Below are 57671 nucleotides of genomic sequence, written 5' to 3'. Positions count from 1 at the left end.
GAACACTCTTCTACCTTCAACTCACTAATGAACACTTTTGGTTGTTTTGGATCTGGGTGCTCGTAATGCTTAGCCACCAACTTCTTGCTCTCAAACAAGTAGTCGCCACACGCCTTATAGCCTAACTCTAGGAAAGGCTTCGCTAATGTTTCAATACCCAAAGGAGCAACATTGAAAGTACGCAGTGCAATGTGATCATTAATCAGCACTTCGTCTTCTTTCAGCAAGTGATGCACTTTCTCAGCCGATGGACAAAGCCTGTGAATGTAATCGTCCCAAAGTGATTTAAAGAGTAGATCGGGCGTCATGGTGACTCCTTGTCAGAGGTTCTAGCAAGCTAGTAATTTGGATTAGAAAGGGAGAGGCTGAGACACAGAGTCAGCAGCCATCAGCCTGTGACATACTTTTTCTATTATCTACCGCCCAATCTAGGTGTCGGACGTGATGGAAAAGGAAAGCGATAACACCACTTCCCTATTTCAAGCTTAACGCATGAGCCTAAGACTCATTAGCCTAAATTAAAGCTCAATACCCGGGCTAAACGTTGCTGGAAGTTGAGTTTCACCGCCTTCCATTGAAGCCATAGGATAAGCACAGTAGTCCGCCGCATAGTAAGCACTTGGGCGTAGGTTGCCTGAAGCACCCGGACCACCAAATGGTGCATCACCACTTGCGCCTGTTAGCTGACGGTTACGGTTAACAATACCCGCACGGATATGGTCAACGAAGTATTCCCATTCAGAATCATCTGTTGATACAAGACCCGCAGACAAACCAAAACGAGTGTCGTTAGCTAGCTCAACCGCTTGCTTTAGCGATTGGTAACGAACCACTTGTAGCAGTGGACCGAAGTACTCTTCATCCGGCAGCTCAGCAATGTTGGTTGCGTCGATAATACCCGGAGAAACAAACGCCGCTTGACCCGCTTTTGCTTCTACTAGGCTGACGCCGCCTAACGATTGTAGATTCGCTTGCGCGTCCAGAATGAACTTAGCCGCAGCTTCAGAGATCTGAGGACCCATGAAGGGTGCTGGTTCAGCGAATGGCTGATCAACACGAATCTTTTGCGTCGCTGCGACCAGCTTATCGAGTAGCAGATCCCCCTTCTCGCCAACAGGCACGTACAAACGACGAGCACATGTACAACGTTGACCCGCACTGATGAACGCCGATTGGATAATGGTGTATACCGTTGCGTCTGCGTCACCATATTGGTCACTGATCACCATAGGGTTATTGCCACCCATCTCTAGTGCCAGCATCTTGCCCGGTTGGCCCGCGAATTGACGGTGAAGGATATGCCCAGTATTAGCGCTACCTGTGAACAGCACGCCATCAAGACCTTTAGCATCGGCCAGTGCGATACCTGTCTCTTTAGCGCCTTGAACTAAGTTGATTACGCCAGCAGGAAGACCCGCTTCTTGCCATAATTTCATCGCAAACTCACCCGTCCAAGGTGTCTGCTCTGAAGGCTTAAATACCACGGTATTACCCGATAGCAGTGCAGGAACAATATGACCGTTAGGTAGGTGACCAGGGAAGTTATAAGGACCAAATACTGCCATCACGCCTAATGGACGGTGACGCAGTACAATCTGGTTGCCTGCCGCTTCACGAGAAGCTTCACCGGTACGCTCATGGTAAGCACGAATTGAAATAGCAATCTTGCCCGCCATTGCGCCCGCTTCAGTGCGAGTTTCCCAAATCGGTTTACCCGTCTCTTTCGCGATGATTTGCGCGATTTCTTCGCTGTTCTCTTTAACTTTCTCAGCAAAGTTCAACACGATCGCTTCACGCTCTGCAAAGCTCAGTTTTTTCCAAACCAAGAAGGCTTCACGAGCTGCTGCTACTGCAGATTCAACCTGTGCTGGTGTCGCGCTATCACCCTGCCACACGACTTCATTGTTGTATGGGCTTACTGATGTCATGGCGTCACCTTGACCTGCCACCCACTGTCCTGCTATCCACTGAGTCATACTTCTATCCTTAAAATCTTCGACAGATAATCGCCGCTCTTATTGAGCCAACATGCGAACGAATTCGCCTTCTTTTACTTCAAGAGCGCTTGCTACTTCAGATGATAAAATCACTGTGTCGCTTGCTTGGTCATACGCACCTTTCGCGGCTACTGCGCGGAAGTTCTCAAACGAGGTATTACCAATTAGGAAGTCTTTAGAGCTAGAGTGCTCTGCAATTTGAACCTGTGCTCGAATTGAGTGACGCACAGATTCGATGTTTCTTAGATCACACTCAACCGTTGGGCCTGCATCAAAGATGTCGACATAACCACGGTTGGTGAAACCTTCACGTTCCAGCAACTTAAGTGCAGGGCGCGTATTGTCATGTACCTCTCCGATCACCGCTTGAGCTTCTTTGCTCAGTAGGTTCACGTAGATAGGTAGCTTAGGCATTAGGTCAGCAATGAAGCCTTTCTTACCAATACCGGTTAGGTAATCGGCAAGCGTGAAGTCAATCGAGAAGAAATGTTCTTGCAGCCATTGCCAGAAAGGAGAATTGCCTTCCGCATCTGATACACCACGCATCTCAGCAAAGATCGTTTTTGAGAAACGCTCTGGGTGCTCAGCCATCAGTAGGAAACGACACTTAGACATCAGTCGACCGTTTAAGCCTTTGCGGTAATCAGGACGTAAGAACAGCGTACAAATTTCGCTGCAGCCTGTGTAGTTATTACCAAACGTCAACAGCTTAACCACGTTATTCACTTTAAGGCGCTGTGAAGAGTGAACCACTTTACTGATGTGGTACGAGTAAAAAGGCACATCCCAGCCAATGGAAGCTTCGATACCCGTTGTACCAGCAACTTCGCCAGTTTCAGCGTCGAAACCCACCATTAGATAGCCTTCATCACCGGGTTCGGTCACGTCTGCTTTCGCAAAGCTGTATTCAGAATGGGTAATTCGGTTAGTTAACAATTCTTCGTTAACCGGAAGAGATGTGAATCCATGACCTGATTCAACTGCACAGGTGTGCAGCGCATCGTAATCAGACAGTTTTATTGGGCGAACAACTAGCATCAATATTCCCTCCAGATGCAAAATAGGCCCAAAACCAGAAGCTTGGGCCTTTAGCAGAACGTCATGGGATCGCTCTATTGGCGATCATTCCTATGACGCCGCTCAGGCTAAACTAGCGTAGCGATTGCTTTGTCTAGTTTTGATAAACCTTCTTCAATTTCTTGTTTAGTGATAACCAGTGATGGAGTAAAACGAACCACGTTTGCACCCGCAACCAGTACCATTAGGCCTTGCTCGCCTGCTGCTACTAATACGTCACGCGCACGCCCTTGCCATTCGTCATTCAGTGCAGCACCTAACAATAGGCCTTTACCACGAATCTCACTGAAAATTTGGTATTTGTCGTTAATCTTAGTTAGACCATCACGGAATAGCGCTTCACGCTCTTTTACGCCTTCTAGAGTCTCAGGTTGGCTAACTACGTCAACCACTGCTTCAGCTACCGCACACGCCAGTGGGTTACCACCGTATGTAGAACCGTGCGTACCAACCTTAAGGTGTGTAGCCAGTTCAGACGTCGTCAGCATTGCGCCGATAGGGAAACCGCCACCTAGAGACTTCGCTGTGCTTAGAATGTCTGGCGTCACGCCCAGACCTTGGTAAGCATAGAAGTTACCAGTACGACCATTACCTGTTTGTACTTCATCAAAAATCAACAATGCATTGTGCTTGTCACACAGTTCACGAACCGTATTCACGAACTCAGCCGTTGGAGAGATGATGCCGCCCTCGCCTTGCAGAGGTTCCATCATGATGGCACAAGTGCGATCAGAGATATGCGCTTCTAGAGCGGCAATATCGTTGTAAGGTAGGTGAGTTACATCGCCAGGTTTTGGACCGAAGCCATCTGAGTAAGCTTCTTGACCACCAACGGTTACAGTAAAGAAAGTACGACCGTGGAAACCTTGTTTGAATGCAATGATTTCAGATTTCTCAGGACCGTGAACATCCGCAGCCCAACGACGAGCTAGCTTAAGTGCTGCTTCGTTCGCTTCTGCACCAGAGTTCGCAAAGAATACTTTTTCTGCAAAACATACGTCAGTTAGCTTCTTCGCTAGACGCAGTGCAGGTTCGTTAGTCATTACATTACTTAGGTGCCAAATCTTGTTTGCTTGCTCGGTAACAGCATTAACCATTGCTGGGTGACAGTGACCCAAACAGCTCACAGCGATACCACCAGCAAAGTCGATATACTCTCGGCCTTGTTGGTCCCAAACGCGTGCGCCTTCCCCTTTTACCGGGATCATTTCCATTGGGTTATAACAAGGCACCATCACCTCATTAAAAAGACTACGTTCTACATTATTTTCCACTGTCATCGTACATTCCTTCTCGATACCGCAAGCTTCGCAAATAAGCGTAATGGTTCATAAGTGAGATAAAGATATTTTGTCCCGCCATAATCCCGCTGCAGCATTATATTTACATTTAATTAACCTTTTCAATAGTAGATTATTCTTTAGCCATCCCTAACAACCAGCTAAACGTCACTACCTATGACTATTTATGCATCAAACAATCTGTTTTATGAAGCTTTTTTTAACTAAACGTCTATCCATCAACAGCAAAGCCTTACTGGTACAGCGGTATAAGGGGTTCGAGAGGAAATAAGGCGAATAATATTGCATAGACTAAAAACTTAGCCTGAAGAGGGAGAAATGTTATAAAAAGTGATCGGCGTCAGAGGGATGAAGACGCGGCGCGCCCGAATTAAAACGCTTAACGAACGAGGTAATACGTTTAACTGGCTTATTTGAACGAATGAAAAGCCAAATTTAAACACTCAACGCGCTAAGAAGTTAGCAAGAAGCTGGTGTCCTTGCTCTGTTTTAATCGATTCAGGGTGAAATTGGACGGCATCAATCGGCAAGGTTTTGTGTTGATAACCCATGATCTCATCCATACTGCCATCTTCAAACTCTGTCCAAGAAGTGAGTTCAAAGCAATCAGGGAGCGTACCATTTTTCACCACTAAAGAGTGGTAACGAGTCACAGTCAGAGGATTATTGAGACCTTGAAAAACGCTCTTACCGTTATGACGGATCGGAGAGGTTTTACCATGCATCACTTGTCTGGCTCTCACCACTTCACCACCAAAGACTTGAGCAATGGCTTGATGACCAAGACACACACCTAAGATCGGCAGCTTACCAACGAAGTGTTCAATCACCTGCAGCGAAATTCCCGCATCATCGGGCGTACATGGGCCCGGCGAGATAACAAGATGGCTAGGATTTAGCGCTTCGATGCCCGCAATATCAATCTCATCGTTGCGAACAACTTTTACAGTTCCCCCTAACTCACAGAAATACTGATACAAGTTATAGGTAAAAGAGTCGTAGTTATCGATGATAAGTAACATGGGTCGAAATCGTTTGCTAAATACTAAAGGATTGGGAGATATAGGGGCGGTATTGTGCAATACCCATAGCGAAAGGCAAGTGGAAACTGCATTTCGCCAATAATTAAGGCCAACCTAAGTTGACCTTAATTGTTTACAGATAGCGTTAAGTTATCTGAATTGGCTTACTTGTATGGCAAGCCAATCTATTTGTGATTGAGCTACTTACGACGACGCCACATTGCTAAGCCAAATAGTGACATAAGAGCACCGAAGCCAAATGAACCGCCTACTCTTAGCTCAAGAACGGCAGGATCATGATCCGATGAACGGAAGTGATCTTGGTACTTAGGTAGGTCACCTTTGTACTCTTCGTTGTAGTCAAACAACGTCGACTCACCACCATTGATGTGCCAATCGGTAGCATCGACAACCCTATCTTTCAGGCTTTCGCTGATCAGCAGGTGGTCTAGAGCGCCAACTTCATCATTGTATGAGTAGCTCCAGCTGTCTGGGTGCTTTTGAGCCACAGCATTGATATAACCGTAGTTCTTCGTAATCACCGCACCGCTATCACCAAACTGCTCAACACCATCAATGTAGGTATTACGAGCTGCTTTGATCTGCTTGCCGTATTTCTCTTCCGAGTAATCGGTTAGCACCAGCATTGGATCTTCCATGCCGTACGAGTTCATATCACCCAGGATCACTTTGTGACCTTTGATGCCATCGAGCGCTTCACCTAATGCAACCGCCGCAGCAACACGGAAGTTCTCACATGAACCTTGCTTATCGGCATCAACGCCGCCTTGGCCGCCCTGCTCAATCGGAGCAGCATCTTCCCAACACTTAGAGCCTTTCGATTTAAAGTGGTTAATCGCTACGGTCAGTTTCTCTTTGGTGCCTTTAACTTTAAAGGTTGGCGCCAACGAGTCACGCTGGTAGTTCTTACCATCTTCAATCACCTTACCTGAATCGTCTAACACCTCTGGTGCTTGCTGGCTTGGCATCGCGATAACGCGGCTGTCTTTAAGCTTCACTACCTTCTTGCGATAGATGACACCCGTTGTGATTACGTCAGTACCAATCGAGTCCATCTCGTCGGTTACACCATCTTCATTTGAATCAACTGCGACAAACGTATAACGGTCTTTCTTACGCTCAATGCGATCATTCAGTTGGTTTACAAGTTGCTGAATGGCAGAGCCTTCACCAAAGCCATTGTTCTCAATTTCCATCAAGCCAATGATGTCTGCATCTAAGCGAAGAATCGCGTTCACAATCTTCTCTTGCTGCATCTCAAACTCAGTGATGGTGTTCGCGCCACGGTTATTGCCGTGCTGATTCGCGTCGCCGCCAAATGGTGAGTTGAAGTAGTTCAGTACATTAAAGGTCGCAATACGTAAGTCGCCTTCATCCATATCTGGTTTGTCGGTACGTGGGTCGTTGCGAACGAAGTTTTCAGCTGTGATCTGGTTAGTCGTGATCAGACGGTATTCACCATAGCTGTAGGTCAACACTCCTTCTAGACCAACAATAGTGTCATCAATACGGATGTAGTCTTCGGTTGAGCCATCTTGGTCGATGTCGGTACGACCAAAATCTGGGTAGAAAGGGACTTGTCCATCAGCCGCTTTTTGATCGGTTTCAACGAAAAGACGGCGGTCTGCGTTGTCTTCAGTTTGCTGCTTCGCTTCGTCAGATCCCGCGGCGAAAAGCTGGTTCGGCTGCATGTTAATACGCTCATGCGCCAGTACCATGTTGTTACGACGACCTGCGTAGTCATAACCAAAGGTACGCGTCACACGCATATCAAGCGCTTCGGTTGTTTTCACCAACATGCCTTCGTAGCGTTCAAGCGTTGCAGCGAAGTTCTCGTCACTGTCTAGCACTTCTATCGCCGTCGCTTCAGGTGCCTGCTGCTCGCCCTGTTTTAGCCATTGGTTGTTTTCTACTTTCAGCTGAGTGTGGCTGTAGTATTCTTGAACCTTGCCTTTCACACACACTACATCACCGGCTACTAGCTCTGAGCTCGACTGGTTGGTATGAATAAATAGACCCTCAGAAGTGCTTGAGTTGAAATCATCCTCAAGTGCTTGCAGGTAGAAGCCTTTAGTTAGGCCTGTTGTTACCGCACTTACCACACCTTTTACGAAATATTCATCGTCGGTGATGTACGGGTAGCCATCGATGAATGGCGATGTAGCGCCCTCACCTTGGATTTCTTGAATGGTGGTGAATACTGGGTCAGAGCCATCTTGTGTACAAGCGAAGGCTTCTGGCAGTTCAACGCTGTCTAGTGAACCTAGGCCTTCAATGCTGTCTTTTGGTAGCGGTACCCATTGTGAAGCATCAAACGTCGCAGAAGGTGTTTGTGTCGCACGAACCAAAGTAACATCTTTGCCCCAGTCCACATCGCCCATCAAACCAACAACATCATGTACCGAGCCGTCTGAATTCAAGATAGCCAGCGGGTCGTCACCATTATGATTGGCGATAGAGGCATTAATGATGTCAGCTTGAGCTTTAATCTCATCACTCGCACTAGAATGTGCGACCACGAGTACTTCACCGGGTGCTAAAACGTGTCCATCTAAAGGTAAAGTGGCACCCCATGATCCGTTGCCATTGGCAGATTTCGCCAATGAGTAACCATCTAAACTAATGCTGCTATCGCCACTATTGGCAATCTCAACCGCTTTGTTATAGCTGCCGCCTTCCACATATTGTGAAATAAACAAATCAGCGTGTGCGCTTGTAGTTAACAAGCTACCAATTGCCACTGCTAGCAATGAAGGTTTGTGTAAAAGAGCCATCCGTTTCACCTGAGTTCATCGAGTTATAGTCACTGCCATCTATGGGCAGTCATGTATTTTGTGGTAACTATCAGGTTTATTTATGAAAGGAATAAGTCAGTTGGCAAGAAAATGAGGAACTTATCACTTTGGAATCATCAATTGTTTGGCACGTTATATATTTCCAACATATATAGAAACGAGTGTGATTTTATAAAGCTTGAGGGTACCAAATAAGATCATCTGCACAGCATTACAGCGATGGATATGCTAGCTAAATACTGGGTAAATTATCAATTCAAACAAGGGGGTTTCGAGGAAGGCAAATGGAATGGGCATGAAAAAGCCCAAAGTAAACAACAGCTACTTTGGGCTCAAATTCTCAAGCGAGTTGTGTTAGTTCACCCTATGGGCGAGTAACAAAACCTACTGCTTCGTATGCTTTTTTCAGTGTCACTGCAGCACGTTCAGAGGCTTTTTCAGCACCGGCTTTCATTACTGCGTCCATGTAGGCACGGTCAGCACGGATACGGTGATATTCAGCTTGAATCGGCTCAAGCATCTCAACCAATGCTGCGCCTACGTCTTTCTTGAACGGACCGTACATTTCAACGCCTTGGTACTGCGCTTCGATCTCTTCGAACGTTTTACCCGTCGCTGCAGAGTACAGACCCATTAGGTTAGAGATACCCGCTTTGTTTTCCCAATCGTGAGCAATGCGTGGTGGTGTTTCTGCATCGGTTTGCGCTTTGTTGATCTTCTTGATGATCGACTTAGGCTCTTCTAGCAGAGTAATCACGTTCTTACGGTTGTCGTCCGACTTAGACATCTTCTTCGTCGCGTCTTGCAGGCTCATTACACGTGCATTCACTGTTGGAATGTAAGGTTCTGGTACTTGGAAGATTGGCGTTTCAGGACCGTAGATGTTATTGAAGCGAGTTGCGATATCACGCGCTAGCTCTAGGTGTTGTTTCTGGTCGCTACCTACAGGTACTTGGTGAGCACCGTAAAGCAGGATGTCTGCAGCCATCAACACTGGGTAGTCGTATAGGCCTACGTTTACGTCGTTTGAGTGACGTGCAGACTTATCTTTAAACTGAGTCATACGGCTCAGTTCACCCATTTGTGTGTAACAGTTAAGAAGCCAACCAAGTTGAGCATGCTCTGGTACGTGTGACTGAACAAATAGCGTGCTCTTCTTTGGATCAACACCGACAGCAAGACAGATTGCTAGTGCGTCTAGAGTCGCTTCATGCAGTGCTTTCGGATCTTGGCGAACCGTAATTGCGTGAAGGTCTACAACACAGTATTGGCAATCGTAATCATCTTGCATCTGTTGCCATTGACGTAGAGCACCCAAGTAGTTACCGATACTTAGTTCACCAGATGGTTGAACACCACTCAATACGATGGGCTTGCTCATGGTTTTAATTCCTTTGCTTATTCGCTAAGTTTATTGAACGCTTAGCTTCTTAACTTAAATATAGAAAAGCCGCACAGCTCTTCTGTACGGCTCATCCAGTGTACTCATTGATAAGTATTTTGCTAGTAGGTTAGCTAACTTTTGTCCGTTTTATGCTGAAACTAGAACGACATCTAGTAATTGCGCGACGTTATCCGCGACATAGTCAGGGTTTGATGCTGAAATCGGCTCGCCGTGGTTATAACCGTAAGTCAGACCAAACGAGTGACAACCTGCATTCTTAGCCGCTTTAATGTCGTTGCTTGAATCGCCAACCATCAACATCTCTTCCGCTTTTACATTGTGCTTTTCTAGCAACCAGTTCAGAGCGACTGGGTTCGGTTTTTTCTCTGGGAAAGAGTCGCCACCCAACACATCAACAAAGTACTTATCAATACCGTGTTGCGCCAGTACGTCTGGTACAAACTTCGATGGCTTGTTGGTAACCAGCGCCATAGTGAAGCCGGCTTTATCCAGCTCAGCCAGCGTCTCTTTAACCGATGGGTAAAGGTGACTTAGCTTGTGACCGCCCTGCTCATAGAAATCATCAAACAGGATGCGTGCTTTTTTCAGTAGCTCTGGCTCTAGGCTTGGGTCAACCGTCAAGTTACGGCTGAGTGAACGTCCGATAAGAACATCAGCACCATTACCTACGTAGTCGCGAACTTGTTCTTCGCTCACTGAAGGGAAGCCCAACTCCTGACAAGCTTGGTCAGCAGCAACGGCCAAATCAGGCACGCTGTCTAACAAGGTTCCATCCAAATCAAAGGCGATCAGTTTTATTGAGCTTAATGACATCTTACTTTCCTATTTATTATGTTCGTCTTATGAGTTGAGCGATAAGACGTAAAAAAGGGGCAAATTAGCCCCTTAATATTCAATCTATCTGTAGTTTTACGATTATGCGTTTACTTTTGCAAGCTCTGCACGCATCTCATCAATCACTTCTTTGTAATCTGGTTGATTGAAGATAGCTGAACCCGCAACGAACATATCTGCGCCCGCTTCTGCGATTTCACGGATGTTATCAACCTTCACGCCGCCATCAATCTCAAGGCGAATGTCACGGCCTGACTCATCAATCAGCTTACGAACAGCACGTAGTTTATCTAGCGTGTGAGGAATGAAAGATTGACCGCCGAAGCCAGGGTTCACAGACATTAGTAGAATCATGTCTACTTTGTCCATGATGTAATCTAGGCAAGAAAGCGGTGTTGCAGGGTTAAGAACCACACCCGCTTTACAACCGTGCTCTTTGATGAGCTGTAGAGTGCGATCGATGTGCTCTGAAGCTTCAACGTGGAAGGTAATCATTGATGCGCCCGCTTTTGCAAACTCAGGCACGATGCTGTCTACTGGCTTAACCATAAGGTGAACATCGATAGGAGCAGTAATACCGTAGTCGCGCAGCGCTTTACAAATAGGCGCGCCAAAAGTCAGGTTAGGTACGTAGTGGTTGTCCATCACATCGAAGTGCACAACATCAGCACCAGCTGCGAGTACTTTTTCTACGTCTTCACCAAGACGAGCAAAATCTGCAGACAAAATCGATGGAGCGATTAGAAAATCTTTCATACCAAACCTCTTAAGAGTGAGTAAATTGCGAATATCACCGCCTTGGTGACATCTCATACACAAATACAAGACTCAATCCCAAGACTATTTGGTGTGCAATTCTACCTAAGCAACTAAGCAGATCCTAGCAGTTCGAAAGATTAGTTTATGAAAGTACCCGTTGGTCACTCAATTTAATGAGTTCGAGGGTTATGTTGGCCGCTACAATTCTTCTGAAGCGTGTTGCTGGTTTTTCTCTTTATGAAAAAGTGCCAGTAACTCATCGACTTTATTGCGCCCTGCGCCATTACGGCTAATGGTGCGCTTAACCTTGACCACGTTCAGTTCTGCACCATGGTATAAACGGCGCGTTAAGGTGGTGTCATGGTTTGAGATCAAGACAGGGATGCCTCGTTCCATCGCTGCTTTTTCAGCAACATCCGCCAGTGCAGCTTGGTCATCTAAGCTAAAGCCATTACCTGCGTAAGAGGTAAAGTTTGCCGTGTTCGACAGTGGTGCGTATGGAGGATCGCAGTAAACCACACAGCCTTTGCGCGCGCGGCTAAAGGTTTCATGGTATCCCTCACAGACGAAGGTGGCTTTTTTCGCTTTCTCGGCAAAAAATTCCAGCTCAGCTTCTGGGAAGTAAGGTTTTTTATAAGAACCAAATGGAACGTTAAAACCGCCCTTCTTGTTGTAACGACATAGGCCATTGAAGCCAAATCGGTTCATATACAAGAAAGCCAATGAACGATACATGACGTTATCTGTACCATTGAACTCAGCGCGAATATCTAAGAAGGCTTCTTTACGGTTGTTCTCAGGACAGAACCAGCGCTTCGCTTCCGTGATATAAGTTTCAGGATCGGTTTTAAGCAGGTTGTACAGGTTGATAAGATCGGGATTGATATCTGCAAGCAGGTACTGTTCAAAGTCAGTATTCAGAAATACTGAGCCGGCACCGACAAACGGTTCTACCAATTTACGAGCAGGTGGCAGGTGACGTTGGATGTCTTCAACTAGGCCATATTTACCACCAGCCCATTTTAGAAAGGCACGCTGCTTTTTCATTTACTGCTCTATCTATCAACTCAAAAATAAGGCTGCGGAATGTAACATATTTTGAGGCTAAGCTCAGGGTTATTTCGCACGTTCTATCTCTCGATGCACTTGATTCATCGATTTTGCCCAAGGTTCCAACTGTTGAAGGGGTTTTGATAACGCACTTACCGCGTCTCTCGCCACTTGAATCGTTGGGTAATCTTGATAAGTGATAATAAACCACTTGGTGTCGTTGCGAAGTGTTGGGTAAATACGAACCTTGTTCTCAAGGTCATACTCTTCAATGAAAGACTGTACGTCGTCCAATGAGGTCATCGCACTCAACTGCAAAGTATAAGCTCGCGGAGAGATAGCTTGTAACTCTTCGCGAGAAAATGAGAATGTAATTTTCTTAGTCGGTGGCGTGGACTGTGTTAGGTCTGTTGCTTCATCGGCTGAAGGCTGTGACTCCACTTTGTCTGCATCTGATTGCGAACTCACCGCGGCACCTGTGTTTTCTTCAACAGCAGCATCAATCGCACTGGTATCGGCACTTTCAGGTTTATCATCAAGCAAGGCATCAACCACATCAGAGGTGATTACGACACGCTGCTGATCTTGTTCGACTTCTCCAACACTCGCGGTATCTTCAACGACAGTCGGTGGCAAAGATGAGCTGTCGTCATCAGCACCTTGATAACTCATGTCAGCTTCGGCTTCAGAATCGTCCATTCCGTCGATTCCAGCTTGCTCGGTACCACTTTCCACTTCAAAAGTTGGGATAGCTGTCTGTTCAATCGGAGCGATAAGAGATTGCGCTTTATCGTCAGGGGTTGGTTGACTGAACATCCACCAATAACCACCACCAATTAAAATCAACAGCAAGGCCACCACAATCGCGATATTGATGGGTGAGCCAATAATTGAGCGAATAATAATCCTTTTTTCCACTTTCAATTCTCCTAAAGCCATTAACTCACCGGGCAGAGGTTGCGCTTTATTAAACGCACGTCGCACGCAAGTTTCAGACTCATCATCAACATATCGAATCACCAGTGATTCAAAGAAATGTTCAGCTTCTGGTTGCGAAAGGTCATCGATCTCAAGATCGATAGGTTTGTGTTGTTGACCGTAGCTCAAACGCGTTAATAACGTATCTAAGTGGCCAGGTTCCGAGAAGAGAACGATATTGATCGTCCATTGAGGGTTTGATTGAGCTTCCAGTACCAACATCCATAATTCGGATACCAATAGCTCAGAAAGTCGTTGGGCATCATCAACGACGATAACCACATTACACGGTTCTCCATCCAGTAACCTTGTTAGGCTATCCGATAAAGAATCATGTTGATTAAACAGGGGATCAGAAACAATTTGGCTAAGAATGAGCGCACGGCGTTGTTGATCGTCTTGGCTTGGATGACAAAGCAGTAAACACTGATTTTTTTCTGTCGACCATGCTTCAAGATAACGCTGAGCCAACCAAGATCGGCCAGAGCCAGCTTTGCCCGCCACCGTCACAAGGTTTGAACCAAAGTTAGTCAAAAGCTGTAAGCGCTCTAGCAGCTCAACTTGAGATTCTAACTCTAATACTCTTAATTCATGAGCCAAACTCATTGGGGATCCCTACTGATAAGATCGATCAGTAAAACGCTTCAGTTGCCTAGAGTTTAGCTAGGCAACCTCACAACCAAATTTAAAGAGTACGGCAGAAATCGATCGCTTGTTTAATGATGTCTTGAGGCACATCAGCAACCACTTCAGCAGTACCAATACTTGTTGGTAATACCAAACGTAACTGACCAGACAGCACTTTTTTATCGCGCATCATGTGCTTCATAAAGTCTTCAAAAGACATGCTTTCTGGCGTATGGATTGGTAGTTTCGCATTCTTGAGTATAGAAATAATTCGCTCAAGTTGCTGCTGAGAGATCAGTCCCTGTAATTGAGCTGTTTTAGCTGCCATTACAGTGCCTGACGACACAGCTTCACCATGTAGCCAATTACCATAGCCTAGTTCTGCTTCAATCGCATGACCAAATGTATGACCTAGGTTCAATAACGCTCTGATTCCTGACTCTTTTTCATCTAGAGCCACCACTTCAGCCTTAATTGCACAACAACGAGCAATCGCGGTAATCAGTGCTTCTTCATCAAGTTGATAAAGTTTCTCTAGATTCTGCTCCAACCAATCAAAGAAGGCTTCATCGTAAATGATGCCGTATTTGATCACCTCAGCAATGCCCGCTGCAAACTCACGCTCTGGAAGCGTTGATAAACAGTTGGTATCGATGATCACAGATTTCGGTTGGTAAAAAGCGCCGATCATATTCTTACCAAGAGGATGGTTTACTGCGGTTTTACCACCAACAGAAGAGTCCACTTGAGAAAGAAGGGTCGTCGGGATTTGAATGAAATCAATACCGCGCTGGTAACAAGAGGCAGCAAAACCGACCAAGTCACCGATAACACCACCTCCTAAAGCAATCACCACCACATCGCGGCTGTAATTTCCTTCAAGCATGTAGCTCATCACTGAATTGAACGTTTCAAGGGTTTTGTACTGTTCACCGTCTGGCAGCTCGAGAAGAGATGTCTGACAGCCGACTTGATCCAATAGCGATAAAATTTTATCAGCATAAAGAGGCGCTACTGTCACATTACTGATAACAACAACTTTCTGCTTACCTGATAAAAAAGAAAGGTACGCCGGGTCTTCAAATAACCCGGCGCCAATAGAGATAGGGTAGCTACGCTCAGCTAGATTGACCGTAATCCGTTCCATGGGTTTGCTCTCCGAAAAAATGAACTTAACGTTCTTCTAGCATTTTTACGATCTGGTTGGCTACCACTTTTGCACTTTGGTCGTCAGTACGAACTGTGTAGTCCGCCACTTCTTCGTATAGTGCGTTGCGAGATACAGCTAGATCTTCTAGCACATCACGCGGGTTGTCTGTTTGAAGTAGAGGGCGTTTCTTGTCGCGGTTAGTGCGAGCAAGTTGCTTTTCAATTGTTGTCTCTAGGTATACAACAATGCCTCGTGCAGATAGACGGTTACGGTTTTCTTTGCTCAACACTGAACCACCACCTGTCGCAAGAACAATACCTTGTTCTTCTGTCAGATCATTGATTACAGATTCTTCGCGCTTACGGAAACCTTCTTCGCCCTCAACATCAAAAACCCATGCGATGTCTGCGCCAGTGCGCTCTTCGATCACAGTGTCAGAGTCTAGAAACTCCATATGAAGTTGGGAAGCTAGGTGTCTACCAATTGTACTTTTGCCGGCGCCCATTGGGCCAACAAGAAAAATATTGCGTTTCTCAGCCATGTTTTTAGCAGTAATTTACAACGTTAATTCAATGACATCGCCACAAGGTAGGTCAGTACAAGTACTGAAATTAAAAGGCCCGTGGCACCGATTCCTCACAGATAATTCGTGATAAGACCCGAAATTATCAAGGTTAGGTGCCACTAATGCAACTTTATTTTTAATCTAATTGTTCATTACTGAATCACAACTTTGGGTGTGACAAAAATAAGTAGTTCACTTTTACCCACATTTTCATAGCTGCGACGGAACAATGCGCCCAAAACTGGCAGGTCCCCCAACAGAGGAACTTTATCCACTGTACTGCTCACGCTGTGCTGAAATATCCCGCCAAGCACGACAGTTTCACCATTATTAACAAGCACTTGCGTGCCTATTCTTTGCGTATCAATGGCGACCGCTTCACCGGTTCCAGTTTTTACCACTTGCCCTGGCCTATCTTGAGTCACGCTCAAATCCAATACCAAACGATTATCGGGCGTGATCTGCGGTGTCACCTTAAGACTCAACACGGCTTTCTTAAATGCAACCGACGTAGCGCCACTTGAAGATGACTCTAAGTAAGGAATTTCAGTACCTTGCTCAATATAAGCCGGCTTTTTATTGGTGGTGATTAAGCGTGGACTAGAAATAATTTCAGCTTTTGACTCTTGTTGCAGTGCCGACAGTTCAAGATCGAGTAAGGTATCTGAACCCAGTTTGGCCACCTGAAACGCAATACTCGAGGCGTTCGGCGATGTTGCCCCTAAATTGACGTTGAGATAGTCATCAATCACGCTGCTGCCGCTATCGTCGTCATACGGCGTAATCGCTGATGGGTGGTTACCTTCGATTGAGCCACCAACGGTGAAGCTTCCGTTGGTTGAGGAAACGCCCCAGCGCACGCCAAGCTCATCAAGATTACCCTCAGTAACCGTGACAATACGTGCCTCTATCTGTACCTGCTTCACGGGAATGTCTAACGATTCAATGATGCCTCGGATCACGGCAATGTTTTCTTCCAATTCACGAATGAGCAGTGAGTTGGTGCGCTCATCAATGGTAATCGAACCACGATCGGACAACATGCTGACCGCACCTTCACCTCCAATCATGTCAGCGATGTCGGTGGCTTTAGCAAAGTTAATCTTGATGATTTCCGATTTAAGCTCCCCTAACTCCTCTTCTAAGCGCGATTTCTCTAACGCTTGTTGCTCTCGAAGGTCGAGCTCCGCTTTCGGCGCGACCAAGATAACATTGCCATCAACACGCTTATCCAAGCCTTTAACTTGCAAGATAATGTCGAGAACTTGCTGCCAAGGTACGCCATCTAAGCGTAACGTCAGGTTTCCGGCTACCGAATCAGACACCACGAGATTGAAGTCGTTGTAATCGGCAATCAGTTGCAGGACATTTCGTACCGGGATATCCTGGAAGTTAATCGATATCAGCTTGCCCTCTTTCTCTAGAACGCTTTTTTCTTTGGTCGCTTCATCGAGCACCGGTTTGCTGATCACCACCTCAATAAAGCGCCCCTTTAGGTTGTATTCATACTGATAGTCATTGCTAATCGTCGCTAGAAGCCGAGTGCTTGGTGTCTCTTTATAGACTTCAATGCCTTCAACCAAGGTAGCGAAATCCTTCACATCCAGCAGGTAGAGCTTGTCATCATCAACTTGAGTATTGATTAGCTCGATACTTAACCCTTCCTGAGCTCGTTGAACATCCACCACTGCTGTGCTGGTCGCCAGCTCAATAATGATGACGGCGTCTTTATCCTTATTGACCCTAAAATCAATATTCTCCAATTTGTTCGGTAAGCTCTCGGCATGGCTGAGCACGCTAACAACCAACATCACAGACACAGCAAAACCTTGTAGAGCCTTGCTCACTAATCCACTTATTCCTTTAATCATATTTACATCTCATATCCACATCATGTGACATTGGTTTACTTCAGAGCCAGCCTAACGTTGCGCTTATGCCAACAACCTAAGCCATCTGGAAGAGTTTCATTAATCTGAACGTATTGGCTCGTCACCTTAGTAACTCGGCCATTGTTTAAGCCGATAAACTGGCCTTTCTTGACGTTTACCACGTTGCCTTTGGGTGTTTGCACTAAGCCAAACACGCTTGAGCCACTGCCCATCACGCCTCTTAAACGAAGCTTACTCAGCGGGTACTTCTCTAACTTGCCATTACGAGAACGGGCGCTGGGTTGCCAACAGTCTTTCTTAACCAAGGGTTGGTTTTGCACAATGGCTTCTTTAGGCAGTTCAAAGGGAGGACGCAAAGATCGGCGCTGATAAGTCGCCGCCGTGAATTCAGTTGCTGGGACAAGTTGCTCGACATCTTTTCTCGCCTTGGCTTCAACCTGCGCCACAAAATCTTGCAGTGAGTCTTGATTAGCTTTGCAGCCTGACAACGCAAGCATCAATACGATTGAGTAAAACGCGCTATTGGGTTTCATCATTAACCTCCGATTTAAACTGGTAGGTATAAGCTCGAACCCTAAAGTGCAGCGTGCTACTTTCTTGACTGACTCGCTGCCAATTCACATCATCAAAGCTAATAATACGCGGCAGCTTGGCGATGGCAGCAGAGAAGTCACCAATATCGTGATAGTCACCTGTCAGCTCTATATTGAGAGGCAATCGATAGAGAAACTCCTTATTCTGCTTTTGCCCCCAATCGATTCGTGTGAAGGTCAGCGAGTTATCCAAGCCGAGCTCATTCACGGAGGCCAACATGCTCGCTAACTCCTTTTGAACGGGCAGCTGCTCTAATAGATAATCGTAGCGACTAGTTAGCTCATCCAACTGGCTCTGCAACTTAGGCAAGGCTGCAACCTTATTCGCCTTTATCCTCAAGGTCGTTTTTAAGGTCTGCTCCTGTTGCTTCATCTGTTTCAGTTCCTCGTCGAGCGGCAGCAGATACAGCCAAGTGCCAACACCTTGGATTAACACCATCAACACCAGAATCACGAGAAGCTGAGGCAACAATGGCCATTCGGTGATCTCATCAACATCGAGATCTTGCAAGCTCATCCTGTTTTGCCTACTAATCCTATTTTGAAGGTTAGCCATGATGCGCCCCCTTATCTTTTCTGCTCGCGGTTGTGTTTTCTAAAGACACAGGGCTAAACACAAAAGAGACCTTGAAGGTCTGAAACTCTTTATTGAAGCGCTTGCGGTTATGAACGATAGAGTGCATCTCGACCCCTTTCAAAGAATCTGAACGTTCGAGGTTGTCCAACATGGTGGCGAGACGAGCAGTGCTGTCGCTGATGCCCGACATTTCAATCTCCTGACCATTCATCTTTATCTTGTCGACATAGACACCCTCTGGAATCAGCTCCGGCATCAAGTTCATGAAGTCGGTGGTCTTATTACGGCCAAGCTGCAGCGACTCAACCACATCAAGTCGAGTCAGAATGGCTTTGTGTTCTTGCTCTGCGACTTTTAACGACTGAATTTGTCGGTCGAGCTCAGCAATGTACTGATTGAGGTAATTGAGGCGAGCTTGCTGCTTGGCTTGTTGATCGTGAAAATAGTGACCAACCGCCCATTGCCCTATAAGCGCAATGATGACGCCAAGAATGACCAGATGGATAAAACGCTTCTTGTGCTGAGCACGAATCTCATCACGCCACGGCAGCAGGTTAATTTGATGCAACATGCTTCTCTCCCTGCCACTTGAGCCCACTCATCGCCATACCCGCCGCGATACCAAAGTGTTGCCAGTCAATCGGCAGTCGGCGTCTCTTGGCGACCTTATTCTCAAATAAAGACAAAGGATTCAATGACTCGCAGCTCAACTGAAAATGGCGTTCTAGCTCTTCGGTTACCATAGGGATGCTGGCGCCCTCGCCCATCAACCAAATCCCTGAGATAGGTTGCTGCGCATTTCCCGATGAATAGAGCTGCAATTGACGCTTGAGCTTCTCAATCAGGTTAACAATGAATTGATGTGTCTCTTCCATAGTACCGAACACGCTCTCGATATCACTCGGGTCATCTGAGCTGCGAAGATCTTGAGTGCCAAAGGCGATGTCTTTATAGAAAGGCGCCGAATTCTGCGGGATAACCCCTAGCGAGGTTTGGTCGATTCCAACATCCACTAGCAACCAGTTTTTCTTATCGGGATACAGGCGCGAGGCCAATTGCCAGATATTAAGTAGCCCATGCGCCTGTGTATCCACCACCACAGGTTTGAAGCCAGCCTTGGTTAATGCATCCGCTCGGCTATCCACAACTTCTTTACGAGTGGCGTATACCTGATAACTGCTTGTCGAACCTTTACCAAATCGTTTGTCTTCCAGCTTTACAAAATCTAAACTCAGCTCCTCGATAGGAAAGGGAGATTGATGGGCGAAGGTTTGATAGATAGAAAACTCTTTTTCTCTGTCTTCTAACTCACTCTCTATTTGCAGTACTTTGCTGATCACCGTGTTATCAGGTACTGAAATGGCGACGTTGCAACAGCCAAAAGGCAGACCTTTCCTAAGTTCTTTAAGTTTCTTAACAGTTTTCTGATACTCCAAAGTATGGTTAGCTGTAAAAATGTCGTCCGAAATCGGCAGCTCTTTGTATCCCACTAGGGCATACAACTCCCCCACGGGTTTTAGTACCACAGCTTTGATGCTGTGATGATTTATATCTATACCTGTAATTAATGATGAACCCATGTGACCTAGCTCCTGAAGTGCCAAGCATTTCGTTGATTATCTAGGGGTTGTGATTATTAGTTAAATAAGCGTTAATAAACGAAAGCTAAGTTTTTAGCCTAGAGTACAAGGGTTTGCTGCTTCTCAGCCTTAACTAATCAGGGATTATCCGGTGAAGTTCATAAAGCGATTATTCATATTTACATTGATTTGCATGATTCTTGGAGTCAGTACAATTTTTGGGTTTTATTATTACGTAAAACCAGAGTTGCCTGATGTTGCCACTTTGCGTGACGTGAAGCTCCAAACGCCAATGCAAGTCTTCAGTCAAGACGGTAAGTTGATCTCTCAATTTGGCGAAAAGCGTCGCAACCCAGTGACTTATGACGAGATTCCTCGCCACTTAGTTGAAGCTCTGATTGCCACCGAAGATAGCCGTTTTTACGAACACCCAGGTATTGATCCAATCGGTATCACCCGTGCAGCGCTCGTCGTCGCAATGTCGGGTTCAGCCAAACAAGGGGCGAGTACCATTACTCAGCAGCTTGCGCGTAACTTCTTCTTATCTAATGAGAAAAAGATCATGCGTAAGATCAAAGAGATCTTCATTGCGATCCATATCGAGCAACTACTTAGCAAAGAAGAGATCATGGAGCTTTATGTAAATAAGATCTTCCTTGGTCACCGCTCGTATGGTTTTGGCGCGGCAGCACGTGTTTACTTCGGTAAAGATCTTCCTGATCTCACGCTGAGTGAAATTGCGACCCTTGCGGGTATGCCAAAAGCACCTTCGACAATGAACCCTATTTACTCTGTTGAGCGCGCGACTAACCGTCGTAACGTTGTATTGCGTCGTATGTTAGACGAGAAATACATCACTCAAGCAGAGTTCGATGACGCTCGTAGCGAAGAACTTATCTCGAAATACCACGGTGCAGAGATCGAACTGAGCGCGCCGTATGTTGCAGAAGTTGCACGTGCTTGGATGGTGGAACGCTACGGTGAAGAAGCTTATACATCAGGCATGAAGGTCTACACGACTGTTGATTCGAAACTGCAAAAAGCAGCGAACCAAGCCGCAATTAAGAACCTACTTGGCTACGATGAGCGTCATGGCTACCGTGGCGCTGAAAAAGTATTGTGGCAGACTGCGCAATCAGCGTGGGATCAAGAACAAATCGTTAAACACCTTAAGTCTCAACCAACCTATGGTGACCTAGTCCCTGCTGTTGTTACCGCAGTTAATTCGAAAAGTGCGCAAATTTGGGTTAAGAACCAAGGTAAAGGCACTATCGAATGGCAAGGTATGAACTGGGCACGCAAATTCCTAACGGATAACCGCCAAGGACCAGCGCCTTCTCAAGCAAAAGAGATTCTAGCTGTTGGTGAACAAATCTGGGTTCGCCATGAAGCCGTTACAGGCGATGAAGTCTCTGAAGAGCCGACAGAAGAGTCAGCGACTGCAGAATCAGAAACACCAGTTGTATGGCGACTTAGCCAAGTACCTAATGCGAACACCGCATTTGTTGCAATGAATCCGAACAACGGCGCTGTGTTGTCGATGGTGGGTGGCTTTAACTTCGTACACAACAAGTTCAACCGTGCAACGCAATCTATTCGTCAGGTGGGTTCTGGTATCAAACCATTTATCTACTCAGCAGCGATTGAGAAAGGCTTAACGCTAGCCTCACTGATCAATGATGCCCCGATTAACCAATGGGATAAGAGCCAAGGCACAGCATGGCGACCAAAGAACTCGCCACCGACTTATGTGGGTCCAACTCGTCTACGTATTGGCTTAGCTCAGTCTAAAAACGTAATGGCGGTACGTGTACTACGCGAAGTAGGCCTGGATGATACTCGTAACTACCTTACTCGATTTGGTTTTGATATTGACGAAGTACCGCGCTCTGAAACTATTGCGCTAGGTGCTGGTAGCTTAACGCCAATGAAAGTAGCGCAAGGTTACTCGGTATTCGCTAACGGTGGTTACTACGTTGAACCTTTCTACATCAGCCGCGTTGAGACTCCATTTGGCGAGACTGAGTTTGAAGCGACACCAAAAGTCGTCTGTAAAGAAGATTGCAAACAGACCATCACAGCCGATCCAATGGCGGATGAGTTTGCAGAGCAAGACGTGGATGCGAAAGTTCAATACGCACCTCAAGTTATCTCTGAACAGAACGCATTCCTTGTTCGTGAAATGATGTACAGCAACATCTGGGGTGGCGGTGATTGGAGCGCTGGCACTGGTTGGAACGGTACAGGTTGGCGTGCACAACCACTGAAACGTCGTGATATTGGCGGCAAAACCGGTACCACCAACGACTCGAAAGATACTTGGTACAGCGGCTACGGCCCTGGCATGGTTGCAACGGTATGGGTTGGTTTTGATAACCACAACCGCAACCTAGGCAGAACCAAAGCGAACTCAAACCTTGGTAAGAACCAAATTACGGGTGCAGAAGCTGGCGCGAAAACAGCAGAACCTGCATGGGTTGATTTCATGGGTACTGCGTTAGCGGGTGTTCCTGCTGAACGTAAAGAGATTCCGGAGAACATCGTTCGTGTTCGTATCGACCGTGAAACTGGCTTATTGACTAATAAGTTCGATAGCTCATCAATGTTCGAGTACTTCGAGAAAGGCACTGAGCCAACCGAGTACATCACAGAACGTTTCAATGACGACATCTACTCAACCTCATCAGGTGAAGCAGTGGAAGAACTGTTCTAACTAAGGTTTGTAGAACCTAGTAACATGAACCAACAAAAAGGGTTGATATGAATTCATATCAACCCTTTTTATATATCTATATCTATATCTGACCAGACTAGGCTCTAAATTCAAGCGCTAAGCCGTCTTCTCCAGTTGAGTTCGAATCGTCTCAGCCAGTTGCTCGAAACGTCCCTTCAATGGAGAGCCCGGACGATAAGCCACGACAATTCGACGTGAAGGTGTTGGATTCACCGCAGGTACGTAACACACACCATCTTTCTGCTTTTCCTTTGGCACCGATAACTGAGGTAGCAAGGTAATGCCCGCCCCCGCCGCGACCATGTTACGCAGCGTTTCTAAGCTGGTTGCCTTAAAGCGCTCGTCATCTTTGGCACCCGCAGCAAAACAGAAACCCAAGGCTTGGTCTCTTAAACAGTGACCGTCACCTAGCGCCAGTACGGTTTGTCCATTTAGCTGCAGCATATCGACAGTGTCTTGTTGAGCCCACTCGTGGTCACATGGAACGGCAACACTTAACGGCTCGTCATACACATCAATCTCTTTAAACACCGCCGTTTCATCAACCGCAGCCAGTACCAAGCAATCAAGCTTGCCGTCTTCAAGTTGACTCACTAACTGATGGGTCTGAGCTTCATGCAGGTAAAGCTCAAGATCTGGGAAGCTCTCTTTAAGATGAGGAACAATCTTAGGCAAGATGTAAGGACCCACGGTTGGAATAAAACCAATGTGCATTGGCCCCGTCATCGCTTCACCGTGTCCACTCGCCATATCTTTAAAAGTTTTCACTTCATTGAGAATACGCTTGGCTTGTTCAACAAGTTGTAACCCTGATTCTGTAAATATTACCTTCCTTGGACTACGCTCGGTTAACTGAAGTCCAATTTCATCTTCGAGTTTGCGTATTTGACCGCTTAGTGTCGGCTGACTGACAAAGCACGCTTCTGCCGCTTTTCGGAAGTGTTTATGCTCTGCGAGCGCCACCAAGTATTCAAAGTCACGAATATTCATGATCAGTCTCTTACCTCAGGTTTTAATAAGAACAAGGGGTTTCATAGAAACATTTAAAAGAAAAATGCTCTTGATAGAATTTACCTATCAAAACCATAACATCAAACGATTAGAGCTATCAAAGAATTTATCTAATAATGGGCTCAACAAAACGAAACAGAGCAACGAAAAACGTTAAGCTCTAATAGAACAAAATTAAAAATACTATTTAAGGAAATCAATATGTTTGCATCTAAAGAAGGTCAATCAATCCCTCAAGTAACATTCCCAACTCGCCAAGGCGATGCATGGGTTAACGTAACGACAGAAGAGCTTTTCAAAGACAAGACAGTTATCGTATTCAGCCTACCAGGTGCGTTTACTCCAACATGTTCTTCAAGCCACCTACCTCGTTACAACGAACTACATTCAGTGTTCAAAGAAAACGGCGTTGATGACATCCTTTGTGTTTCTGTAAACGACACGTTCGTAATGAACGCATGGAAAGCAGACCAAGAAGCGGAAAACATCACATTCATCCCTGATGGTAACGGTGATTTCACAGACGGCATGGGTATGCTAGTTGAGAAAAACGACATCGGCTTCGGCAAACGTTCATGGCGTTACAGCATGCTGGTTAAAAACGGCGTGGTAGAAAAAATGTTCATCGAAGAAGACGTACCAGGCGACCCGTTCAAGGTTTCTGATGCAGATACTATGCTTAACTACCTTGCTCCTGAGCACAAAGAGCAAGAGTCAATCACAGTATTCACTAAGCCAGGCTGTCCTTTCTGTATGAAAGCAAAACAGAACCTAATCGACAAAGGTCTGAACTACGAAGAAGTGGTTCTAGGTAAAGATGCAACAACAGTAAGCCTACGTGCAATCTCTGGTCGCACTACCGTTCCTCAAGTATTCATCGGTGGCAAACACATCGGTGGTAGTGAAGAACTAGAAACTTTCCTAGGCTAATCGCTTCATCGCCGATATAGGCTTAGAAGTATCAGCTAACCCACCCTCTTGTGGGTTAGCTATTCCAAACACTCTTATCTGAGTTTTGGGAAAAAGAATATAGCTGGTGACTCGCCTGTCTTTTACTAACCTATAGTTAGCAATAAAAGCAGAGTCACAAGCTAAACCTAATAAAACAGAATCACAAAACTGACCCGTTATCCTGACTCTCAAAAAAATCACCAGAGTTGGAGGGGTTCGTTCAAACTAAATTCAGCCATTGCGAGAAAATTATTATGAAACAAGTCAATGTAGATGTAGCAGTTATCGGGGGCGGTACGGCAGGTCTAGGTTCTTACCGCGCTGCAAAAGCACACACTGACAGTGTCGTGATGATTGAAGGCGGCCCTTACGGTACTACCTGTGCTCGCGTTGGTTGTATGCCATCTAAACTGCTTATTGCAGCTGCAGAAAGCGTACACCAAATCGAGAAAGCTCCGGCTTTTGGCGTTCACCCACAAGGCGATATCGTGATTAACGGTCGTGAAGTGATGGAGCGAGTGAAGTTTGAGCGTGACCGTTTTGTTGGTTTTGTTTTAGAAGGCGTTGATGAAATCCCAGAGCAAGACAAGATCTCTGGCTACGCAAAGTTCTTAGATGACAACACACTACAAATTGATGACCACACGGTTGTCACCGCTAAGCGTATTGTTATCGCGACCGGTTCTCGCCCTGCATACCCTGCCGTTTGGAATGAGCTTGGCGATCGCCTGATCATTAACGACGACGTGTTCAGCTGGGATGATTTACCAGAATCGGTTGCGGTATTTGGCCCTGGTGTTATTGGTCTTGAGCTTGGTCAGTCACTGCACCGCTTAGGTGTGAAGACCAAACTGTTCGGTTTGGGTGGTCAAGTTGGCCCAGTAACTGATCCAGAGATCATGGCTTATGCAGATAAAGCTTTCAATGAAGAGTTCTATCTCGATGCCGACGTGAAAATCGAAAGCATGAAGCGCATTACCACTGAATCGGGTGAGCCACGTGTCGAAATCCAGTTCATCAATAAACAAGGTGAATTAGAAACTAACGTCGTTGAATACGTACTGGCAGCAACAGGTCGTCGCCCTAACACTGACAAGCTTGGCTTAGAGAATATCTCTCTAGAGCTTGATGAACGTGGTGTGCCAATCGCAGACCACTACACGCTACAAACATCACTACCATCAATATTTATCGCTGGTGATGCGAGTAACCAACTGCCTCTACTGCATGAAGCAGCAGACCAAGCTCGTATTGCGGGTGACAATGCAGGTCGCTTCCCAGAGATTCGTGCAGGCCTACGCCGCTCTAAAATCTCGGCAGTATTCTCTGACCCGCAAATCGCGATGGTTGGTGAAACCTACAAAGAGATCACCACACGCTTGGGCACATGTGGCTGTTTCGCAACGGGTGAAGTGTCTTTCGAAAACCAAGGTCGTTCTCGAGTGATGCTGCGCAACAAAGGTATTCTGCACGTATACGGCGAGCAAGGTACAGGCCGCTTCCTTGGTGCTGAGATGATGGGACCAAACGCAGAACACTTGGCTCACTTGTTAGCATGGGCACACCAGAACAAGATGACGGTTTCTGAGATGCTAGACATGCCGTTCTACCACCCAGTAATCGAAGAAGGTGTACGAACAGCGCTACGTGACCTGAATGCGAAACTGCACCTAGGTCCAGAGATGGTGAAACACTGTCTGGATTGTGGCCCGGGCTGTTAATCTCAGACTAGCGCCAGTCAATTAGCAGTTAACAAACGTTAGATACTAAAAAGGAAAGCCATTGGCTTTCCTTTTTGTTTTTGGCAACGAGTAAACTATAGATTCCCGATTACGCTCCTTCGTCGCTCTCGGGAATGACAGCAATTTTCATACACGTCTAGGCGAAGCTAACCAGAATAACGGTGCTTTTCAAAACGCGTCTAAACTGAAGCAAATCAAAGTGACGCATCAGCTAAACCAAAACTAAACTCGTCATTCCAGAACCGAGGGACGAGGTATCTGGAATTTCTTGAAGCCATTGCGTCACTAAAAGCTTTAAGCAATTACTTCTCAGCAGCAATCACAGAGATCTCAACAAGTAGCGCTTCGCGAGCCATGTCGCCTGTCACACATGCGCGAGCTGGAGCGTGACCTTCTGGTACCCATGCATCCCACACTGCATTCATTTCTTGGAAGTCTTTCATGTCTTTCAAGTAAATCGTTGCTGACAGCATGTGCTCTTTGTCGCTACCTGCTTGCTCAAGTAGCGCTTCTACTTTATCTAACATGGTTTGAGTTTGTTCAGTGATGTCTTTAGTTGCATCAGCACAAACTTGGCCACATAGGTAGATAGTACCGTTGTGTTTAACAATACGGCTCATACGTTGCTTGGTTTCTTGGCGCTCAATCATCGACTTTCTCTCTCTGTGTCACCGTGATCCAATATCTTGTGACGGGTTATTATCAGGGCAACAAGCATAACGCGAATCAAACCCAAGATGACATGCATTCATTGCAATAAAAGTGAAAAAATCCGTAACAAACTCGGTCGCTGCCAGCGTTGCATGAATCAGCTGATGGTGTTGTCGATTTTGAGTTGGGGAGTATGGTGGCTATTTTTCAGAGAAGATCCAAAAACCATCAATGCCATCGCTTTGATGATGGCCGCTTTCGCGTTCAGTGGTTTGTTGTCGCTGCATTGGTTCATGAAGTTTGTCGTGCTGCCTTTAAGGAACAAAAAGCATTAATAACGAGATTGGTTGGATAGAGGATAACGGCTAAGTGCTAAGTGCTAGATTCAATACACAAAGAATTAATCTCAACTCGAGTTATCATCACTTCTCAAACAACAGATAGAAAAAAGCCCCAGAACCAATCGATTCTAGGGCTTTCTTAGAAAATTCTAAGAAAAAGCAGTGGTACTTTAATAGACCGGGCTTTTCTTAGTTTGTTCCCAAAAAAGATCAGATTTTTGATCTTTTTTTTAGGAGCTATAAAATCAATGTCTTATGCAACATTAACCTTAGCAATGATCTGCTCTACCAAGTTTACTTCCAACGCCACTTCATCACATGCATGCTGACGAGGACACTGGTCACAATCTTTCAGTACCTTCTCAGGCAGCAAAGATTTCGATGTCGGTAAGAAATCATGCTTCATAAAGAACTCTGGAGTACGAGTCAGCACAAACACCTTCTTGATGGCCATTTGTCGCGCTTTCTCAACCAAGTGCTGCACAATTGCGGTACCCTGCCCTTGACCTTGCCAGCCAGCTTCGACACCCAGTGAACGGATTTCCGCTAGGCCAGAGTCATACACATAGAGTGATGCACAACCTGTCACCTCACCATGATGCTCTGCGACCGCAAACGAGCCAATATCACGCACCAGTTCATTACGAGAACGAGGTAGGTTTTCACCCATGTTCGCCCAGTAAGCGACCATACCTTCCAACGCTTCAATATCGGTCAGACGAGCAGGACGAACCTTGACGATGGACGTATCACGCTGTGATAAACGTTTCTCAGCTTGGTCAACCGCGTAAGCCACTTGCTGTGGAGATACACCGCCTAGCGCGCTACGTTTTTCAAGACACGATTCAATGGTCAGGATGTCATACACATCTTCCTCAATCACCTCAGAGAACTCTTTCATCTCTGCGATGGTTAATTCTTCTAATGCACAGCCTTTAGCAATCGCCGCCACTACCGTCACACCAACAATATGGTGAGCTTCACGGAAAGGAATCCCTTTCGCTACTAGGTAATCAGCCAATTCAGTTGAGTTCGCGTAGCCTTGTTTCGCGGCTTCAAGTGTACGTTCGCCGTTCACTTTAATGCCGTCAAAACAGAGTGCTGCCATTTCCATACAATCATTCCAAGTATCTAAAGCGTCGAACAGACCTTCTTTATCTTCTTGCATGTCTTTGTTGTACGCCAAAGGCAGAGCTTTTACTGTCATCATCATTGCCGCTAATGAACCGTAAACACGGCCAGTTTTGCCACGGATAAGCTCTAGCGCATCTGGGTTTTTCTTTTGTGGCATCAGAGATGAACCTGACGTCACGGTATCCGCTAACTCGATGAAGTTTGATTCACCTGAGTTGTAGAAAATCATATCTTCTGCAAGACGCGAAAGGTGAAGCATAGAGATAGAAGCAATCGACATTAGCTCCATCACATGGTCGCGGTCAGAAACTGAATCTAGAGAGTTGCGCGTTGCACGACGGAAACCTAAGTTGTGAGCTAACTCTTCACGGTCCATCGGGTAAGCTGTTCCAGCAAGGGCACCAGAACCCAGCGGACATGTGTCTAGACGCTTAATCGCATCATTCAAACGTGAATAATCACGCTCAAGCATTTCAACGTAAGCCAAGCACCAGTGAGCAAAAGTTACCGGCTGAGCACGTTGTAAGTGAGTGTAGCCAGGAAGCACGGTTTCTTGATGCTGAGAAGCAACGTTCACCATTTGGCTTTGTAGGCGATCCAATGCCAGTAGCAGTTGGTTACCTTGCTGACGACACCATAGTTTCAGGTCTGTCGCCACTTGGTCGTTACGAGAACGGCCAGTGTGAAGTTTTTTGCCCAAGTCACCGACTTTGCCGATAAGTTGCTGCTCAACCCAGCTGTGAATATCTTCTGCATCAGAACGTAGAATCTGTTCAGGATCTTCCATCACCTCAAGTTTTAGCTCATTCAGCGCTAACTCAAGCTTCTGTTGCTCTTCTTCTGTTAATACGTTGACCGACAGTAGAGCTTTAGACCAGGCAATTGAGCCCACAATGTCTTGCTCAGCCAATCGGTAATCAAAACGAAGAGAATCGTTAAAATCTTTGAACCGGGTGTCTGCTGCTTGGGTAAATCTACCGCCCCATAATGCCATTGTGTATCTCCTAATTGCACAGTGCTCACTGTTTTTGCAAATGATAATTCTGATTAAGATTCAGTATTTTTCTGATGGTTTAAACTTACGGCAATTCAAAATGAAAATAAAGTATTAATTCATTATTTTCACATATTTATTCACCAACAGTTCAATCCATTGATTATTTTTAGCGTGGAGCGCGAATTATATGCCATCCGATAGGAAAAACCGAAGCTGATTTATTAGGCAAATAGAAAGTAAAAAGCCCACTCACTAATCAATAGTGAATGGGCTTTGCATAATAATGTCTGTTTACTAACCTTCAATCTTTCATCAAAGGCTAGCTCACTAACTCATTGTTAGGATTACTTTTGGCTATTCAAAGCACGGATACGGCTTGATAGCGAGTAAAGGCGGATGAAGCCTTCAGCATGGCTTTGGTCGTAAACTTCATCTTCACCAAAGGTTGCAAACTCTTCTGAGTACAGGCTGTTGTCAGAACGCTTCTGAGTCACCGTTGCATGGCCTTTGTAAAGCTTGATAACCACTTCACCATTCACGTCTTGTGCTAGCTCTTCTGTCGCGGCAAGGATTGACTTACATAGTGGAGTGAACCAACGACCATCGTATACAAGGTGAGAAGCCTTAACACCGAGCTCTTCACGGAATTCGAATGCCGCTTTATCAAGAACCAGTTGCTCTACTGCACGCAGTGCTTCCATCATGATTGTGCCACCCGGAGTTTCGTAACAACCACGAGACTTCATGCCAACAAGACGGTTCTCTACGATATCGATACGACCAACACCGTGCTTAGCACCTTTCTCGTTTAGGTAAACCAGTGCGTTGTATGGCGTCATTGTTTCGCCATCAACCGCAACCACTTCGCCTTTTTCAACTTTAAGCGTCACTGTTTCAGATTCGTTTGGCGCTTGCTCAGGGTCTACAGTCCAAGCCCAGCAATCTTCGTTAGGTGCATTCCATGTGTTTTCTAGAACGCCGCCTTCTGTTGAGATGTGCCATGCGTTTGCATCACGCGAGTAAATCTTAGTAAGAGAAGCCGTACAAGGGATGTTACGCTCAGCCAGGTAATCTAGACACTCTTCACGACTCACTAGATCCCATTCACGCCATGGTGCAATTACGTGTAGATCAGGTGCTAGTGCAGCAAATGCGCCTTCAAAACGAACTTGGTCATTACCTTTACCAGTACAGCCGTGACACAGTGCGTCTGCACCTACTTTACGTGCGACTTCAACCTGTGCTTTCGCGATGATTGGACGCGCCATCGACGTACCTAGTAGGTATTTACCTTCGTAGTAAGCGCCCGTTTTCAGCGTTGGGTAGATGTAGTCAGCAACCATCTCTTCTTTAAGGTCTGCGATGTAACACTCAGATGCACCAGAAGCTTTTGCTTTCTCTTCGATACCAATCAACTCTTCGTCGCCTTGACCAACATCCGCAACAAACGCAACCACTTCACAGTCATAGTTCTCTTTCAACCATGGAATGATTACTGATGTGTCTAGACCGCCAGAGTAGGCTACTACAACTTTCTTTACGTTAACTTTGCTCATTTTCTTTCTCCTAGTTTCCATACTGCACATGGCGGTCAGCGTTGGAAATGACTTCATAATTATATGTTTATTTAATTTGTCTAAATTCTTTAAGTAGTGACTCGTTGTGAGACCTACTGAGGTAAAAACTGTGTTCCTATGCTTTTACCTGAAAACAGTTGTGTTAGCTTTTCTGGGTATCGCCAAGTGGCAACTTCGATTGGTCGTCCAAGGTCGTTAGCGGCTTCTAGTGCAGCTTGAACCTTAACGATCATGCCGTCGGTAATCACTTTGCCGGCAATAAGGTCATCGGCTTGCTGTTGATTAAGACTTGGAATGAGGTGGCCTTTGCCATCCAACACACCACTTACATCAGAAAGCAGTACCAGTTCAGCATCAAGTGCGCCCGCAACGGCAACCGCAGCTTGGTCGGCATTGACGTTCATCAGTTGACCTTGCTCAGTAAGACCAATTGAGCTAATGATTGGCAGTGCGCCCGCATTAAGAATCGCTTGCAGAACGGTTGAGTCGCCCGGCTCCGCTTTTCCTACCGCGCCCAGTTCAGGGTTCAGTTCGCTCACTTTGCATAAACCACCGTCTGCTAAGCTTAAACCAACGGCATTGATACCGTCTTTAATTGCCTGACCTTGAAGTAGTTTGTTGGCCGTGCCCGCTAGTGCACCAGCGATCACAGGGATCTGATCATAAGGAGTAACACGTAGCCCTTCTTTCTTAACGGTTTCTAGATTCAACTTATTCATCAAATCATCAACAAGGTAACCGCCACCGTGAACAATCACGATTGGTCGTTGTGCCTGTTGTTGGTAAGCAGAGATAGCACCAAATAACTTGCTAAGTGTTTCACCACAAGATAGCGCTGCGCCACCTAACTTTATGATTAATGGTTGATTATTAAGGCTCATATCTAGATTTCCTTACACTAACGCAGTTAATGGCGCAAAACCATAACGTAAATTTAAACACTGCATCGCTTGGCTAGATGCACCCTTTAATAAGTTATCAATCGCTGAAACAACGATGATGTGTTGACCTTGAACCTTCCAACCTAAGTCGCAGAAAGGTGTCTGTTCTACATCTTGAATTCTTGGCAGTGTCTCTTCGAGTAGTCTCACTGCTGGTTTACCTTGGTAAGCTTGTTCAAAGGCATCTTGTATCTGTTGTTCTGTCACGCCTTCAGCCAGTTTCATGGTGATGGTCGCTAAAATACCGCGCTTAAAGTTGCCGAGGTGTGGAGTGAAAATCACATCACATCCTAAATGTGCAGCCATTTCAGGTTGATGACGGTGATTGAAGACGCCATAAGCTTGCAGGCTTACTTCGCAGAAGCTGTTAACCATCGTCGCCTTGCGGCCTGCACCAGTCACACCGCTAGTCGCGTTAATCACTGGCCATTGGTTTTCATCCAGTAACTTGGCCTCAACCAAAGGTTTAATCGCCAGTTGTGATGCCGTTGGGTAACAACCCGCGACAGCGACAAGCTGAGCTTCTTTAATTTCTTGTTCGTTCCATTCCGCTAAACCGTAAGCCGCTTTGTCTAGCCATTGTTCGTGTTGATGTTCAAAACCGTAAAACTCTTGATAGAAGTTTTCGCCTTTAACTCTGAATGCTCCCGATAGGTCGAAGACTTGGCAATCGTTCTCTAGAAAGATTGGCGCTAGGTCGTGACTAACCTCGTGTGCCGTTGCTAAGAAAATCACATCAGACTGTTTAGCTACTTCTTCCGGATTTGTTAAAGGTTGTACTGGCATATCAATCAAACCAGCTAACTTACCGTGCAGTGCCGCAATAGGTTTACCTGCGTCTACACTATTGGCTGAGACATATAAACCTGATAGCGTGAGCTCAGGGTGTCTGTTTATCATTAGAGCCAGTTCTGCTCCTGTGTAGCCGCTTGCGCCAATGATCGTGGTTTTCAACATCTCAACACATCCATTTTTGAGGTAAGTTACATTTCAAATTTGACTATTCATACTTAATTTTTAGCTTTATTTGATTTCTTATGCATTAAATATGATTTAATATGTGTTTTACCGACTTATGGTTTTCCTGTCAATAGTAGAAGTGAAGTTATTATGCAATTACCGAGTTTTCTTGAGGTCTACAAAGGCCTAATTTCCACAGACTCTATTAGCTCGACCGATCCAAGCTGGGATCATGGCAACGAGAAAGTGATCGAAAAAATGGCTCAATGGTTTAAAGACGTAGGCTTTAGCGTTGAAGTCGTGGAAGTCGAACCCGGCAAGCATAATATGGTCGCTAAGATGGGATCGGGCGAAGGTGGCTTGCTACTCGCAGGACACAGCGACACAGTGCCATTTGATGAAGGACGTTGGAACTTCGACCCTCACGCACTAACAGAGCACAACAATCGCTTCTATGGGTTAGGCACGGCCGATATGAAAGGCTTTTTCGCTTTCGTTTATGAAGCGGCAAAGAAGATGGATTGGAGCAAACAGACCAAGCCGCTATATGTATTGGCAACCTGTGACGAAGAGACCACCATGCTGGGTGCGCGTCATTTCACTGAAAATGCACCGTTTAAACCGGATTACTGCATTATTGGTGAGCCAACCAGCCTTGTGCCGATTCGTGGCCATAAAGGCCATGTTGCTAACGCTGTGCGAGTAACGGGTAAATCAGGTCACTCTTCTGATCCTGCATTAGGTGTCAACGCCATCGAGATCATGCATGAAGTGTTGTTCGCTTTAATGCAACTGCGTGACAAGCTAGTCAAAGAGTATCACCACCCGGGTTTCGCAATTCCAAGCCCCACTCTAAACCTTGGCCATATTCACGGTGGCGACAGCGCGAACCGTATCTGTGGTTGCTGTGAGCTGCACTACGATGTACGTCCTTTACCGGGTATCAGCTTAGATGGTTTGGATAACATGCTGCGCAGCGCACTCAAAGAAGTAGAAGCAAAATGGCCGGGCAGAATTGAGATTACGCCACTGCACGAACCTATCCCGGGTTACGAGTGCCAACATGACCATCCATTTATCGGTGGCATGGAATCAGTTTGCGAAACTGAATCACAAACCGTGAACTACTGTACAGAAGCACCTTTCCTTCAAGAACTTTGCCCAACCTTAGTGCTGGGTCCAGGCTCAATCGACCAAGCTCACCAACCAGATGAGTTCCTAAGCTTCGATTTTATCGATCCAACGATTGATGTTCTGAGTAAGTCGATCCGCAAATATTGTTTCTAGTTATTACTTTTCTTCCAATATTTTCGTATAAAAGCTACCCGAAAAGGTGGCTTTTATTCTGTTATCCCAGACACAGCCTGATCTTGTAATTAAATTTCACTTTAATTCCGAACTATTGGGGAATTTACTTCTCCCGCATTTCGAAAACTAATAATTGCAAACTTAGAATGCTTTATTTGACTAGATACAGCACTTTTCGCTAGATTGTGTACTTAACAAGGAACAATGGATGTAATTTTTTTACGAGGCAGGATGACAATGAACGAGAAATACGCCGCTCTCAAGAGTAACGTAAGCATGCTGGGACGCTTGCTAGGTAACACAATCCAAGATGCACATGGTGACGTTATCTTAGAGAAAGTGGAGACTATCCGTAAACTTTCCAAATCCGCCCGCGCAGGCAACAAAGCTGACCGTGACAGCCTAGTTGAAGAAATCAAAAACCTGCCGAACGAACAACTCACTCCTGTTGCTCGTGCATTTAACCAATTTCTCAACCTCACCAACATGGCAGAGCAGTACCACACCATCTCTCGCCACTGTGAGGAGCATGTTTGTGAACCAGACGTGCTGCAATCTCTATTTTCCAAATTAAACCAGAATGACATCAGCAAGCTAGACGCGGCTCAAGCCGTTCGCGACCTGAACATTGAACTCGTTCTGACTGCACACCCAACAGAAATCACTCGTCGCACCATGATCAACAAGCTAGTTAAGATCAACGAGTGTCTGTCTAAATTAGAATTAAGCGACCTATCACACAAAGAGCGCGTGAAAACCGAACGCCGCCTAGAGCAACTGATCGCTCAAGGTTGGCACTCAGATGTGATTCGTCAGCAACGCCCCACGCCACTTGATGAAGCGAAATGGGGCTTTGCGGTTGTTGAAAACTCACTTTGGGAAGCTGTACCAGATTTCCTACGTGAAATGGACGGCCGACTAAAAGGCTACCTTGGTGAAGGTCTACCAATTGATGCGCGCCCGGTACACTTCTCATCTTGGATGGGCGGTGATCGCGATGGTAACCCATTCGTAACGCACACCATCACCAAAGAAGTACTGCGCCTATCTCGCTGGAAAGCCGCTGACCTTTACCTAGGTGACGTAAACGAGCTGATTACCGAACTGTCAATGACTAAGTGTAATGATGCCGTTCGTGAGCTAGCAGGTGATGAACACGAAGCTTACCGAGCAATCCTAAAGAGCCTACGTACTCTGCTGAACAACACGTTAGAAGTGCTCGATGCAAAACTGCATGATGCTGAAGTACCGAAGAAAGAAACACTACAGAACATCGACCAACTTTGGACACCGCTTTACGCGTGTTACCAATCGCTGCACGAATGTGGCATGGGCGTAATCGCAGACGGTTCTCTACTTGATACCTTGCGCCGCCTAAAAGCATTCGGTGTACACCTAGTGCGTCTCGATGTTCGTCAAGAAAGTACACGTCACTCAGATGTGCTGTCTGAACTGACTCGCTACCTAGGCATTGGCGACTACGACCAGTGGAGCGAGCAAGACAAGATTGCTTTCTTAACCAATGAATTAAGCTCTAAGCGTCCGCTTCTTCCTCGCGATTGGGAGCCATCTGAACAGGTTAAAGAGGTTTTAGACACCTGCAAGGTTATTGCTGCTCAACCTCGTGAAGCCTTCGGTGCTTACGTAATTTCTATGGCTCGTACTGCATCAGATGTACTGGCTGTTCACTTACTACTGCAAGAATGTGGCTGCCCATACCGCATGGACGTATGTCCGCTGTTCGAAACGCTAGACGACTTGAACAACTCAGAAGCAGTAATGAAACAGCTAATGAGCATCGACTTGTACCGTGGCTTTATCCAGAACCACCAAATGGTGATGATCGGATACTCTGACTCAGCGAAAGATGCGGGCGTAATGTCTGCAGGTTGGGCTCAATATGATGCAATGGACAAACTGGTTAAGGTTTGTGATGAAGAAGGCATTGAACTGACTCTATTCCACGGTCGTGGCGGTACGGTTGGTCGTGGTGGTGCTCCGGCGCACGCTGCTCTTCTTTCTCAGCCACCTAAGAGCTTGAAAGGCGGTTTACGTGTAACAGAGCAAGGCGAAATGATCCGCTTTAAACTTGGCTTACCAGACGTTGCTGTAAACAGCTTCAACCTTTACGCAAGCGCGATTCTAGAGGCGAACCTTCTGCCGCCACCTGAGCCAAAACAAGAGTGGCGCGACCTAATGGAAGTGCTATCTCAAGTATCTTGTGAGGCTTACCGCAACGTGGTTCGTGGCGAAGAGAAATTCGTACCTTACTTCCGTCAAGCGACACCTGAACTGGAGCTAGGTAAACTGCCTCTTGGCTCTCGCCCTGCGAAACGTAACCCGAACGGCGGCGTAGAAAGCCTACGTGCGATTCCATGGATCTTCTCTTGGAGCCAAAACCGTTTGGTACTGCCTGCATGGTTAGGCGCTGGTGAAGCGATTCAGTACTCTGTAGATCAAGGCCATCAAGCCCTGCTCGAAGAGATGTGTCGCGAGTGGCCGTTCTTCTCTACCCGTCTCGGTATGTTGGAAATGGTGTACTCGAAGTGCAACATGGAAATCGCTAAGTACTACGACCAACGCCTTGTTGACGAAGAGCTATTACCATTAGGTGAGTTACTGCGTGAACAGCTGCAAAAAGACATCAAAGCCGTGCTAAATGTTGAGAACAACGAGAACCTAATGCAGAGCGACCCTTGGGGACTTGAGTCAATCCGCCTACGTAACATCTACGTTGAGCCACTAAACATGCTTCAAGCTGAACTGCTTTACCGTACTCGTAAGTGTGAAACACCACCAGCAGAGCTTGAAGAAGCGCTAATGGTGACGATTGCAGGCATTGCAGCAGGCATGCGAAACACTGGTTAATTAGTGATTCCTACCATTCAACAGACAAAAGGTCGCCTAGTGCGACCTTTTTATTTCACAAAATAAGCAATAGTGAGTTTTTTGTCAGTTTTTTGGGTTATTTTGTCCATGTATTCTACTTTATGCTTATTATTTAGATATACTACTGCTCCGCTGCGGAAGCACTCCAAAAAAATAATCTGCAGCAACTTGACCAATAAACTGGTCAACCTAGGTGATAAACGGCTTTGTAAGGTGACATAACCAACCGATGAGTTGGTGCTACTTAGACATAACCAATATAACGTGCCATTAGAAGCACACTTGTTGTTTAAGTATTTGTTTACTGTTTACCATTTGGATTTCAGACATGTCATTACCACACGTAATTCTAACCGTTTTAAGTACACGCGATGCTACTGGTTACGATATCACAAAAGAATTCTCCGCAAGCATTGGTTACTTCTGGAAAGCTAGCCATCAACAAGTTTACCGCGAGCTAAATAAAATGGCTCAGAACGACCAGGTAACTTGCGTGCTTGAGCCTCAAGAAGGCAAACCTGATCGTAAAGTTTACTCTATCACTGATGCTGGCCGTGGCGCGCTAGGTGAATGGTTTGAACAACCAACTGCACACCCAACCGTTCGTGACGAGTTCTCAGCTAAGCTAATGGCTTGTGCTGTACAACCTTCTGACGCTTACCGTGTACAACTTGCTGAGCTAGTAGAAGAGTCTCGCAAACTGGTTTCTCACTACCGTGAAATCGAAGCAGCTTACTACGCAACGCCATCGACACTAGACAAGCAAGCACGCCTTGAGCGTCTAACACTTCGTCGTAACCTACTTATCCGTGAAGCATGGATTGTATGGGCTGAAGAAGTACTGCTTGAACTTGGCGCTCTAGCTTAAGTTAAGCTAGAAAAGCAAAAGGCTTGAACTCTATGAGTCCAAGCCTTTTTTGTATCTATAGGATTTGAAATGTTACTGCCAGAGGCTTTTTACAAGTGCTTAGGCTTTACTTCTTAGACTTTTCTTACAGCGCAGCGACTTGCGGACGAACACCTAGCGTATGGCAAAGTGCATAAGTCATTTCTGCACGGTTTAGCGTGTAGAAGTGGAAATCTTTCACACCTTCACGGCTCAGTGTACGAACCATATCAATTGCTTGGCTAGCACCAACAAGCTGACGAGTCGTTGGATCATCATCCAAACCTTCAAACTGCTTCGCCATCCAGCCCGGTACTTTTACGTTGTTCATCGCAGCAAAGCGAGATGCTTGCTTGAAGTTAGAAACAGGTAAGATGCCCGGTACGATTTCAACATCGATACCTGCCGCCACACAGCGATCACGGAAACGTAAGTAACTTTCTACATCAAAAAAGAATTGCGTGATGGCACGGTTAGCGCCAGCATCCACTTTACGCTTCAGGTTAATAAGGTCTGATTGAGCACTTTTTGCTTCAGGGTGAACCTCAGGGAAAGCTGCAACAGAGATATCAAAGTCGTGGCGAGATTTAAGCAGCTCAACCAAGTCAGATGCATACATATCTGGAGCGCCACCGCCTGCTGGGATATCACCACGCAACGCAACAATGCTCTCAATGCCATTTGCCCAGTAATCATCAGCAATTTGAATCAGCTCTTCACGGCTAGCATCAATACACGTTAAGTGTGGTGCAGCAATTAGGCCTGTTTGGTTCTTAATTTCTTTAATAATTGAGTGGGTACGATCACGCTCACCCGAGTTTGCACCGTAGGTTACTGATACAAATTTTGGTTGGAGTGTTTTAAGACGGTGAACAGAATTCCACAAGGTCTCTTCCATCTTCTCACTGCTTGGTGGAAAAAACTCAAATGACACATTGATGTTGTCAGAAAGCTCAGCGATATTCTGATTTAAAGCGTCGATATGGCCTGCGTGTGTGTATCCCATCTTACTCTCCCTGTGGCAAAAACAACCACTAAAACTCAAATCCTTAAACGACGTTTAGACGTCTATATGTCTGTAGAATGTATTGAATACGATTTAATGTCAACAGATCCATTATGAATTTTTCTCAAGTAGATCGTGAGAAAAACTCAAGTCGATAGGTGAGTTGCCAAGAAGAAATAATGTAAAAAAAAAGGCTGAAAAACACATCGTGCTTCCAGCCTTATTTATCTTAGTGAATAGTATGCTATTTAGAATTTAAAACAGGCTAGACATTCTGTTTAGATCAGATTGAATTGCACCTGCCGTCACTTCACGCCCCGCTCCTGGGCCACGAATAACCAATGGATTATCTTTGTACCATTTGCTCTCAATCGCAAAGATGTTATCGCAAGGCAGTAAGTTAGCCAGCGCATGCTCTTTCGACAACGCCTCCACACCGACCGTTGCCTTGCCGTTCTTCTCTAAACGCGCTACGTAACGTAAAACCTTCTGCTGAGAGTGCGCTTTTTCTAAACGCTCGGCCAGTTCTTCACTCAACACAGAAGCCTTATCAAAGAAATCATCCACTGATAAATCTTGCAGCGCTTCAGGTACTAGCGATTCGACTTTTACGTTTTCAGGCTCGATCTCTAAACCAGATTCACGCGCTAGAATCACCAACTTACGCATTACGTCTGAACCATCTAAGTCAGCACGTGGGTCTGGTTCAGTAAGGCCTTGTTGCCATGCTAAGTCGACCAACTCACTGAACGGTACTGTGCCATCAAACTGTTGGAACAACCAAGACAACGTGCCTGAGAAGATGCCTGACAACGCAATGATGTCATCGCCACTCTCACGCAGGTCGCGTACCGTGTGGTTAATCGGCAAACCTGCACCAACGGTCGCGTTGTATAACCAGTGACGGCTGATCTTAGCAAACGCATCTTGCACCTGATGGTAATACTCACTTGATGCAGAGCCTGCAACCTTGTTGGCCGAGATCAAATGAATGCCTTGTTGTGCGATTTGCAGATATTTTGCTGCAAGCACTGGGCTCGCTGTAACATCAAGAACCACCGCTTCATCGTAACCCTGAATCGAACCTAAGCGCTCTAACCAATCGTTACCATTATTAGCAATCGCTTCATCATCAAAACGCTTACTAACAGACGTCGCATCAATGCCTTGATCGTCAAACCAATAGGTTTGGCTATCAACCACGGCAACCAATTCAAAGTTCATTCCACGGCGCTTTTCAAGTTCCGCTTTTTGCTCAGCAAACAGGCTTAACCAGCTTGAACCAATATTGCCCTTACCACACAAGGCAATCGCAACACGCTTCTGCGCTTGGAACAGTTGAGAATGAATGCCTTTCACTAGACTTGATGTTTCACTATTACGAATCACAGCCACCAAGCTTAAGCCTGAGTTCGCTTCTGAGATGAACTCAACCGGCGAGCTCTTAAGCTGCTGGTAGAAACCGTAGCAATGGTTAGGGTTCTTAGTCACACCCGCACCCACTGCAGCAATCAGAGAGAAACCTTCTTTTAGCTTAATCTCAGCTTCAATCGCATGGTCTTGGAGATATTCTAATGCACCACCAGCGATCTCTTCTGTGTAGGCAAGACGCAAACAGTGTTGATCCGGTTCAAGCTCATAAGCAAGCGGCTCAAGTTGAGCACGCTTAAGCCCTTCAAGCACTTCACTCTCTAGACGGTCGAAATCATGGCCGTGACCAAAGGTCAGTTGCACGATAAGCACTTCATCCAAAGAGGTAATGATTTTTGCACCGCGACCCGATGCCAGAACACGCTCAATCTGAGTCGAACCAGATTCTGGCTGATAGCTGCAACGCAAGCTCAGATCCATCGCACTTTGCGCGACTGGCTGTAGTGTGCGGCTATGAAGCACTGGAGCGGCAAGACGAGCCAATTCGCTGGCTTCATCAAGGCGAAGTAGAGGCAATAGACACGCATCTGAAACCAGACGAGGGTCAGCGCTGTAAACGCCTGCCACATCACTCCAAATCGTCACGCGTTCAACTTCAGCCAAAGCACCAATCACGGTTGCTGAGTAATCCGAACCGTTACGGCCAAGCAATACCGTTTCACCCTCGCAGTTCTGAGCCATAAAGCCCGTAATCACCACGCGGCAATGTGCATGCTGCGCCAAGGCTTCTTTGATCAGAGGGTAAGAACGTGCGCGGTCGACTTCAGGCTGAGCGCCCACTTCTGCACGTAAAAAAGCACGCGCATCTTGAGCAACGGCTTGTAAATCATGCTGGCACAACAAAGCCGCGAGTAGACGTGAAGACCAAACCTCACCGTGTCCAAGCACTTTTGCTTTTTGTGCTTCGCTCAAGGGAGCCGTTAGCTCACCCAAAGCGGTAAATTCTTGTTGAATGGTTGAAGTAAGTTGTGCGGCTGATTCACCCTCAAGCAGTGCTTCAATCAGATCGAGTTGGAACTGACGAAGTGCTTGTAGGCATTCATGGGCAATACGACCATCTTTGTCGAGCGCTTCAACAAATTCAATCAAACGGTTGGTTGTTTTGCCTGCTGCCGATACCACCACCAAATCAGATGCTGATGAGTATTCTCTAAGAATGTTGACCACGCGTTGGTAACATTCAGGATTCGCTAAACTGCTGCCACCAAATTTATGTAGCTGGCGAAAGGTTGCCATTATTAACCCTCCCCTTCAGCGATAAAGCGCTGTGTTCTTTCAAACGCTTGCTTGAGGTCATCGATTAGGTCTTCTGCATCTTCAAGGCCAACAGATAGACGCAGTAGTTGCTGAGAAACACCCGCTTCTGCTAAGGCTTCTTCACCCATCGCGCGGTGAGTCATCGACGCAGGGTGACAAATCAGGCTTTCAACACCGCCCAATGATTCTGCCAAAGAAAACAGCTCTAACTTATCAACAAAGTATTTAAGCGCCTCGAATGAGCCCGCAAACTCAAAACTGAGCATGGAACCAAAGCCCGATTGCTGTTTCTTCGCGATATCATGACCCGGATGTTCAGGAAGGCTTGGGTGGTAAATAGTGCCAACAAGATCTTGTTGCTGCAGAGACGCTAGAATTTCACGTGAGCTTTCTTCGTGAACTCGCATACGCGCACCTAGCGTACGAATACCACGTAAAGTCATGTAGCTATCAAATGGTGTGCCGGTCGCACCAATACAGTTGCCCCACCATGCTAACTCTTCAGCGTGTTCTTCTGTCTTAGTGACCACAACGCCACCAATAACATCTGAGTGTCCATTGATGTACTTAGTGGTTGAGTGGATAACAAAATCAGCACCCAGCTCTAAAGGCTTTTGGAACACAGGTGTCAAAAACGTGTTGTCGACAGCAACCAGAGCACCAACCTCTTTCGCTTTACGGCAAGTTTCTGCAATATCAACCACGCGAACCAGTGGATTCGATGGGGTTTCAATTAAGATCAACTTTGGCTTAAGCGCGAGCGCCGCATCCAGCGCTGCTTGATCCGATTGATCAACGAACAGAACTTTGAAGTCACCTTTTAGCGAGCGAGTGTTAAAGAGACGGTAAGTACCGCCGTAGCAATCGTGCGGTGCAATAATAAGATCATCGCCGCCTAAGAAAGCCGAAACCCATAAGTTAAGCGCCGAAGTACCACAGTTAGTCACAACCGCGCCTTTGCCTGATTCAAGCTCAAACAGTGCCGTCTCTAATAAACCGCGGTTTGGGTTACCAGAACGGGTGTAATCGTACTTTGGCACTTCACCAAAAGCGGGAAACCCATAGTTAGTCGAAAGATAAATGGGTGGGACAACGGCATGGTGTTGCGTGTCTGACTCGATACCAGTACGTACTGCGATTGTTGCTGGCTTCCGGCTGCTCATAGGTGCTTCCTTACAAGTTTTGCGTCTGAGAATCACAGCGGCTTGTCGGCATTTTGCGGCTGTGTTAGATATATGTTATTCACTTTACTTTCATAAACGTGAGACGTCAACACTTCTAGACGTCTATATGTCTTTGCTTATGGCAGTAAATCCCGCTAAAATCACCACTATTAATTTATTCTAACAACTAAAGTGATGAAGGTACGCAATGGCCGACTGGAATGGTGAATACATAAGCCCATATGCTGAGCATGGAAAGAAAAGCGAACAAGTAAAGAAAATTACAGTTTCTATCCCTCTAAAAGTGTTAAAGGTTCTTACTGACGAGCGTACTCGCCGCCAGATTAATAACCTACGCCATGCAACAAACAGTGAGCTACTGTGCGAAGCCTTTCTACATGCGTACACAGGCCAACCACTACCAACGGATGAAGACCTTCGTAAAGACCGCCCAGACGATATTCCTGCTGAAGTGAAAAAGCTGATGACAGAGATGGGTATCGAGTTCGAAGCGTTTGACGAAGAATAAAAACAACTCAGTCACTGCCTTCATTATTGATTCGCTCTAGCTGAACCTTATTTATCACATCGCGCATAGCTTTTTATGATTGCGCTGTGAATGATAGACATAAAAAAACCGACTCCAGATGAGTCGGTTTTTTATTATTCTTTTTGGCTCAATAGAGCAACAGCTATTAAACTATTACGCTATTACGCTATTACGCTATTACGCTATTAAGGCATTAAGCCATGTAGTTAGCAGGCATCTCAATACGAGCTACGCCAGATTCAACAGCCGCTTCCGCAACTGCTCGTGCTACGCGAGGAAGTAGACGTGGGTCCATTGGCTTAGGAATGATGTAACCCTTACCGAACTCCAGTGCAGTCTCGCCCGCAGCTGCTAGTACTTCAGCTGGAACTTCTTCTTTCGCCAGTTCACGAATCGCTTTAACCGCCGCTAGCTTCATTTCGTCATTAATTTCGCTCGCACGCACGTCTAGTGCACCACGGAAAATGAATGGGAAACAAAGTACGTTGTTCACTTGGTTAGGGTAATCACTGCGGCCTGTACCCATGATTAGGTCAGAACGAACTTCGTGTGCAAGCTCAGGCTTGATCTCTGGATCTGGGTTTGAACATGCAAACACAACAGGCTTATCAGCCATCAGCGTTAGTGCTTTAGCAGGCAGTAGATTCGGCCCCGATACACCCAAGAACAGGTCAGCGCCTTCGATAACATCTTCAAGCGTACGCTTATCAGTGTTATTTGCGAACAGCTCTTTGTATTCGTTTAGGTCATCACGACGAGTATGGATCACACCTTTACGGTCAAGCATGTAGATTTTTTCACGCTGAGCGCCACACTTAATCAGTAGTTCCATACAAGCAACCGCCGCTGCGCCAGCACCTAAACAAACGATCTTACACTCTTCAAGTTTCTTACCTTGAAGCTCGATCGCATTCAGCATACCCGCTGCCGTTACAATCGCTGTACCATGTTGGTCATCGTGGAATACCGGAACATCACAACGTTCAATCAGGCGGCGTTCAATCTCAAAACAGTCTGGTGCTTTGATGTCTTCCAGGTTAATACCGCCGAATGTATCTGCGATATTCGCAACCGTATCAACGAACTCATCGATTGTGCGGTGTTTCACTTCAATATCGATAGAATCTAAACCAGCAAAACGCTTAAACAAGAGCGCTTTACCTTCCATAACTGGTTTAGAGGCAATAGGGCCAAGGTTACCTAGGCCAAGAATCGCTGTACCGTTAGAGATAACAGCAACCATGTTGCCTTTACCTGTGTACTTATAAACGTTATCAACGTTCTGTGCGATCTCGCGAACAGGCTCAGCCACGCCAGGGCTGTATGCAAGTGCTAGGTCTTCTGCAGAGTTTGCAGGCTTCGTCAGTTCTACGGCAATTTTGCCAGGAATTGGGAACTCATGGTAATCAAGAGCTTGCTGACGGAATTGTTCTTGAGGCGATAACAATTTTTCAGATGATAACGCTTGAGAGGATTGAGCTTGGCTGCTGTCTTCAGACATAGGTGTAGGTTCCTAGGATATTATTATTTGGGGGATCTTGTTCATGTTAATGGATGTACTTCAAAGTTCCTAGGTGGTTGAAGCCTCTGTCTCATTAAAAAACGAGATTTCACTACTAATAAGACCAGTGAGCAGTTGAAATTACTATCGCTTGTTGAAGTTTCGTGCTGAATTTTGGTGAAGAGAGATACGCAAGGAATTGCCCTGAAATAGAATAGAGAGGCAACTTATCGTTGGGTGAGAGTGATGCTTGAATAGAAGTCAGTGCTTTCTCAAATTACAGGCAACAAAAAAGGACACCGAAGTGTCCTTTTTCATGTCTAAATAGCGAGAATTACTTCTTGCTAGAAAGAGCACCGAAACGCTTGTTGAAGCGATCAACACGGCCGCCAGTATCTACGATACGTTGCTTACCAGTGTAGAACGGGTGACATTTGTCACATACGTCTAGGTGGATTGATTCTTTTGCTAGCGTTGAGTTGAACTCAAATGTGTTGCCGCAAGAACAAGTTGCAGTAACTGCTTTGTATTCTGGGTGGATTCCAGCTTTCATGGGATAACCTCAAGTAGGCCGTGTCGCTATACGATTCTAAGCCGCACACCACACGTAGTTTAAAAAAAGAAATAAAGACACCGCATCGACACAAAAGAGTGATGAAGCCATACCTTTAAGGCGCAGTATAGTAATGAATCTATAAAGCAGGATCAACTGATTTGATACATTTTTCGCCAATATCGGCGTTATTTCCTTTGCTGGCTGTGATTCTTGGCTTGGCCCCAACCTCACCCGCTTCTCTGCCACATCACATTCAAACTGCTTCTCGAATTTAACCGCCTTATCCTTTAGACTGTTCGCTCTCGTCAATTCAGATAAAGCCGTCCCTTTATGCGTCCAATGATTGCCCGTGTGGCGCTGCCTGTTCCACTCGACAAGCAGTTCGATTACAAGATTCCAAACCACCTATTCCCGATTATTGGTGGTCGCGTCTCTGTGCCTTTTGGACGACAAACCTTAACTGGGATTGTCACGGCTCTGGTTAACGAATCAGAATTCGAGCTAGATAAGCTCAAGCCCATTAAAGCCTTATTAGACAACCAACCCGTTTGGCCGGAATCTGTCTATTCACTGTTAATGTGGTGCAGTCAGTTTTATCAGTACCCCCTTGGCGAAACCTTTGCTAACGCCCTTCCGAGCGCTCTAAGAAAAGGCAAAGCCGCCGACTTCGCGACGCTGGTTGAGTGGCAGTTAACGCCATCAGGCAAAGACCAACTGATGCAAGGTTTTGGTCGCGCGGTCAAGCAAGCCAAAGTGATGCACATGCTTGAACACGGCCCGGTTCCTCATCAAGAGTTCATTGATGAAGAAGTTGGCAGCGCCGTACTCAAAACGCTAGAAGAGAAAGGCTGGATTGAATCGGTAGAGAAAAAGCCAACGCGTCAGCCGTGGCCAGTTGATCTTGAAAACGACCAAGACAAGCCTAAGCTCAATGCCGAACAAGCCATCGCGATTGCGACCGTAAATAGCCAAACCGACTTTGGTTGCTTCCTGTTAGAGGGCGTTACTGGCTCAGGTAAGACCGAGGTTTACCTTAATATGATTAAGCCGATTCTCGACCAAGGTAAACAAGCGTTAGTGCTCGTGCCCGAGATTGGCCTCACCCCTCAAACGATTAACCGCTTTAAGCGACGCTTTAATGTACCTGTTGAGGTTATCCACTCAGGTTTAAACGATTCTGAGCGACTGAATGCTTGGTTATCGGCGCGCGATAAAATAGCGGGCATCGTGATTGGTACCCGTTCGGCTCTGTTCACGCCGTTTGCTGACCTAGGTATTATCATTGTCGATGAAGAACACGACGCGTCTTATAAACAGCAAGATAGCCTGCGCTACCACGCTCGTGATGTGGCGATCATGCGTGCGCACAAAGCGCAGATTCCAGTTGTGTTAGGCTCGGCGACTCCAGCATTTGAAACACTGCACAACGCTCAAATAGGTAAATACAGTTATCTCACCCTGACTTCACGTGCGGGTGTCGCACTGCCGACCACCAATAAGGTGTTGGATGTTAAAGGTGAATATCTAGAAAGTGGCCTGTCTGCGTCGTTAATTGCAGAGATGCAAAGACACCTCAAAGCTGGCAACCAAGTGATGCTGTTCCTCAATCGTCGAGGGTTTTCTCCGGCATTAATGTGTCACGATTGTGGTTGGACAGCCGAGTGTAAGCGCTGTGATGCGTACTATACCTACCATCAATACAGTAATGAAATGCGCTGCCACCATTGTGGCTCGCAACAGCATATCGTGCACAATTGCCAAGGTTGTGGGTCTGCGAACTTAGTGACTGTGGGTGTCGGTACCGAGCAGTTAGAGGCTCAGCTTGGCCAACTATTCCCTGAATACAAAACCATTCGTATTGACCGTGACAGCACCCGCCGTAAAGGCAGCTTAGAAAGCGCACTAGAGTCGATTCGTAAGGGGGAATATCAAATTCTTATCGGTACGCAGATGCTTGCTAAGGGCCACCATTTCCCTGATGTGACACTCGTGGCGTTATTGGATGTCGATGGCTCTTTATACAGCAGTGACTTCCGAGCCTCTGAGCGTCTTGCTCAGCTTTTTATTCAAGTGGCTGGTCGTGCAGGTCGTGCTAGTAAGCCAGGTGAGGTTATCTTACAAACGCACCACCCAGAACACGGGCTGCTGCAGGCGCTACTACATAAAGATTATAACCACTTTGCTCAAACGGCCTTGGCAGAGCGTAAACAGGCTATGTTGCCACCTTATACCTTTATGACGCTGTTTAGAGCAGAAGCGAACGACACGCGCTTGGTGGAAGAGTTCTTACGTCAAGTTCGTCACACATTGGAATCGCACCCGCTGTTTGATCAATATTGCATGGTGTTAGGGCCAACCCCGGCTCCGTTAGCAAAACGAGCGGGCAAATCTCGCTGGCAGTTAATCTTACAAACTCAGACGCGCTCGTTAATGCAGAAGCTATTAATGAGTGCCAAGCCGGCCATCAATATGTTACCTGCTGCGAAAAAAGTCCGTTGGTCACTCGATATTGAGCCGCAAGATTTGAGCTAAACCCACTTGGGTTAAAACTAACGATAAGTTTGTTCACAAATATTTCATATTTATCGTGAGCAACTTCACACTAGTCATGTGATTTTTGTTAATCTAGCCGTAACTTTACACGGATTAAACGAATAAAATATTGCAATAAAAAAAGTGTTAGCAACACTTTCATAATATCTATTCGATTACATTTATTATTCACGCCTTAGATGCTTAGGCGGCAAAGGAACTTAAAAGAGGGTTTAATTTATGGCGACAATGAAGGATGTTGCCCAGCTAGCAGGCGTCTCAACAGCCACGGTATCACGTGCATTGATGAACCCTGAGAAAGTCTCAGTTTCGACTCGCAAACGAGTGGAAACAGCAGTACTTGAAGCTGGATACTCACCCAATACATTAGCTAGAAACTTACGTCGCAACGAATCAAAAACCATCATCACTATTGTTCCTGATATCTGTGACCCTTATTTCGCCGAGATCATTCGTGGTATCGAAGATGCCGCAGTAGAAAATGATTACCTTGTTCTACTGGGTGATAGCGGCCAGCAAAAGAAGCGCGAGTCTTCGTTTGTTAACTTAGTTTTCACCAAACAAGCCGACGGCATGTTGCTGCTGGGTACTGACCATCCGTTTGATGTCAGCAAACCTGAACAAAAGAATTTACCGCCGATGGTAATGGCGTGTGAGTTTGCCCCTGAGCTTGAACTGCCTACGGTACACATCGATAACCTGACCTCTGCCTTTGAAGCGGTGAACTACCTAGCTCAGTTAGGTCATAAGCGTATTGCTCAAATTTCAGGACCAGTATCGGCAACACTGTGTAAGTTCCGCCAACAAGGCTACCAGCAAGCGCTGCGTCGCGCCGGAGTCTCAATGAATCCAGCCTATAGCACGGTCGGTGACTTCACCTTTGAAGCGGGCGCTCAAGCGGTTCGTCAATTACTGGCACTTCCTGAACAACCTACAGCTATCTTCTGTCACAACGATGCGATGGCGATTGGTGCGATTCAAGAAACGAAGAAGCTGGGCTTGCGCGTTCCTCAAGACCTATCGATTGTCGGCTTCGATGACATCCAATTCGCTCAATACTGCGATCCACCGCTAACCACCATTTCTCAGCCTCGTTATGAGATTGGACGCCAAGCGATGTTGATGATGCTTGATCTATTAAAAGGCAACGATGTGCAAGCAGGTTCGCGTCTGCTTGAAGCTAAATTAGTGGTGCGAGGCAGTACAGCGCCACCTCGAATATAACCCTTAGAAATACCCTTATAAATCTGCGGCACATTTTGATGTGCCGCTTCCATTTCTGCACTATTATCCTCGCGCAATCTGGATTACCATGAGGGCAGAATCAGCAACTATTGAATTGTCTTGTGGCTAATAGAGATTATGTAAAGCGCGGTCGTGGCACGAAAAAACCGACCAAAAAACAAGCCCCTCGCCGTAAACCTTGGCGCAGTGGTCTTTTGGCGATCCTCCTTGCCGGTGGTTTTGGTTACGGACTTTACCTATTGAGTAATGATCCTGAGCCGCCTGCACCAACGCCTGTGGCAACCAAACCAAAACCTAAGCCAAAACCAGCGAAAGTGATTCCGCCGCCTCCTGAAGAGAAGTGGGACTACGTTGAAACGCTGCCAAGCCGCGAGATTGAAGTAAAAGCCAAAGAGCAACAGATCTCTAAGATCCCTTACATCATGCAGTGTGGCGCTTACAAAACCTCGTCGCAGGCAGAAGCACGTAAGTTGGATATTGCCTTCCAAGGTATCTCAAGTGAGATCCGCAAGAAAGATGGCAGTAGCTGGTACCGTGTGGTTTTAGGGCCATACAAGTTGAAGCGTGACGCAGAACGCGATCGCCATAAGCTGCAACGAGCGAAAATTGAACCTTGCGCTATTTGGAAAGACGGGTCTTAATCAACTCAATATATAATAGGGGGAAGAGGATTCCCCCTATTGCTGTTTGAAAGCGTTCAATAGTTCATCGCACAAGCAATACCAGTATGTTAATCAAAAGAGTGCGTTTTAACGAAACTGAGGTACTTGTTCGTAGTACTCAAGCCCAAAGTCAGTCAGGTAGACCTGCTCCTTATTTATCTCGATGTAACCAAAAAAATCCAAGTGCGCTAAAACGTTAGGAAATGGACGTTTAAGAAAAACGTTAACCGAGTTTTTTAGATGTTCTGTTGAACACTCGCCCGCCTCCTGATACATCAGATGATGCAGTATAGACAGCTCATCCAGATCCATATCTCTATTAAAAAAACTGATATTGTCACTATTCATCACACTACTCCTTATGCAGTGAATACCACTGATTAGTGAACATCATTCCTTATAAATCAAACAAAAAGTGTTAACCATTTCACGTTAGAAATTTGTTTTATCTTTTTTTATATTTATCACAAACTATTAACCCACCAACCCTTGCCACACATAGGCTCAACAGGTAATGGATATTTGAAATAACTGGTAACATTTAGTTTTTTTGATATGACATACCATTAAAAGTGGCACTTGAATTCATGATAGTGGAGCCACATATAAGTAGTAACCATAAATAATAATCAAAAGAGGTCGACTCGTGACTACCATTGTATCTGTACGTCGTAATAATAAAGTCGTCATCGCGGGTGATGGACAAGTATCTCTGGGCAATACAGTAATGAAGGGCAACGCCCGTAAAGTACGTCGCCTATACAACAACAAAGTACTGGCCGGTTTTGCTGGCGGTACGGCTGATGCTTTCACGCTATTCGAAAAATTTGAAAGCAAGCTGCAAATGCACCAAGGCCATCTCACCAAAGCGGCAGTTGAGCTAGCGAAGGATTGGCGTAGCGACCGTGCTCTACGTAAGTTAGAAGCACTGTTAGCAGTAGCGGATGAGACCGCTTCACTGATCATCACAGGTAACGGTGACGTAGTTCAACCTGAGAACGACCTGATTGCGATCGGTTCGGGCGGAAACTTCGCTCAAGCAGCCGCTACTGCACTATTAGAAAATACTGATTTAGATGCGCGTGAAATCGCAGAAAAGTCGCTGAACATTGCAGGCGACATCTGTGTCTTCACCAACCATCACCACACTATTGAAGAACTAGAAAGCACCGTTGAGCTGCCAAAGCCAGAGTAACGACCGCTTCCATCAATAACGTTGTATTCAACAGTGATTAAAGAATTAAGGAAAAAGCATGTCTGAGATGACTCCTCGCGAAATTGTTCACGAACTCAATCGCCACATTATCGGCCAAGACAACGCTAAGCGCTCAGTGGCTATCGCTCTTCGTAACCGCTGGCGCCGTATGCAGCTTGAAGAAAGCCTACGTGTTGAAGTATCACCAAAAAACATCCTGATGATTGGCCCAACGGGTGTAGGTAAAACTGAAATCGCTCGCCGCCTAGCGAAATTAGCAAACGCGCCTTTCATCAAGGTAGAAGCGACTAAGTTCACCGAAGTGGGTTACGTTGGTAAAGAAGTTGAAACCATCATCCGTGATCTAACGGACGTTGCGATCAAGATGACGCACCAACAAGCGATGGAAAAAGTACAATACCGCGCTGAAGAACAAGCTGAAGAACGCATTCTTGATGCGCTTCTACCACCAGCGCGTGATGCTTGGGGTCAGAACGAGCAATCAACTGAAGACACAACCTCTTCAAACACTCGTCAGATTTTCCGCAAAAAACTGCGTGAAGGTAAGCTAGATGACAAAGAGATTGAAGTTGATGTAGCCGCACCGCAAATGGGCGTTGAAATCATGTCACCTCCAGGCATGGAAGAGATGACAAACCAGCTGCAAGGCATGTTCCAAAACCTAGCGGGCGACACCAAGAAAAAGCGTAAGATGAAAATCAAAGACGCATTCAAAGCACTGACGGAAGAAGAAGCTGCGAAGCTTGTGAACCAAGAAGAGCTGAAAGAGAACGCGATCTTCAACGCTGAAAACAACGGCATCGTATTCATCGATGAGATCGACAAAATCTGTAAGCGTGGCGACAGTTCAGGCCCAGATGTATCTCGCGAAGGTGTTCAGCGTGACCTACTGCCTCTTATCGAAGGCAGCACAGTATCAACCAAGCACGGTATGGTTAAAACTGACCACATCTTGTTTATCACATCAGGCGCATTCCAAGTGGCTAAGCCATCTGACCTGATCCCTGAGCTACAAGGTCGTCTACCAATCCGCGTAGAACTTGAAGCACTATCAGCACATGACTTCAAACGCATCCTAACTGAGCCAAAAGCATCTCTAACAGAGCAATACATTGCCCTAATGAAAACAGAAGATGTCAACATTGAGTTCACTGAAGATGGCATCAACCAGATTGCGGACGCAGCATGGCGCGTAAACGAAACCACTGAGAACATCGGTGCGCGTCGTCTACACACAGTGATGGAGCGTCTAATGGATGAGATTTCATTCGAAGCAACAGACAAAGCTGGCAGCAAGCTAGTGATTGATGAAGCTTACGTAACATCGAAACTTGGCGAATTCGTTGAAGACGAAGACCTAAGCCGCTTCATCCTGTAGCACACCAAACTCTAACTTATTGCTCTATCTCAAAGAAATAGCAGCTAATAAGCGAATTCAAGGCCCACTTTCGAGTGGGCTTTTTATTACCCGAAAAATGGGCGTATACTCAAATCACAGTATGAAACGAAGACTTACAAAGAATTAGACCTACGATGAAACAATCTCTACTGATCTGGCTTGATGCCGCACGACCAAAAACTCTGCCTCTCGCACTTGTCTCTATTCTTACAGGAAGTAGTTTAGCGTTCGCCGGTGGTCAGTTTTCTTTATCGATAGCCCTACTGGCATTTTTAACCGCCACCCTATTACAGATTTTATCGAACCTAGCCAATGACTATGGCGACGCCGTAAAAGGCACAGACAACGAAAATCGTCTGGGGCCAACACGTGCCATGCAATCTGGCGCGGTAACAGCGAAAACCATGAAGCAAGCGATCATCCTCAACATCGTGTTTACTATGGTCGCTGGGCTGATTCTTATTTTTCATGCCTTAACCTCGATTGAAAGTATCTTATCTTTCATTGCGTTAGGCATATTAGCCATTGTTGCTGCCATCGCTTATACCGTCGGTAATAAGCCTTATGGCTATATTGGCCTTGGCGACTTATCGGTATTTATCTTCTTCGGTTTATTAGGTGTTTCAGGGACTTACTTCTTGCACACTGGCCATGTTGAACCAAGCCTATTACTTCCGGCATTGGGCTGTGGCTTGATGGCGGTTGCGGTACTCAATATCAACAACATGCGTGATATCGAAAACGACAGCGAATGTGGTAAGCGCACCATGGCGGTTCGCCTAGGACAACGCAAAGCCAAACACTATCATTTTGCTCTGCTTGGCCTCGCCCTTGCGTCTTTCGCTATCTACCTGCTTATTCAAGAAAAACCGGTCTGGATCAGCCTGCCGTTTTTGCTGAGCATTATTATTGTTTACAAGCATGGCAAAGCCGTTTGGGAAACCGAAAAGCCAGCGCAAATTGCACCAATGATGCCCGTGATTGTGAAATGCTCACTGGTCACTAACCTATTGTTTGCAGGGGTTGTCGTAGCTCAAACTCTATTGAGTTAAATGAGACTAATCATTGCAAAGGGATCAAGCGCCGATATACTCAAAGTAAGCTCATTGTTCAAAAGGTATACTAATGGAATACAACACTTCAGCACTGTGCGACATATATTTGGATCAAGTTGATGTCGTGGAGCCAATGTTCAGCAACTTCGGTGGACGTGCATCCTTCGCAGGACAGATCACGACATTAAAGTGTTTTGAAGACAACGCTTTGATTCGCTCTGTACTAGAGCAAGACGGTCTGGGGCGTGTGTTGTTAATCGATGGGGGCGGCTCACTACGTAAAGCGCTGATCGATGCTGAGATAGCCCTACTTGCCGAAGACAATGAGTGGGAAGGGATTGTGGTTTACGGGTGCGTTCGTGAAGTCGATGAGCTTGAAGACATGAACCTAGGTATCCAAGCCTTGGCTTCTATCCCTGTTGGTGCGAGCCAAGAAGGTGTCGGTGAATTAGACGTTCCAGTGAACTTTGGCAGCGTGACCTTCTTACCTGAAGATTACCTCTACGCAGACAACACTGGCATCATTCTTTCTGCCGAACCTCTAGATGTAGAACTCGATTTGGATGTCGAGGAAGAAGACGTCGAGTAACTCTCACTCAGCTTCAAATAATAAAACAAATCATAAGAACACAAACAAAAACGCCCGCTACTGAGTAGCGGGCGTTTTTTTAAATCTGAAGAGTCGATTACTCTACTTCATCCATTTTACCAAGAAGGTTACGGATGCGATCTTGCCATGCTGAATGCTCTTCCTGCATTTGCTGAGTTTTTTGCTCTAGCTCGTGACGGCTTGCTTTAAGCTCACCAGCTTCTGTTGCTAGTGCTTGTTTCTCTTCTTTAAGCTCTTCCACTTCCATTTGAAGAAGTGCAATTGTATCTACTGCTGTTTGAATTTTTGCTTCTAGCTGCTCTAGTACTTCAAAAGACATTCTGGCCTACCTTTAAGTTATCCGTTTGATGGTGAAGGTTCACTCCACTTATTTCCCCATTCTACTCAGCAGAGCAAGGATAAACACTCAATATATTCGATATTTTGCGCCATTCGATGAAAAAAACAGCACTTTTTACCGAATATTGACGTGAACGATTACCGCCACAACGGCAAACCGATTATTTTGATGAATAATAACTGTTTTCCACTGCGAATTGATCGAGAGCAATCTCCAAAAAACAAAAAGGCAAACGTTTCCTTTTGGATATGGTAAAATTCGCCGCGAAATTTCTATTCCCCCTTTGAAAATTTTGGAGTCCGCATGAAACGCGATTTAGCAATGTCATTCTCTCGTGTCACAGAAGGTGCAGCACTAGCTGGTTACAAGTGGCTTGGCCGTGGCGATAAAAACGCTGCAGATGGCGCTGCTGTAGAAGTAATGCGTAGCCTATTAAACAAAACCGAAATTAGCGGTGAGATTGTTATCGGCGAAGGTGAAATCGATGATGCACCTATGCTATACATCGGCGAAAACGTAGGTGTGGGCGGCGACGCTGTCGACATCGCAGTTGACCCAATTGAAGGGACACGCATGACAGCAATGGGCCAATCAAATGCATTGGCTGTATTGGCTGCGGGCGAAAAAGGCAGCTTCCTTAAAGCGCCTGATATGTACATGGAAAAGTTGGTTGTTGGCCCTGGCGCTAAAGGCGTGATTGACCTAGAACTGCCACTAACAGAAAACCTAGAAAACATCGCTAAAGCACTAGGTAAAACACTTGATACTCTAGTCGTAACCACGCTTGCTAAGCCTCGTCATGATCAAGTCATCGCCGACATGCAAACAATGGGAGTTCGTGTATTTGCTGTGCCAGACGGTGATGTTGCGGCTTCTATCTTAACCTGTATGCCAGACAGTGAAGTAGACGTCATGTACTGCATCGGCGGCGCACCTGAAGGTGTGGTCTCGGCTGCGGTAATTCGCGCACTCGACGGCGACATGCACGGTCGTCTTCTACCTCGCCACGAAGTGAAAGGCGACACAGAAGAGAACCGCAAGCACGGTGAACTTGAACTTGAGCGCTGCGCAGAAATGGGCGTAACGGCGGGTATCGTATTGAAGATGGAAGACATGGCACGCAGCGACAACGTTGTATTCTCAGCAACAGGCATCACTAAGGGTGACTTGCTAGAAGGTATTTCTCGTCAAGGTAATATCGCAACCACAGAAACCCTGCTTATCCGTGGCCGCTGCCGTACAATTCGCCGCATCAAATCTATCCACTACCTAGAGCGTAAAGATCCAGAAGTAGTAGGTCATATCCTGTAAGCCTAAATTCGGTGAAACAGAATATTCCAAGGCTGATACCTAGTATCAGCCTTTTGTTTTATTAGCGCACCAGAATCTGACCATGGCAGCCAATAGAGTAAAACGCTATCTATAGAGTAAATTATCATCAATATAGTAAATGGTTTGCTTTATAAACACCTTGCCTCATAATAGTAAGGTTCATTAGGTAGGGATAGTATGAAAACAAGCGACAGAATCTTACAGACCATTAAGCGTCAAGGCGCGGTAACCGCGAAACAACTGTCAGAAGAATTTGGCATGACGACAATGGGGGCAAGGCAACATCTGCAAAGCCTGGAAGATGACGGTATTCTTGCGTTTCATGATGTGAAAGTGAAAGTGGGTCGCCCGACTCGCCACTGGTCCCTGACTCAACAAGGTCATAACCAATTTTCAGACCGACATGGTGAACTCACCATTCAAGTGATTGATGCTGTCGAGAATCTATTTGGTAAAGAAGGGCTGGCTAAGGTTGCTGCCGAGCGTGAACAACACACTCTTAAGCAGTATCAAACTGCGCTGTCTGGCTGTGATTCACTCATCAGCAAGCTTAAAAAACTCACCCAGCTTCGTGAAGACGAAGGCTACATGGCTGAGCTTCAAGAGCATGATGATCACTACATCTTGATTGAGAACCACTGCCCTATCTGTAAGGCTGCAACTCGCTGCCCTAGCCTGTGCCAATCTGAGCTCAACGTGTTTACTGAGTTACTAAAAGATGAGTGTCACGTGAGCCGTACAGAGCACATCATTGCTGGCGAACGACGCTGCACTTACACCTTAACACCCGCCCTTTGATTGCAAAGGTAATCGGCTAATACCGTCTCAATATTGAGAAAATACAAATAGATTAAAATTTGTACAGATTTCTTTCTTAAGCTTAGAGCATATGAAACACGCTTAATGCTAAGGAAGGAATGATGGCGCATCCACAACCCGCTCAAAAACTGCCACCCTTTGATGAACTTGTCCAACTCGCGAAAAGCGACCCGAAAGCATTCAATCAATTCAAACACGAGATGTGCGAACAGATGATTTGTTCGGCTTCAGACGTGATGCAAGACCGACTTCGTGCGCAGCAAAGTCACATCGACTTAGTGGTTAGCCGTTGTAAAAACCCACACCACGCCAATGTCGTACTCATGCAAGAGCTGCGCTGTCAGGTCTGTAAGTTCCAAGATGCACTCGAAGGGCGCTGCGGCTTTGAAGAATCTCTGCCTGAAAATGTCGTGCCTTTTAAGCCGAATACCGAACCTAAAATGTACTGAAATTAGCAAAGCACTAAAAAGAAAAAGGGAGCGTAATGCCCCCTTCTTATTGGTTCGCTGTTCAATATTCACATGGGTCTTCGCCGTAGTCATTACGGCCTTCTGTACCTTTCAACAAACCACACTCAATCAGAATCCAGAAACCACACACTAATGCCGCGACGGTTGCCGCCATATGAATT

The 57671-nt window shown here is 46.1% G+C and carries 51 protein-coding genes (2 of these 51 cut by a window edge); 19 read left to right on the top strand and 32 right to left on the bottom strand.

Annotated features, from left to right (window positions below; all coding sequences use genetic code 11):
- The 18 genes from AB4583_RS07875 to pilM all read right to left on the bottom strand — a co-directional run.
- Positions 1-308, bottom strand: partial view of a DUF1338 domain-containing protein gene (locus AB4583_RS07875; protein WP_372116972.1) — the beginning only. The gene continues 484 nt to the left of window position 1, outside the view; only the first 308 of its 792 coding nucleotides appear in the window; it begins with the start codon at positions 306-308; the stop codon falls past the left edge of the window.
- A 210-nt stretch (positions 309-518) separates the two neighbouring features.
- Entirely contained in the window at positions 519-1976 is a 1458-nt protein-coding gene (astD, locus tag AB4583_RS07870; RefSeq protein WP_017071310.1) for a succinylglutamate-semialdehyde dehydrogenase, read from the bottom strand.
- Positions 1977-2015: 39 nt separating this feature from the next.
- Positions 2016-3035, bottom strand: coding sequence for an arginine N-succinyltransferase (astA, locus tag AB4583_RS07865; RefSeq protein WP_017061116.1), 1020 nt, complete (start codon positions 3033-3035; stop codon positions 2016-2018).
- A gap of 107 nt (positions 3036-3142) precedes the next feature.
- Positions 3143-4354, bottom strand: coding sequence for an aspartate aminotransferase family protein (locus AB4583_RS07860; protein WP_008222315.1), 1212 nt, complete (start codon positions 4352-4354; stop codon positions 3143-3145).
- A gap of 464 nt (positions 4355-4818) precedes the next feature.
- Complete coding sequence (locus tag AB4583_RS07855; protein ID WP_171313449.1) at positions 4819-5397, bottom strand: aminodeoxychorismate/anthranilate synthase component II; 579 nt, start codon at positions 5395-5397, stop codon at positions 4819-4821.
- A 200-nt stretch (positions 5398-5597) separates the two neighbouring features.
- The gene (locus AB4583_RS07850; protein ID WP_372116968.1) at positions 5598-8192 is read right to left on the bottom strand and encodes an ExeM/NucH family extracellular endonuclease; all 2595 of its coding nucleotides are present in this window, start codon (positions 8190-8192) and stop codon (positions 5598-5600) included.
- A 385-nt stretch (positions 8193-8577) separates the two neighbouring features.
- Entirely contained in the window at positions 8578-9594 is a 1017-nt protein-coding gene (gene trpS, locus AB4583_RS07845; RefSeq protein WP_016796005.1) for a tryptophan--tRNA ligase, read from the bottom strand.
- A gap of 150 nt (positions 9595-9744) precedes the next feature.
- Complete coding sequence (locus AB4583_RS07840) at positions 9745-10431, bottom strand: phosphoglycolate phosphatase (RefSeq protein ID WP_017061120.1); 687 nt, start codon at positions 10429-10431, stop codon at positions 9745-9747.
- Between the two features lie 102 nt (positions 10432-10533).
- Positions 10534-11208 (bottom strand): ribulose-phosphate 3-epimerase, encoded by a 675-nt coding sequence (gene rpe, locus AB4583_RS07835; RefSeq protein WP_017068835.1) that lies wholly within the window; start codon positions 11206-11208, stop codon positions 10534-10536.
- 201 nt (positions 11209-11409) lie between these two features.
- The gene (locus AB4583_RS07830; RefSeq protein WP_017061122.1) at positions 11410-12258 is read right to left on the bottom strand and encodes a Dam family site-specific DNA-(adenine-N6)-methyltransferase; all 849 of its coding nucleotides are present in this window, start codon (positions 12256-12258) and stop codon (positions 11410-11412) included.
- A gap of 69 nt (positions 12259-12327) precedes the next feature.
- Entirely contained in the window at positions 12328-13845 is a 1518-nt protein-coding gene (locus AB4583_RS07825; RefSeq protein ID WP_017068836.1) for an AAA family ATPase, read from the bottom strand.
- A gap of 79 nt (positions 13846-13924) precedes the next feature.
- Positions 13925-15013: a 3-dehydroquinate synthase gene (gene aroB / locus AB4583_RS07820; RefSeq protein ID WP_017061124.1), complete on the bottom strand. Its 1089-nt coding sequence runs from the start codon at positions 15011-15013 to the stop codon at positions 13925-13927.
- 25 nt (positions 15014-15038) lie between these two features.
- Positions 15039-15557 carry a shikimate kinase AroK gene (gene aroK, locus AB4583_RS07815; RefSeq protein ID WP_017061125.1) on the bottom strand — a complete coding sequence of 173 codons (519 nt, stop codon included), beginning with the start codon at positions 15555-15557 and terminating at the stop codon, positions 15039-15041.
- A 176-nt stretch (positions 15558-15733) separates the two neighbouring features.
- On the bottom strand, positions 15734-17452 hold the full coding sequence (locus tag AB4583_RS07810; protein ID WP_032545762.1) for a type IV pilus secretin PilQ: 1719 nt from the start codon (positions 17450-17452) through the stop codon (positions 15734-15736).
- 35 nt (positions 17453-17487) lie between these two features.
- A complete protein-coding gene (locus AB4583_RS07805) occupies positions 17488-18006 on the bottom strand; it encodes a pilus assembly protein PilP (RefSeq protein WP_017063694.1) in 519 nt (172 codons plus the stop codon).
- Entirely contained in the window at positions 17993-18622 is a 630-nt protein-coding gene (locus AB4583_RS07800) for a type 4a pilus biogenesis protein PilO (RefSeq protein WP_372116966.1), read from the bottom strand. The genes AB4583_RS07805 and AB4583_RS07800 overlap by 14 nt, the downstream gene beginning before the upstream one ends.
- Positions 18615-19214 carry a PilN domain-containing protein gene (locus tag AB4583_RS07795; RefSeq protein WP_017061129.1) on the bottom strand — a complete coding sequence of 200 codons (600 nt, stop codon included), beginning with the start codon at positions 19212-19214 and terminating at the stop codon, positions 18615-18617. Before AB4583_RS07795 ends, AB4583_RS07800 begins: the two co-directional genes overlap by 8 nt.
- Positions 19198-20223, bottom strand: a complete 1026-nt coding sequence (gene pilM / locus AB4583_RS07790) for a type IV pilus assembly protein PilM (protein ID WP_372116964.1) — start codon at positions 20221-20223, stop codon at positions 19198-19200. The genes AB4583_RS07795 and pilM overlap by 17 nt, the downstream gene beginning before the upstream one ends.
- Positions 20224-20374: 151 nt before the next feature.
- Here pilM and AB4583_RS07785 point away from each other — a divergent pair, with 151 nt between their 5' ends.
- The gene (locus AB4583_RS07785; RefSeq protein WP_372116962.1) at positions 20375-22936 is read left to right on the top strand and encodes a penicillin-binding protein 1A; all 2562 of its coding nucleotides are present in this window, start codon (positions 20375-20377) and stop codon (positions 22934-22936) included.
- A 117-nt stretch (positions 22937-23053) separates the two neighbouring features.
- Here AB4583_RS07785 and oxyR read toward each other — a convergent pair whose 3' ends face one another.
- The gene (gene oxyR / locus AB4583_RS07780; RefSeq protein WP_017061132.1) at positions 23054-23947 is read right to left on the bottom strand and encodes a DNA-binding transcriptional regulator OxyR; all 894 of its coding nucleotides are present in this window, start codon (positions 23945-23947) and stop codon (positions 23054-23056) included.
- On the opposite strand from oxyR, the gene AB4583_RS07775 reads away from it, so the two are divergent.
- From AB4583_RS07775 to AB4583_RS07765, 3 genes are all read left to right on the top strand, one after another.
- Entirely contained in the window at positions 23946-24125 is a 180-nt protein-coding gene (locus AB4583_RS07775; RefSeq protein ID WP_017068839.1) for a hypothetical protein, read from the top strand. The genes oxyR and AB4583_RS07775 overlap by 2 nt on opposite strands.
- A gap of 44 nt (positions 24126-24169) precedes the next feature.
- The gene (locus AB4583_RS07770) at positions 24170-24898 is read left to right on the top strand and encodes a glutathione peroxidase (RefSeq protein ID WP_017061133.1); all 729 of its coding nucleotides are present in this window, start codon (positions 24170-24172) and stop codon (positions 24896-24898) included.
- Between the two features lie 275 nt (positions 24899-25173).
- On the top strand, positions 25174-26640 hold the full coding sequence (locus tag AB4583_RS07765; protein ID WP_017068841.1) for a dihydrolipoyl dehydrogenase: 1467 nt from the start codon (positions 25174-25176) through the stop codon (positions 26638-26640).
- Between the two features lie 323 nt (positions 26641-26963).
- Here the strand turns inward: AB4583_RS07765 and AB4583_RS07760 are convergent, their stop codons facing one another.
- Complete coding sequence (locus AB4583_RS07760; RefSeq protein ID WP_004729674.1) at positions 26964-27311, bottom strand: RidA family protein; 348 nt, start codon at positions 27309-27311, stop codon at positions 26964-26966.
- A gap of 87 nt (positions 27312-27398) precedes the next feature.
- Between AB4583_RS07760 and AB4583_RS07755 the strand changes: the two genes are divergently transcribed.
- Positions 27399-27647 carry a DUF3624 domain-containing protein gene (locus AB4583_RS07755; protein WP_080572706.1) on the top strand — a complete coding sequence of 83 codons (249 nt, stop codon included), beginning with the start codon at positions 27399-27401 and terminating at the stop codon, positions 27645-27647.
- A gap of 259 nt (positions 27648-27906) precedes the next feature.
- Here the strand turns inward: AB4583_RS07755 and argH are convergent, their stop codons facing one another.
- The 4 genes from argH to argC all read right to left on the bottom strand — a co-directional run bounded on the left by argH (position 27907) and on the right by argC (position 33259).
- Positions 27907-29781 carry an argininosuccinate lyase gene (gene argH, locus AB4583_RS07750; RefSeq protein WP_017061136.1) on the bottom strand — a complete coding sequence of 625 codons (1875 nt, stop codon included), beginning with the start codon at positions 29779-29781 and terminating at the stop codon, positions 27907-27909.
- Positions 29782-30128: 347 nt separating this feature from the next.
- Positions 30129-31340, bottom strand: coding sequence for an argininosuccinate synthase (locus AB4583_RS07745; protein ID WP_017061137.1), 1212 nt, complete (start codon positions 31338-31340; stop codon positions 30129-30131).
- Between the two features lie 113 nt (positions 31341-31453).
- On the bottom strand, positions 31454-32242 hold the full coding sequence (gene argB, locus AB4583_RS07740; protein WP_017063686.1) for an acetylglutamate kinase: 789 nt from the start codon (positions 32240-32242) through the stop codon (positions 31454-31456).
- 12 nt (positions 32243-32254) lie between these two features.
- A complete protein-coding gene (argC, locus tag AB4583_RS07735; RefSeq protein ID WP_017063685.1) occupies positions 32255-33259 on the bottom strand; it encodes an N-acetyl-gamma-glutamyl-phosphate reductase in 1005 nt (334 codons plus the stop codon).
- Between the two features lie 153 nt (positions 33260-33412).
- Here argC and argE point away from each other — a divergent pair, with 153 nt between their 5' ends.
- From argE to AB4583_RS07720, 3 genes are all read left to right on the top strand, one after another.
- Entirely contained in the window at positions 33413-34549 is a 1137-nt protein-coding gene (argE, locus tag AB4583_RS07730; protein WP_009848891.1) for an acetylornithine deacetylase, read from the top strand.
- A gap of 252 nt (positions 34550-34801) precedes the next feature.
- Positions 34802-37438 (top strand): phosphoenolpyruvate carboxylase, encoded by a 2637-nt coding sequence (gene ppc / locus AB4583_RS07725; RefSeq protein ID WP_017063683.1) that lies wholly within the window; start codon positions 34802-34804, stop codon positions 37436-37438.
- 349 nt (positions 37439-37787) lie between these two features.
- Positions 37788-38327 (top strand): PadR family transcriptional regulator, encoded by a 540-nt coding sequence (locus tag AB4583_RS07720; RefSeq protein ID WP_017061141.1) that lies wholly within the window; start codon positions 37788-37790, stop codon positions 38325-38327.
- A 124-nt stretch (positions 38328-38451) separates the two neighbouring features.
- Here the strand turns inward: AB4583_RS07720 and metF are convergent, their stop codons facing one another.
- The 3 genes from metF to AB4583_RS07705 all read right to left on the bottom strand — a co-directional run bounded on the left by metF (position 38452) and on the right by AB4583_RS07705 (position 43202).
- Entirely contained in the window at positions 38452-39351 is a 900-nt protein-coding gene (gene metF, locus AB4583_RS07715) for a methylenetetrahydrofolate reductase (protein WP_371724714.1), read from the bottom strand.
- A gap of 255 nt (positions 39352-39606) precedes the next feature.
- Positions 39607-42018 carry a bifunctional aspartate kinase/homoserine dehydrogenase II gene (locus tag AB4583_RS07710; RefSeq protein ID WP_372116959.1) on the bottom strand — a complete coding sequence of 804 codons (2412 nt, stop codon included), beginning with the start codon at positions 42016-42018 and terminating at the stop codon, positions 39607-39609.
- A gap of 2 nt (positions 42019-42020) precedes the next feature.
- Positions 42021-43202, bottom strand: a complete 1182-nt coding sequence (locus tag AB4583_RS07705) for an O-succinylhomoserine (thiol)-lyase (protein ID WP_017063681.1) — start codon at positions 43200-43202, stop codon at positions 42021-42023.
- Positions 43203-43410: 208 nt separating this feature from the next.
- On the opposite strand from AB4583_RS07705, the gene metJ reads away from it, so the two are divergent.
- Positions 43411-43731, top strand: coding sequence for a met regulon transcriptional regulator MetJ (metJ, locus tag AB4583_RS07700; protein ID WP_004415993.1), 321 nt, complete (start codon positions 43411-43413; stop codon positions 43729-43731).
- A 214-nt stretch (positions 43732-43945) separates the two neighbouring features.
- Here metJ and AB4583_RS07695 read toward each other — a convergent pair whose 3' ends face one another.
- On the bottom strand, positions 43946-45253 hold the full coding sequence (locus tag AB4583_RS07695) for a malic enzyme-like NAD(P)-binding protein (RefSeq protein WP_372116958.1): 1308 nt from the start codon (positions 45251-45253) through the stop codon (positions 43946-43948).
- A 334-nt stretch (positions 45254-45587) separates the two neighbouring features.
- Positions 45588-45806, bottom strand: a complete 219-nt coding sequence (rpmE, locus tag AB4583_RS07690; protein ID WP_004737142.1) for a 50S ribosomal protein L31 — start codon at positions 45804-45806, stop codon at positions 45588-45590.
- A 333-nt stretch (positions 45807-46139) separates the two neighbouring features.
- Here rpmE and priA point away from each other — a divergent pair, with 333 nt between their 5' ends.
- From priA to AB4583_RS07675, 3 genes are all read left to right on the top strand, one after another.
- Positions 46140-48341: a primosomal protein N' gene (priA, locus tag AB4583_RS07685; protein ID WP_372116957.1), complete on the top strand. Its 2202-nt coding sequence runs from the start codon at positions 46140-46142 to the stop codon at positions 48339-48341.
- Positions 48342-48581: 240 nt separating this feature from the next.
- Positions 48582-49586, top strand: a complete 1005-nt coding sequence (gene cytR / locus AB4583_RS07680; RefSeq protein ID WP_017061147.1) for a DNA-binding transcriptional regulator CytR — start codon at positions 48582-48584, stop codon at positions 49584-49586.
- Between the two features lie 122 nt (positions 49587-49708).
- Positions 49709-50248, top strand: a complete 540-nt coding sequence (locus tag AB4583_RS07675) for an SPOR domain-containing protein (protein WP_017061148.1) — start codon at positions 49709-49711, stop codon at positions 50246-50248.
- A gap of 108 nt (positions 50249-50356) precedes the next feature.
- On the opposite strand, the gene AB4583_RS07670 is transcribed toward AB4583_RS07675, so the two are convergent.
- The gene (locus AB4583_RS07670; protein WP_017061149.1) at positions 50357-50617 is read right to left on the bottom strand and encodes a hypothetical protein; all 261 of its coding nucleotides are present in this window, start codon (positions 50615-50617) and stop codon (positions 50357-50359) included.
- 298 nt (positions 50618-50915) lie between these two features.
- Between AB4583_RS07670 and hslV the strand changes: the two genes are divergently transcribed.
- The 4 genes from hslV (at position 50916) to rraA (ending at position 54528) form a co-directional block, all read left to right on the top strand.
- A complete protein-coding gene (gene hslV / locus AB4583_RS07665) occupies positions 50916-51464 on the top strand; it encodes an ATP-dependent protease subunit HslV (protein WP_004729692.1) in 549 nt (182 codons plus the stop codon).
- Between the two features lie 58 nt (positions 51465-51522).
- Entirely contained in the window at positions 51523-52863 is a 1341-nt protein-coding gene (gene hslU, locus AB4583_RS07660; RefSeq protein WP_017061150.1) for an HslU--HslV peptidase ATPase subunit, read from the top strand.
- A 155-nt stretch (positions 52864-53018) separates the two neighbouring features.
- Positions 53019-53936, top strand: coding sequence for a 1,4-dihydroxy-2-naphthoate polyprenyltransferase (locus AB4583_RS07655; RefSeq protein ID WP_372116953.1), 918 nt, complete (start codon positions 53019-53021; stop codon positions 53934-53936).
- Positions 53937-54009: 73 nt separating this feature from the next.
- Complete coding sequence (gene rraA, locus AB4583_RS07650) at positions 54010-54528, top strand: ribonuclease E activity regulator RraA (protein ID WP_017061152.1); 519 nt, start codon at positions 54010-54012, stop codon at positions 54526-54528.
- 97 nt (positions 54529-54625) lie between these two features.
- Here rraA and zapB read toward each other — a convergent pair whose 3' ends face one another.
- Positions 54626-54868: a cell division protein ZapB gene (gene zapB, locus AB4583_RS07645; protein WP_008219652.1), complete on the bottom strand. Its 243-nt coding sequence runs from the start codon at positions 54866-54868 to the stop codon at positions 54626-54628.
- 324 nt (positions 54869-55192) lie between these two features.
- Between zapB and glpX the strand changes: the two genes are divergently transcribed.
- The 3 genes from glpX to AB4583_RS07630 all read left to right on the top strand — a co-directional run bounded on the left by glpX (position 55193) and on the right by AB4583_RS07630 (position 57489).
- Positions 55193-56200, top strand: coding sequence for a class II fructose-bisphosphatase (gene glpX, locus AB4583_RS07640; RefSeq protein ID WP_372116950.1), 1008 nt, complete (start codon positions 55193-55195; stop codon positions 56198-56200).
- A 198-nt stretch (positions 56201-56398) separates the two neighbouring features.
- The gene (locus AB4583_RS07635; protein ID WP_017063674.1) at positions 56399-57019 is read left to right on the top strand and encodes a metalloregulator ArsR/SmtB family transcription factor; all 621 of its coding nucleotides are present in this window, start codon (positions 56399-56401) and stop codon (positions 57017-57019) included.
- Positions 57020-57141: 122 nt separating this feature from the next.
- Positions 57142-57489: a DUF3135 domain-containing protein gene (locus AB4583_RS07630; RefSeq protein ID WP_017061155.1), complete on the top strand. Its 348-nt coding sequence runs from the start codon at positions 57142-57144 to the stop codon at positions 57487-57489.
- A gap of 61 nt (positions 57490-57550) precedes the next feature.
- Here AB4583_RS07630 and AB4583_RS07625 read toward each other — a convergent pair whose 3' ends face one another.
- Positions 57551-57671, bottom strand: partial view of a DUF805 domain-containing protein gene (locus AB4583_RS07625; protein WP_017061156.1) — the end only. It continues 308 nt past the right edge of the window; 121 of the gene's 429 nt are visible here — the last part of the coding sequence; the start codon falls outside the window, past its right edge; it ends in the stop codon at positions 57551-57553.

The sequence above is a fragment of the Vibrio sp. 10N.222.49.C12 genome (assembly GCF_041475025.1).
Lineage (GTDB): Bacteria > Pseudomonadota > Gammaproteobacteria > Enterobacterales > Vibrionaceae > Vibrio > Vibrio crassostreae_C.
Note: the sequence above shows the minus strand (reverse complement) of the source record. Positions and strands in the feature narration are given on the sequence as shown.

Bases quoted from the DNA above. Each gene is read 5' to 3' on its own strand.
- astD (WP_017071310.1), bottom strand. From the start codon at position 1,976: ATGACTCAGTGGATAGCAGGACAGTGGGTGGCAGGTCAAGGTGACGCC.
- astA (WP_017061116.1), bottom strand. From the start codon at position 3,035: ATGCTAGTTGTTCGCCCAATAAAACTGTCTGATTACGATGCGCTGCAC.
- AB4583_RS07860 (WP_008222315.1), bottom strand. From the start codon at position 4,354: ATGACAGTGGAAAATAATGTAGAACGTAGTCTTTTTAATGAGGTGATG.
- AB4583_RS07855 (WP_171313449.1), bottom strand. From the start codon at position 5,397: ATGTTACTTATCATCGATAACTACGACTCTTTTACCTATAACTTGTAT.
- AB4583_RS07850 (WP_372116968.1), bottom strand. From the start codon at position 8,192: ATGGCTCTTTTACACAAACCTTCATTGCTAGCAGTGGCAATTGGTAGC.
- trpS (WP_016796005.1), bottom strand. From the start codon at position 9,594: ATGAGCAAGCCCATCGTATTGAGTGGTGTTCAACCATCTGGTGAACTA.
- AB4583_RS07840 (WP_017061120.1), bottom strand. From the start codon at position 10,431: ATGTCATTAAGCTCAATAAAACTGATCGCCTTTGATTTGGATGGAACC.
- rpe (WP_017068835.1), bottom strand. From the start codon at position 11,208: ATGAAAGATTTTCTAATCGCTCCATCGATTTTGTCTGCAGATTTTGCT.
- AB4583_RS07830 (WP_017061122.1), bottom strand. From the start codon at position 12,258: ATGAAAAAGCAGCGTGCCTTTCTAAAATGGGCTGGTGGTAAATATGGC.
- AB4583_RS07825 (WP_017068836.1), bottom strand. From the start codon at position 13,845: ATGAGTTTGGCTCATGAATTAAGAGTATTAGAGTTAGAATCTCAAGTT.
- aroB (WP_017061124.1), bottom strand. From the start codon at position 15,013: ATGGAACGGATTACGGTCAATCTAGCTGAGCGTAGCTACCCTATCTCT.
- aroK (WP_017061125.1), bottom strand. From the start codon at position 15,557: ATGGCTGAGAAACGCAATATTTTTCTTGTTGGCCCAATGGGCGCCGGC.
- AB4583_RS07810 (WP_032545762.1), bottom strand. From the start codon at position 17,452: ATGATTAAAGGAATAAGTGGATTAGTGAGCAAGGCTCTACAAGGTTTT.
- AB4583_RS07805 (WP_017063694.1), bottom strand. From the start codon at position 18,006: ATGAAACCCAATAGCGCGTTTTACTCAATCGTATTGATGCTTGCGTTG.
- AB4583_RS07800 (WP_372116966.1), bottom strand. From the start codon at position 18,622: ATGGCTAACCTTCAAAATAGGATTAGTAGGCAAAACAGGATGAGCTTG.
- AB4583_RS07795 (WP_017061129.1), bottom strand. From the start codon at position 19,214: ATGTTGCATCAAATTAACCTGCTGCCGTGGCGTGATGAGATTCGTGCT.
- pilM (WP_372116964.1), bottom strand. From the start codon at position 20,223: ATGGGTTCATCATTAATTACAGGTATAGATATAAATCATCACAGCATC.
- AB4583_RS07775 (WP_017068839.1), top strand. From the start codon at position 23,946: ATGATCAGTCTCTTACCTCAGGTTTTAATAAGAACAAGGGGTTTCATA.
- oxyR (WP_017061132.1), bottom strand. From the start codon at position 23,947: ATGAATATTCGTGACTTTGAATACTTGGTGGCGCTCGCAGAGCATAAA.
- AB4583_RS07770 (WP_017061133.1), top strand. From the start codon at position 24,170: ATGTTTGCATCTAAAGAAGGTCAATCAATCCCTCAAGTAACATTCCCA.
- AB4583_RS07765 (WP_017068841.1), top strand. From the start codon at position 25,174: ATGAAACAAGTCAATGTAGATGTAGCAGTTATCGGGGGCGGTACGGCA.
- AB4583_RS07760 (WP_004729674.1), bottom strand. From the start codon at position 27,311: ATGATTGAGCGCCAAGAAACCAAGCAACGTATGAGCCGTATTGTTAAA.
- AB4583_RS07755 (WP_080572706.1), top strand. From the start codon at position 27,399: ATGACATGCATTCATTGCAATAAAAGTGAAAAAATCCGTAACAAACTC.
- argH (WP_017061136.1), bottom strand. From the start codon at position 29,781: ATGGCATTATGGGGCGGTAGATTTACCCAAGCAGCAGACACCCGGTTC.
- AB4583_RS07745 (WP_017061137.1), bottom strand. From the start codon at position 31,340: ATGAGCAAAGTTAACGTAAAGAAAGTTGTAGTAGCCTACTCTGGCGGT.
- argB (WP_017063686.1), bottom strand. From the start codon at position 32,242: ATGAGCCTTAATAATCAACCATTAATCATAAAGTTAGGTGGCGCAGCG.
- argC (WP_017063685.1), bottom strand. From the start codon at position 33,259: ATGTTGAAAACCACGATCATTGGCGCAAGCGGCTACACAGGAGCAGAA.
- argE (WP_009848891.1), top strand. From the start codon at position 33,413: ATGCAATTACCGAGTTTTCTTGAGGTCTACAAAGGCCTAATTTCCACA.
- ppc (WP_017063683.1), top strand. From the start codon at position 34,802: ATGACAATGAACGAGAAATACGCCGCTCTCAAGAGTAACGTAAGCATG.
- AB4583_RS07720 (WP_017061141.1), top strand. From the start codon at position 37,788: ATGTCATTACCACACGTAATTCTAACCGTTTTAAGTACACGCGATGCT.
- metF (WP_371724714.1), bottom strand. From the start codon at position 39,351: ATGGGATACACACACGCAGGCCATATCGACGCTTTAAATCAGAATATC.
- AB4583_RS07710 (WP_372116959.1), bottom strand. From the start codon at position 42,018: ATGGCAACCTTTCGCCAGCTACATAAATTTGGTGGCAGCAGTTTAGCG.
- AB4583_RS07705 (WP_017063681.1), bottom strand. From the start codon at position 43,202: ATGAGCAGCCGGAAGCCAGCAACAATCGCAGTACGTACTGGTATCGAG.
- metJ (WP_004415993.1), top strand. From the start codon at position 43,411: ATGGCCGACTGGAATGGTGAATACATAAGCCCATATGCTGAGCATGGA.
- AB4583_RS07695 (WP_372116958.1), bottom strand. From the start codon at position 45,253: ATGTCTGAAGACAGCAGCCAAGCTCAATCCTCTCAAGCGTTATCATCT.
- rpmE (WP_004737142.1), bottom strand. From the start codon at position 45,806: ATGAAAGCTGGAATCCACCCAGAATACAAAGCAGTTACTGCAACTTGT.
- priA (WP_372116957.1), top strand. From the start codon at position 46,140: ATGCGTCCAATGATTGCCCGTGTGGCGCTGCCTGTTCCACTCGACAAG.
- cytR (WP_017061147.1), top strand. From the start codon at position 48,582: ATGGCGACAATGAAGGATGTTGCCCAGCTAGCAGGCGTCTCAACAGCC.
- AB4583_RS07670 (WP_017061149.1), bottom strand. From the start codon at position 50,617: ATGAATAGTGACAATATCAGTTTTTTTAATAGAGATATGGATCTGGAT.
- hslU (WP_017061150.1), top strand. From the start codon at position 51,523: ATGTCTGAGATGACTCCTCGCGAAATTGTTCACGAACTCAATCGCCAC.
- AB4583_RS07655 (WP_372116953.1), top strand. From the start codon at position 53,019: ATGAAACAATCTCTACTGATCTGGCTTGATGCCGCACGACCAAAAACT.
- rraA (WP_017061152.1), top strand. From the start codon at position 54,010: ATGGAATACAACACTTCAGCACTGTGCGACATATATTTGGATCAAGTT.
- zapB (WP_008219652.1), bottom strand. From the start codon at position 54,868: ATGTCTTTTGAAGTACTAGAGCAGCTAGAAGCAAAAATTCAAACAGCA.
- glpX (WP_372116950.1), top strand. From the start codon at position 55,193: ATGAAACGCGATTTAGCAATGTCATTCTCTCGTGTCACAGAAGGTGCA.
- AB4583_RS07635 (WP_017063674.1), top strand. From the start codon at position 56,399: ATGAAAACAAGCGACAGAATCTTACAGACCATTAAGCGTCAAGGCGCG.
- AB4583_RS07630 (WP_017061155.1), top strand. From the start codon at position 57,142: ATGGCGCATCCACAACCCGCTCAAAAACTGCCACCCTTTGATGAACTT.